A 56,005-nucleotide genomic window follows, 5' to 3' on the forward strand; every position below is an offset into this window, starting at 1 on the left:
GTGATCCGTGTCGGATCACCGCCCGCCGCTACGCGATCGTGTCCCGGCTCACGAGCCAGGTACGCGCAGGTGGAACGTCAGGTCACTTGAGGGTGACCTTGGCGCCCTCGCCCTCGAGCTTGGCCTTCGCCTTGTCGGCGGTCTCCTTGTTGACCTTCTCCAGGATGGCCTTCGGCGCGGCCTCAACCGCGTCCTTGGCCTCCTTGAGGCCCAGGCCGGTCAGCTCACGCACGACCTTGATGACCTGGATCTTCTTGCCACCGTCGGCCTCGAGGATGACGTCGAACTCGTCCTTCTCCTCCTCGACCGGAGCAGCGGTGCCGCCGCCGCCGCCACCCTGGGCGATGGCGACCGGAGCCGCGGCGGTGACCTCGAAGGTCGTCTCGAACTGCTTCACGAACTCAGAGAGCTCGATCAGCGTCATCTCCTTGAACGCGTCGAGCAGCTCGTCGGTGCTGAGCTTCGCCATGTCTGGCGTCCTTTCCTGTTTCTGTTAAGTAAGAAATGGTGCGCCGTGGTGGCCTCAGGCCGCCTCGGCGCCCTCCTGCTCGCGCTTGTCCTGCAGGGCGGCCGCCAGACGGGCGGTCTTCGACAGCGGGGCCTGGAACAGGGCCGCGGCCTTGCTCAGGTTGCCCTTCATCGCGCCGGCCAGCTTGGCCAGCAGCACCTCGCGGGACTCAAGGTCGGCGAGCTTCGTGACCTCGGCCGCGGAAATGGCCTTGCCCTCGAAGACACCGCCCTTGATGACGAGCTTCGGGTTGGCCGTCGCGAAGTCGCGAAGCCCCTTCGCCGCCTCGACGACGTCGCCCGAAACGAAAGTCAGCGCGGTAGGACCGGTGAACAGCTCATCGAGGCCGGTGATGCCCGCGTCCGTCGCAGCACGCTTCGCCAGCGTGTTCTTCGCGACCGTGTAAGTGGTCTCGGCGCCGAGCGAGCGCCGAAGCTGGGTGAGCTGGGAAACCGTCAGACCGCGGTACTCGGTCAGCACGGTGGCGCCCGAGCTACGGAAGTTCTCGGTCAGCTCAGCGACGGCCGTGGCCTTGTCGGCCCGGATCGGCTTGTCCGCCATGTCCCTCCTCTCTCGTTACTCGAGGCTGGTCCCCGTCACAGCCGAAGCCGGAACGGGGGCGGAGGCAGCAGGACAACGAAAAGCCCCGGCGCAGGGCGCACGGGGCGAGGGCCGGAAGCTCGTCACAGTCGGCGGACCATGCTCACTGCCGAATTACGCTTGCCGCCCTACGCGGGTCGCCCGTTGTCGCGGGGCCTTCGACCGTGCCGAAGCACAGTGACCAGCGGTCTCTGGGTGGTTCCTCAACCGTGAGAACACGGATGACGTTTGAAGACTACGCGACCCCACGACCTGCACCAAATCGCCCCCTGTGAGCCGCGCCACCGGTGGACCGGCGCTCACGTCACCGGTCAGCCCCGGGCCCGCCGCCGCCACAGGTAGCCACCGACGACCACGACGCTCCAGGCCAGCGCCCACACGGTCAGCCCCAGCAGGGTGAGCGCCGCAGCGTCGCCTCCCGTGGTGCGGGCGGTAGCCATGATCGGCGGCGCCAGCCAGGGAGCCACCGAGCCGCTCAGGCCGAGCACCACCGCGCCGACACCACCGAGGGCCAGCACCGCGACGCCGTACCCGGCACTGCCAACCGAGGCCCGGCTGGCCAACGCGCCAAGAGCAACCGCAGCGGGTACGGCGAGCAGATGCGCCCACAACCCCAGGGCGAGCCCGACCGGGATCGACCTGTCCCCCGGGTCGACCGGGCCGGAGATCCCGCCGACCAGCCACGGGAAGAGCAGCGCGACCGCCACCGTCACCAGCGCCGCCACCCCGGCGGCGAGGAGCCCGGCCAACCGCTCCCGGGCCGCACCGACCGCCACCTGCGCCAGCCGACGCTGCACGTCCGGCTCCACGTCCAGCAGGATCTTGGTTTGCCAGGCGAGCACCGGGAAGAGCACCACCGCCGAGACGCCGTACGCCTCCGCCGGCTGGGCCCGGCCGCCGCCGTACAGCGTGCCGAGCGTGATCAGGCCGGCGAGCAACGGTGCCACCGCCCGGCCGGTCCGCAGAAAACCGGCCAGCCGCATCCGCACCAACGCGGTCACCGGGCCTCCCCCGCTGCCGGCTCGACCACCACGTCGGCCCCCTCGACGCCGGCGGGCTGTTCGGGCGTCAGGTCACCAGCCGGCCGGACCGGTCCGGCGGCGGGGCGAGCCGGTGGTGTGCCGATGGAGGTGTCGGCGCGTACTCGAAGAATTTGGTGGCCCTCGGCGCGCAACCGGGCGACGGTGCCGGCGACGCGCGCGGCCGGCACCGCGACCTCGACCACCGCGATCGCCTCGTCCGCCGACGGCGCCTCTTCGGTCAGTGACCCGTCGGCCACCGACCAGCGGCGCGCGGCCGGCAGCCGGACCGTCTCCCCCCGGTGGTCGCTGACCAGGACGGCACCGTCGGCGGCGAGGACCTCGGCGATCAGCTCGGGGACCAGCTCGCGGGTGGCGGCGTCCAGCCCTTCCCACGGCTCGTCGAGCACCAGTAGGCCCGGCAGGCGCAGCATCGCCTGGGCGAGGCCCACCTTCTGCGCGGTGCCCTTGGACAGCTCCGGCAGCCGGACCGAGCGGAAGGCGGCCAGCCCGAGCCGGTCGGTCCAGGAGGTCACCGCCTCGTCGACCGCCGCCCCCCGCAGCCCCGCCACCCGGGCCATCCCGGTCAGGTAGCGGGCCACCGTGAACGGTTGGTCGGCCGGGAAACGCTCCGGCACCCAGCCCACCCGCGCCGGCCGGTCGGTGACCCGACCTCGGCCTGGGCGGAGGACCCCCGCGGCCACCTGGAGCAGGGTCGACTTGCCCACCCCGTTGCGGCCCAGGACGACCGCCACCTCGCCCGGACCGAGCCGCACGTCCACGCCGCGCAGCACCCACGGCCCCTGCCGGTGGTACCGCACCCAGACGTCTTCCAGCCGCATGGCACGGAGCCTGCCACACCTCAGACGCGCCGGGGCGCCGCCACGATCGTGGCGGCGCCCCGGTGAAACGAACTGTCGACTCAGGCCTCGGCGGAGTCTCCGGTGAGGTTCTTCACCAGGTTCGGGTCGACCGGAACGCCCGGGCCCATGGTGCTGGTGAGGATGACCTTGCGGAGGTACTTGCCCTTGGCCGCAGACGGCTTGGCACGCAGCACCTCGTCGAGCACCGCCGCGTAGTTGTCCACCAGCTGGCTCTCCGTGAAGGACGCCTTGCCGATGATCAGGTGCAGGTTGGAGTGCTTGTCCACCCGGAAGGTGATCTTGCCGCCCTTGATGTCCTGCACCGCCTTGGTGACGTCCATGGTCACCGTGCCGGTCTTCGGGTTCGGCATGAGACCGCGCGGGCCCAGGATCCGCGCGATCCGGCCGATCTTGGCCATCTGGTCCGGCGTGGCGATCGCCGCGTCGAAGTCGAGCCAACCACCCTGGATCCGGGCGACCAGCTCGTCGGTGCCCACCTCGTCCGCACCCGCGGCGGTGGCCTCTTCGGCCTTCGCACCACTGGCGAACACGATCACGCGGGCGGTCTTACCGGTGCCGTGCGGCAGGTTGACCGTGCCGCGGACCATCTGGTCCGCCTTGCGGGGGTCGACGCCGAGGCGCATGGCGACCTCGACCGTGGCGTCGAACTTGACGTTGGTGGTCTCCTTGGCCAGCTTCACGGCCTCGGCGGGGGTGTAGAGCTTGGACCGGTCGATGACGTCGGCGGCCTTGCGGTAGCTCTTGCTGCGCTGCATTGCTGATTACTCCTGTGGTCTCTGGCGGGCCGCTCGGCGCGAGCCCTCCCACGGTCTGGATCGACGGCCTGGGCCGACGTCAGTCGTTGACGGTGATGCCCATCGAGCGGGCGGTGCCGGCGATGATCTTCTCGGCCTGGGCCAGGTCGTTGGCGTTGAGGTCGGCCATCTTCTTCTCGGCGATCTCACGCAGCTGGGCGCGGCTGACCGAGCCGACCTTCTCGGCCTGCGGAACACCCGAACCCTTCTGCACACCAGCGGCCTTGATCAGCAGCCGGGCAGCGGGCGGGGTCTTCAGCACGAACGTGAAGGACCGGTCCTCGTACACGCTAATCTCGGCGGGGACGATGTCGCCCCGCTGAGACTCGGTCTGCGAGTTGTAGGACTTGCAGAACTCCATGATGTTCACGCCGTGCTGGCCGAGCGCGGGGCCGACCGGCGGCGCCGGCGTGGCCTGGCCCGCCGGCAGCTGAAGCGTGAACGTCTTGACGAGCTTCTTCTTCGGAGGCATGTCACTTCCTGGGGCTTGGAGCTGGAAAATGCGGCTGTCGCCGCCCTCGGAGCGCGCACGGTCAGCGCGGTGCGACAGCGGCGACATTCAAGAGTAGCGCAGGCCGCAGCCCACTCGTCCGCCGAGGTCGAGCGGGAGGGCGTACGCCGACGTCGGCGGCGGGCCAGGCCCGCCGCCGACGACCAATCAGATCTTGGCGACCTGGTTGAAGTTGAGCTCCACCGGCGTCTCGCGACCGAAGATCGACACCAGCACCTTGAGCTTCTGCTGGTCGGCGTTGATCTCGCTGATCGTGGCCGGCAGCGACGCGAAGGCACCGTCGGTGACGGTGACCGAGTCGCCCACCTCGAAGTCGAGGACCTTGATCTCCGGCTTCGACTTCTTCTGCTCGGTCTCGACGGCCGGCGCCAGCCACTTCAGCACCTCGTCGAGGGAGAGCGGGGCGGGCCGGTCGGCTCGGTCGGTCGCACCGACGAAGCCGGTCACGCCCGGCGTGTTACGCACACACGAGTACGACTCGGCGGTCAGCTCCATCCGAACCAGGATGTAGCCCGGAAAGACCTTGGCCTGGATCTGCGAACGCTTACCGTTCTTGACCTCGACTTCTTCCCGGGTCGGAACCTCGACCTGGTAGATGAAGTCCTCCATGTCGAGGCTCGTGATCCGGGTCTCGAGGTTGGTCTTGACCTTGTTCTCGTAGCCGGCGTACGAATGCACCACATACCAGTCACCCGGCGCGTAGCGCAGCTTCTGCCTCAGCTCCGCGACCGGGTCGTACTCCTCGTCCGGCGCGGGTTCGGTTACTGGGAACTCCGGCTCGCTGGCGGCCTCAACCGACTCGTCACCAGCCGCCGTCGCGACCGTGGACTGCTCGTCCACCGGTCCGGCGGTCTCGTCGTACTCAGGCACGCTCGCTCACTTCCGTCACTATCGGCTGGAGGCAGCCGGTCAGTCCGAGTTGCCGAAGACAAACAGCACGACCTTGGCGAAGCCGAGGTCCAGCAGGCCAACGATCGTCAGCATCACCGCGACGAACGTCACCACCACGGCGGTGTAGGTCAGCAACTCCTTACGCGTCGGCCAGATGACCTTACGCAGTTCGGCTACGACCTCGCGGAAAAACCGGGCGATGCGGCCGAACACGCCCACTCGACCGGTTTCCGACCGGGTGGTGGGCCGGCTGTCCGCCGACTCCGCCCGGGCACGAGACCGCGTGGCGGTGCCTCCCCGGGAGACCGGCTCGTCCGCGCTGGTGGCGTCGTCGTCGGCTACCTCGTCGACGACCTCGTCGTCCAGACGATCGTCGCCGGCGTCCTCGCCGCGCCGCTTGTTGTCGGCCACTTCGCCCTCCGTCGCGGAATCTCGGGTCGCACGCCGAGTGGCGTACGCGGCGCTGGTCACGCCGGCCGGACCCAACCGTCCCGCGACGGGCCGCGGCCGGTGGATCACCCGGAGGGCCCGATTGCCTCGGAACCACCCCGCCGATGCCACCACCACGGGCCGGACGCCGCCAAGCTGGCGGCGCGACCCACGGGAACGGTCAGGCCTGAGGCGCAGGGGTGACAGGACTTGAACCTGCAGCCTGCGGTTTTGGAGACCGCTGCTCTGCCAATTGAGCTACACCCCTGTGCGGCAACACTCGCCCCACGCGGTCACAGACGACCGAGCAGGGGTCACTTGCCCCACGGCGGACCAGTGTACGGGTACCCGCCCGACTTTCCCAACCGGTCTCTCCGCCACGCGTGGCGGGCCTGCTTCAGCGTGTCGTCCGGATGGTCGCCCGGGCCTGCGAGAGCACCTTCTCGCCCAGGCAGGTGGCGGTCACGTCGAGCCGGGTGAGGCCGTCCTCGGTCACCTCACGAACTCGCGCGGAGACCTCAATCTCGGTCCCCTGGTCATCGTCCGGGACCACCACCGGTCGGGTGAAACGAACGCCGTACTCGACCACCGCGTCCGGCGACCCGGCCCACTCGGTGATCGCCCGGCCGACCAGCGCCATGGTGAACATGCCGTGGGCGATCACCCCGGGCAGGCCCACCTTGGTCGCGAACCTGTCGCTCCAGTGGATCGGGTTGAAGTCGCCCGAGGCGCCCGCGTAGCGGATCAGGTCCGCGCGGGTCACCCGGAACGTCTTGGCTGGCAACTCCATCTCAGGCCTCCCCGCGTACGACGATCTTGGACCAGACGGCGACCACCGGTTCCCCGCCGACGGTGGTGACGTCGGTGCGCGTGGTCAGGAAGCCGTGCCCGCCCCGGGTGCTGACGTCCTCGATGGTGTTGGTGCAGACCAGCTCGTCACCAGCGACCACGGGCCGGGTGTACGCGAACCGCTGGTCGCCGTGCACCACCCGGCTGTAGTCCATACCCAGGGCCGGGTCCTCGACGATCTGGTTGCTCGCGGCCATCGTGACGATCACCGGGAAGGTCGGTGGGGCCACCAGGTCGGGGTGGCCCAGCGCCTGTGCGGCCTCCACGTCGTGGTGGGCCGGGTCGGTGGCACCGATGGCGGTGGCGAACTCGCGGATCTTTTCTCGGCCCACCTGATAGGGGGCGGTCGGCGGATAGGTCCGGCCGACGAAGGAAGGGTCCAGAGACATGCCGCGAACCTACACGGAAAGCACAATCGCCGACCTGATCGGCAGGCTGCGGCGTAACCGCGCCAAACCGTTCAGATCGGCGATTGCAAAGCTTCGACAGCGGCCGGCCCGAGGCCGGCCAACGGTCAGCGGGTCTCGCGGTGGACCGTGTGACGACCGTCGCGCGGGCAGAACTTCTTCAGCTCGATGCGATCGGGGTCGTTACGGCGGTTCTTGCGCGTGATGTAGTTGCGCTCCTTGCACTCCACACACGCCAAAGTGATCTTCGGCCGGACATCGGTAGCCTTCGCCACGGCGGAGTGCCTTCCTCGCTAACGGAAACAACTACGACGCGCCAGCCTAGACGCTGACAGCGCGGACATGCAAAGTGGGCGCCGGAAGCGCCCATTTCCTACGACCACCGGCAACGAGCCCGGAAGACGAGAGTAGCGGTGGCCGGACTTGAACCGGCGACACAGCGATTATGAGCCGCTTGCTCTACCATCTGAGCTACACCGCTGCGATGGGTCCAGCTGAACCCTCGAGCCCCCTTACGGAATCGAACCGTAGACCTTCTCCTTACCATGGAGACGCTCTGCCGACTGAGCTAAGGGGGCCTGCGCGATCTCCCCGTGGGGCGCGCAGAAGTAAGAGTACACGGCCCGGCTCGACAGGTGAAATCGGATCCCCGGTGATCGTCTAAGCCCTGCTCAGGGCACGACCCGAAGGCGCGGCAGCTCGCCGTTGGAGATCGTTTCCGGCTCGATCTGGGCACCGAACCAGGCGGCCAACCGCTCGTACGGCAGCGGACGACTGAACAGGAAGCCCTGCCCGATCTCACAGCCGATGTCCTGGAGAAGCTCCAGGGTCAGCTCACTCTCCACACCCTCGGCGACCACCGCCAGGCCGAACTGCTGCGAGAGGGTCACCACGGCGTTGACGATGGCCAGGTCCCCCGGGTCGGTCGCCATGCCCTGCACGAAGGAGCGGTCGACCTTCACCTCGTGCACCGGCAGCCGCCGGAGATGCGCCAGGGACGAGTCGCCGGTCCCGAAGTCGTCCACCGACAGCCGGACACCAAGATCACGCAGCCGCCGCAGGGTCGGGATGGGCCGGTCCGTACCGTCCAGCACACCCGCCTCGGTGATCTCCAGGGTCAGGCGCTGCGCCGGCACCCTGTACTCGGTCAGCAACTCCTGGACCCGGTCCGGAAAGTGCGGATCGGTGAGCGTACGGGCCGACAGGTTGACCGCGATGGGCAGCGGCTGATCGGCCAGCGCCCAGTCGCGGCTGCGGCGCAGCCCCTCGCGGAGCACCACCTCCGTGAGCCGGCTCAACTGGCCGGTGTGCTCGGCCACCGCCACGAAGTCCTCGGGAGCGACCGTGCCGTGCGTCGGATGCTCCCACCGGGCCAGGCACTCGACACCAACCAGGCGCCGGTCCCGCAGGGTCACCTTGGGCTGGAAGTAGACCTCCAGCTCGTCCTGGTCCAGTGCGCGGCGGAGATCGCCGGCCAGACCCAGCCGGCGCAGCGACCGGGACTCCAGCGCGGGGTTGAACAGCTGCACACTGCCCGGCACCGACTTGGCTGCCGTGGCGGCCAGGTCGACCCGGAGCAGGAGGGTTGCCGCATCGCTGCCGTGATCGGGATGCACGGCCACCCCGACGGCGGTGTTCACGTCGAGGGTGAGCGCGTCGAAGACCATCTCGTCGCGGATCTGGTCGCGCAGTTGAGCGGCCAACTCGAGCGCCGCGTCGGCGCTCTCCAACCGCAGTGTCACCAGGAACTCGTCCCCACCGGCCCGGCCGACCAGAGCCGACGACGGCGCGCTGGCCCGCAACCGGCTGGCGACCTCGGCGAGGACCTTGTCCCCGGCAGCGTGACCGAGGGACTCGTTGACCTGGCGCAGCCCGTCGACGTCGAAGAGCAACAGCGCCACCACCTCGCCGGGGGCAGCGATCTTGAAGGACTCCGCAAGCGCGCCGGTGATCCGCCGACGGTTGGGCAACCTGGTCAGCGCGTCGTGGTACGCGTCGTGCCGGAGCCGGTCAACCAGCCGCGAATTTTCCAGGGCGACAGCGGCATGCGCCGCCACGGTCTCGAAGATGGGGATGTCGGCCGGAGCGAAGTGGCCCACGTCGCTGAGGCGGTTGACCACCTCCAGCGTGCCGATCACCGCCTGCCCCGATCTCAGGGGCACCGCGATGACGTCCTTGACCTTGGACTGGGCGAGCGCGGACCGCAGCGTCGGATCACCGCCGAACGCCCGACCCAGGGCGATCGTCCGACCCGACTCACGGGTCTTCTCTCGAAACACCGCCGGGGTCCGGGCGATATCGAGGAGACCCCGGTCGTCGAGGCGTGCGGTCAGCAGGACCTCCGGGTGCCGACCCTGCGCCGGGAGCCACAGCGTGGCGTATTCCGCCTGCATGAGAGAGCGGATGCGGCCGAGCAGCGCATCCGTCAGGGTGCCCTCCTGACCCGCCTCGCTCATCGCTCGGGTCAGCTCGTACATGTCGCCCAGAGTCCGGTGCTGCCGGATGAACTGCGAGTACGAGCGGTAGAGCATGACGCCGGCCACCGCCAGGGCCAGCAGGAGCAGGGTCGACCACAGGGTCGTCGCCAGCACGATCAGGATAATCATGCCGATCGCGACGCTCAGCGCCGTGGTCAGCAGGACCTGGACGGTCGTGCTCGTCGTCTCCCGGGTGCCCTGCCAGCCCTGCAGCAGAGTGATCACGCCGACCACGGCAACAAGGCTGATCAGCGAGTTGGCGGCCACACCAGCGAAGACCGCACCCCACGTCGCCGGCCCCACCCCGTCGTGCGGTGGCATGGCGGCCAACACCAGGCCGGCCACCGAGACTCCGGCGGCCGCCCGGGCGACGTTGAACCAGAACTTGGGCGGGGCGTAACCCCGTTGCATCTGGGTGAAGAGCTCGGCCGCCGTGGCGACGACGACCATGAGCAGCGGCGACAGCCAATACAGGGCAAGCACCAGCGGGATCTCGCTGAGCGTCACCACGACCGCCTGGCGGCGGACCACGAAGCTGAGCGTTGGTATCCCGGCAGCAACCATCACTACCAGCAACGCCGCGGCAATCGGCCAGTCCTCCAGGCGGATCGGCACCGACAGCGCGAGGACCAGAGATCCCACCAACGCGATCCCGGCGAGGGGAGCCGTGATCAGCCAGGCATGCTCGGTCGTACGACGTCGGACAGCCCTAGGTGACACCGCACCGCCCTGTCATCGATCACGTCGCCGCCGCACCGGAGTCACCGAGCGACGACTGACTGCACTCCACTCGGAACCGAAACGCTGTGGCCCGCCGGAGCGCCCCACTCGATAGAGGTGGACTGGAAGGCGCCGCCGAGTTGGGCACCTAGGAGGCCAACGGCCAGCGCGGCGAGGGCAAGCGACGCCATACGCAGCCGGCCAAACTTTCGACCAGACATGTGGAGCTCCTGTCGGCAGGGGGCTGTGCGGGGATGGAGATTCCACGATGGTGCCACAGCGAAGTCCGCCAGGAAAGTTCTCCCACCCGCGATCAGGCCGACCGACCCGCGAGCTGACCCGCTCGGCCGGGCAGGGACAACGTCCGGCCAGACCATCTGCTGATCAGCCCACGTCTGCGCGCCCAAAAAACGACCTAGCACAGGAAAGCGCATCTACTAGACGTAACAGTTGATATGAACTGCGCGCCTCTCCGCCCACGTAGGCACGCTACTCGCCGCTACCTCTCGGCAACAGGGCAGTGTCACCTTCTGGTTTCTGTCCGTACCCGGAAGTCGAGTTAGCGGCATCGGAAGGAGGAATTGTCGCTCGGCCGGCCGACAGCAACCGCCGATACGTTGATGCATGCACATTTGTCCGCCGGTAGCGCAGCATTCAGTCCGACCGGACAGCGACCACGTCACGAGTCGCGCGGTTCACCGGCCAGGCGAGCGCGGTCAGTCGCTGCGCAGCGGGCGGAACGCGGCCCGCATCTCGGCGGAGGAGCCTGGCCAGCCGCCTGGGCTTGCCGAGCTCTCGGTGCCCATCAGCCAGTACCGCGTGATGTTGCCGGGGAATGGTGTCCCGGGTGAGATCGCCGGCGGGTTCGCCGTCGACGAAGGCTCTGCGGACCTGCGGCGGAAGCCGACAGATCGTCAGACCCGCGTCTCATCATGAGCGTCATGGTGCAGGGCAGGGTTATCGCCGAGAGCCTCCGCGTCGGGTGTGACCTGCAGGTCCGCGACCTTCGGATCACCCGGATCGATCGGCAGGACGTCTCCGCTTCTGCTGGCAGCCAGCAGCCTGACGTGTGGACACTGCTGGATGTCGAAGGCCCCGATGACACTGCTGACGAACTCGCGTCGGCGCTGGCGGCCGCTCTGGTCGAAGGCCGAGGCTGGTACGCCGACTTCCGCACCGCTGGCGACCATGTCGTGATCTTTCCTGGGCGGATCTTCCGGTACGCCATCGGTGACCACGCAGGCCGCGCAGAGGCCGTGCGGCACGGGAGGCTCGCCGGAGTGCCCCCACACCAACTCGACTGGGGCGACTGAAGGTTGCGGCCGGTCAGCGGCGCTGGCGGGGGCGGGACGCTCATGACAGAAAGTGGTGCAGCGCCGCGGTCAGGCCGTCGGGATTCTCCTCGGCGACGTGGTGGCCGGACTCGATCGAGTGGCCGCGTAGATCGGCCGCCCACGGGCGCCAGACGGCCAGCGGTTCGCCGTACAGGTCTTCCATGTCGTCCCGGGTCGACCACAGAAACAGAGTTGGGCAGCGGACAGTGCGACCGTCACGCCGGTCGGCTTCCTCGTGCGCTCGGTCAACGCCGAGGCCGGCTCGGTAGTCCTCCAGCATTGCCCGCACGGTGGCCGCATCGTGGATGGCATGCCGGAACTCCTGGTAGTTCTCCGCCCCCATGCTCTCGCGCCGGGCGCTACTGGCGTACCAGGCATCGGGGTCGGCGGTGATGGCTCGCTCTGGCTTCTCTGGCTGGGCAAAAAAGAACCAGTGGTACCAGTCCTGGGCGAATTTCGCATCGCACCTGGCAAGAGCCTCACTGATCGGTACGCCGTCGATGACTACCAAATGACTGACCGCGTCGGGATGGTCCAGCGCCAGGCGTAACGCGACGTACGATCCACGGTCGTGTCCGACCGTGGCGAACGTCGTATGGCCCAGTTCGTTCATCAACCGGACCATGTCCGCTGCGACCACACGCTTGGACTGCTGGGAGTGATCCGCGAGAATTTCCGCCTTGCCGGATTGCCCGTAGCCGCGCATGTCGGGACAGACAACGGTGAACCCGCGATCGACCAGCTGCGGCGCGACTCGATGCCACGTCGACCCCGTACGCGGATGTCCGTGAATGAGGAGGACCGGAAGCCCGTGCCCCGCATGCCGGACCCGGAGCTCCACCTCCCCGACATCGACCCGCTCGTCCTCGAAACCGTCGAACATGCGCGACAAGTATCCGGGCCCCCGTCGAGCAAACATCCGCTCATCGGCGGGACAGCACGTTCGCCGGCGGCCGTCCCCCGGTAGCGCTGGTAGCTGCCGCAATCACCCGGCGACGTTGTGTGACCGCCGAGTCAGCTCCTTACCGGCGAGGATCGAGCGCGCTCAGAGCGGGATCCTGACGTTCTTCCATCTGGTACTCCCAGCCCTCACGCCAGGCGAAGTCAGCATCGACCAGGTCCTCCAGCCGGACCCCGTCAATCCAATGGTCGAAGCCCCATCGAGTGGCGACGTGCCCGATCACCAAAACTCGCCGGCCCGCCCACCGCAGCGACAGATCGTCGAGAAAACGACCGACCCGGTGTACGGCCTGTCGCCAGCTCTCGCCCCCGGGGTAGGGATGGTCGAGATACCAGCTGCGCCGCTCGTGCAGTTCGGCGGCCGGACGGCCGTTGAGCTCCCCGTAGTCACACTCCCGCAGGCGCCAATCGTGTAGCAGGGGGATCGCGGTTCCCGAGAGGGCTATGTCGGCCGTCTCCACAGCCCTACGCAGATCCGAGGCGAACACCGCCTCGATGCCGTCGCTTCTCCTCCGCTGGCCGAGTTCGGCTGCCAACGCTCTTCCCCTGGAAGACAACCGGCCCGGCAGCCACCCGGTAGCAAGACCTCGATCGTTGTCTTCGCTCCAGGAGTGAGTCTCGAAGACGATCTCAGTCGGCACCAGGCGATGCTACTGACGAAATGAGAACGGGTCGTTGACGCCATCGCAGCGACCAGACCCGGACGATCGACCCCGCCCGCGAATCGCGGGTCAGCCGCAACAGGCAACCCGAGTTGATCTCGGCGACCCGTATGCGACACAGCCAGCGAGATTGAACGGGCTGGAGCGGGACTGGGCGAGACTCACAAAGGAGGCCCCTGACCGGCGTTCACGCTGGCCAGAGGCCTCCTTCTGCACCTGGTGGCGGGTAGAGGATTCGAACCTCTGAAGCTTTCGCGACGGATTTGCAGGCCGCCCGCGATCTTGCCCCGGTCAGCGGCGTTGACCTGCTGTTTCTCTGCGTTGGCCGCCGCGCTCGCATCCCAGTGCCCACCATCCGCCCACGCCCCGATGCTGCGCCCACCCGCCGTCACGCTTGACCGTCTCGAAGGAGGTGCTCGCAGGGTAGTTCAACACCACGGTGCCAGACGCTCCCCGCCACAGCGACGGGATAGGTGGCCTCTCTCGCCTGCCGGTCGGAGGTCTCAACCGACAGTCGCATCGACAAGGGCTCACTCCCGAACGCAGTGGCACATTCGAGGCTCAGCTTGACTTCGACCCAGCCGGTGCCGCCGGGACGTAGCAACACGGACTTGCCGGTACTACGCACCAGAACGCCGGGTCGTTCCCCGGTAACCGCAGAAACCGTGATCGGCGCAGGGCCAGTGTTGATCACTGCCAGCTGCCCATCCATTTGGAGAACGCCTTTGACGTCCCCGCCGCCGCCTCCGACAGACGCAGGGATGGCAACGAGTGAGACCGAAGCGACCCGATCCCGCTCTTCCTGCGAGCTTCGCAGCTCGTTGACACCGACACCACCAAGCACAGCACCGACCAGGAAGACAGCGACCAGCCGAACAACCATCTTTGACCTGCGCATAGAGCGGTCAGGGCTGTCCACCCCCGGATGGCGACTATCTCCGTCCAGATCGATCACTCCACGCTCCGCCGACATCGCGTTAGCTTATGGCTCACTTTTCCGTCGGTCTGCACCCTCCTCAGTTCCGCCATCATCCGAGGGCGTCGCCGATCTTGTCGTTCATCGTGTCGTCGCCGCCGTCGATGCAGTTGGCGTAGACGTGGCCCAGGAGCCGGGCGACCTCGGTCGGCGGGAAGCCGGCATTCAGCCAGGGCGAGGCGGACCGCGGGCCGCAGGCACATCCGTTCAGTCGCCTGCCGGCGCTACGAACATCTTGACCGATCCGCACGTCTCGGGTGCGTTCTTGAACTGCTCGCCGTCGATGACGTACACGAGCTTCCCCCACCTCGTTTCGGGAGAGGAAGTCTCGCTACTTCCCGGTGAAGGAATCGCCTCGATACGTTGAACGCAGGCATACAGGTGGGATGGCGCCTTGACGCTAAAGATCCGGCTCCACGACCTCCTGCATGCATCTATCGGAGTCTCGCCAACTCTCGCCGCAGTATCTCCCATCCGGTGCATTCCGGTTGTGGCGCATACAAAGGCCATATCATTCGCAGGCATTGCCTCAGGTGGCGCAGTAGGCGCGTGATAACCACCGATCGCGGCGGTCGCACCACCAGCGGCCAGAATCCCGGCGGCAACAGCTCCGACGATCCCCAAGCGCCTCTTCCGGGACCTCTTCTCGGGCTGCTGTGGCAACTCGAGCAGGCGAGCGAGCATCGCCTCTCCCTGGGGGCTTGTGGTGAACGTGACCTCGGGGGTGGGCCGGACGCAACTAATCAGGTCTTCGGTTTCTGCGTCGTAGTGCTTCACTCCAGCCCCCTCGTGTACGCCGCCAGATCGCCGATCGGAGATGGTTTCGGCTCTACCCGCCGATGTCCGTATGCGTCCTCGAAGCGGCGACGAGCCCGGTGTAACCGCACGGCAAACGCCGCCGTCGTGCACCCCAGTACCTTCGCCGATTCCCTGCCGTTGAAGTCGTACCAGTACCGCAGCAGCAACACCTCGCGATCGATCTCTGGCAGTTCCGCCAATGCCGCCATCACGTCCACTCGTTGCGAGGTGGACGGACGGTACTCAGTCTCGTCGTGGGCCTGAGAGTGCAGACGCGCCTGCAACGCCGCGTGAACTGCGCGACCGCGCCAATGCTGCAACACCAGGCGTCGCGCGACCCCGAACAACCAAGGCCGTTCCTGGCCCTCCTTGATGGTTGCCAGGCGCCGCCATGCCACGGCGAACACCTCGCTTACGAGGTCCTGCGCATCATCACCGCCCAGTCGATCATTGGCATACGCGAAGACCGCGTCCCCGTGTCGACGGAACAAGTCAGTAAGGCGCTGACGGTCTGCGGTCGCCCTCCGCGCATCCGGCACGGATCCTCCAGGTGGTGGTCTCACACCCATACTTGTCGCCTCAACCGCGGTTCCTTACGGCCATCCGGAAGAATTCTGGCTCCGGTCCCTCCACCTTGAGACGAGCCGAGGATGCTCATCCGAGGGCGTCGCCGATCTTGTCGTTCATGGTGTCGTCGCCGCCGTCAATGCAGTTGGCGTAGACGCGGAGCAGGACGGCGACGCCGTGGCCCAGGCGCCGGGCGACTTCGGTCGGCGGGACGCCGGCATTCAGCCAGAGCGAGGCCGCCGCGTGGCGCAGGTCGTACGGCCGGCGGACGAGCGGCGAGGCGACCTGCGATTCGGTGAGCGCCTTCTCGCGGGCGAGCTTCCACCACCGGTCGTAGACCGACTCGGAGAGCGGCCCACCGTGCAGACCCCGGAAGAATCGACCGTCCGGGCCGAACTCCGTGATTCTCGACGTGCGCGCACAGCAGCTCGATGAGCCGGGGCGGGATCGGGACCGTCCGAGTCTCGGCCCTCCTCCGGTGCTTGAGTCCGTGTCGCTCGTGGGAGCCGCCATCATCGGTCCAGTGCGACCCGGCCCGCGGCGAGGTACCGGCGAGCACCAGGCGACCCCAGCGATGTTCGATCTTTTCGTGCTCGCAGGACCGGGAAGGCTTGACCGCCGCTAGGTCGTCGAAGTCGGCGCCGCAGTCGGCGCACTGGCCGGCAAGGTCGCAGTCCTCCCGCCGTAAGTCCGCGGCTTCCGAGGGCCGCATCCCCGCGTAGTAGAGGCAGCCAAAGAACGCGGTGACCTTGTCGGCGCGTTTGCCGAGAGATTTCACCGCCTCCAGCAGCGTGGCGACCTGTGCGGGGTTCGCCACCACCCGCCGGTCGATGGACTGCGCGACCTCGGGAGCGGTCCACTGGACCCGGTCGACCGGGTTGGAGTCGATCAGCTCCAGCTCGACGGCGTACCCGAGCACGTTGTAGAAGGTCGCCCGCTTTCGCTGGACCGTGGAGGCAGCCGCGGGCTTGCCGTCGAGGCGTACGCACAGGCTGTCGAGGACTCGGCGGATCATTGCGGGTGAGTCCAGTTCGACGACCGGGAGGGACGCGGTTTCCAGCCAGGCGAGGGCCGCCGCGTGGTCGGGCGGGATCTCGTCGGACCAGCGGCGCGGGTTGAGGCCGTAGAGGTACAGCGCCTCGCGAAGCAGGGCGTCAGTCGGTCGGCCCCGCTTCGCCGGGCGGGTCAGTGTCACCGTGATCGAGGTCAGCGCTTCGACGATCGAGCGCCGGGTCTTTGCCGCCGCCCGGGGCCACTTCATCTCGACGTACGCGCGGCTGTGCGCGTACCAGGTGGTGGGGTTCATGGTTCTGGCCTCGGAGAGCGGGCGGCCGGTGGACGGGTCGAAGGGCTCCCCCGCGTTGGCCGCCTGGACCAGCTCGGCGCGGAACGAGTGCGCCAGGGCTTTGGTACGGAACATGTCCTCGAAACGCTGACCACTCACCGCCCAGCGGACCCGCCACGGCCGAGCCTTCCGGTCCGCGCGCTTGGCGATTTCCCAGATCTGGACCTCGTAGCTCTTCATGCGGCGTCCTGGTCCAGGTCGCCGAGCCACCGACCGAGCGCCGACCGGCGGACCCGGAGCTGCCCGTTCGGGAGTTTGATCACCCGTGGTCCCTTGCCGGTCTGCCGCCAGTAGAACCAGGTCGAGCGCGGTACGCACAGCTCGGCGAGCACTTCCGGCACGGTCAACAACTCCTCGTTCACTGCGGTTCCTCCCCGTCGTGCTGTGCGCTGTGCTGAGTTGCCGAGAGATCTGCGGACCCCTGCGCGGCCCGGTCCTTGGCGGCGAGCAGTTCGGAGCGCCAGCGGGCGCGTTCGCTGATCGACCGCATGAGCCGGTGGGTCATCGGGCCGACGTCGGGGTCATCGGGTCGGGCGAGTTCCCAGGCGTGCCGGACCCGTTCGGCGGTGTCGCCCTGGTCGTCGACGAGCTGCGTGCCGTCGGTGGTGACGCCGAGCAGTGCCCGCACCCAGGCCCGCGCGTCGTGCTTGTGGTCGGCGAGGGTCTTGCCGGACCAGTCGCGGGAGATAAGGATGCGCCGGCCGCCGATGCCGAGGGTGTCACGCTGGTGGACCTTGCCCTTGCAGCGGCCGGGCTTGAGCTTGGCGTGCGCCTTCTTCGGCTGGACGCCATAGAGCAGCCAGTTGGCGCACCGGTCGGTGCAGGGGGTGACCTGGAGTTGCTGCCAGAGCCGGTCGAGGTGCTTGCGTTGCCGGTCGGTGGTCGCCTTGTGACAGTCGCCGGTGTGCTTGGTGATGTATTCGTGACGTACCGGATGGTCCGCTCGGCGTCCTCGGTGCCGGGCATGACGCCACGGGCGTCGACCTGGGCGCCGAAGCGCACGACGGGCACCGGTTCCGCGTCCGGGTCGTCGTCGATGGCGTCAAGGGCTTCCGTCCAGTTGCTCAGCGGGTCGCGGGAGTCGGGGTCGACCCATGTCGCCGCTTGCTCGTCCCAGACCGGGAGGCGGTCGAGGGTGTAGCGCTGGACGGCGACCGAGGGCCACCACACCTGGTGATAGGTCGCCGCCGCCACGGTGCGCAGCACATCGCGAGGGATAGTGCCCCGGATGGCGAAGTGGGCGTGCAGGGCGAGGCGGCGGAGGACGCGGTAATCCCACCGGGCACGCTCTTGCCTACGGAAGGCGCCCTGGCTGCGGAATTCCGTGCTGCCCGCGGCACGATAAGACGGGCCATCTCGATACTCCGCGAGGCAGGCCTGGTCGTCACTGAACATGGCCGTGGCACCTACTCCAACGCCCGGCCCATCGGGACCGCGTCAAGCAGAAGTTCCGAGTCTGAAACCCGACAGCGCGAAGTCGCCGCCAATCCAGAGCTCGCAGCTCTCTTTGCCGTCAAGGCCGGAACGGCACTGATCGAGCTAGAAAGCGTTGCACGCAGCAACGGAGACGTCGTCGTCACCAGGATCTACCGCCTGGTCGGGCCGCCCGACTACGACGACGTGGCACAAGCGGGCGGAAGCGCGTTCCATCGGCAAGCTGGCTTGCCAGTCGCGCCGTCCGATAGCACCGTCTAGGGGCCGCCGCAACCATCCCACCTGGATGTCGGCCAGGGGGCGCGCACTCACCGGCCTACCTAAAGTCATGGTTCCCGTGCGATCATGTGGCCCCATCGATAGAACAGGCGCGACTGGCGAGGCGGTTCCATGGTTGGACTTCCGGTCATACAACGGCTAGACGTCGACAATTACGGGCTGTACCCAGGACCGGAAGGTGGAACGCCCGGTCTACACGTCGAGTTCATGCCCGGCTTGACGCTTGTTCTTGGGGCTAACGGGTTAGGTAAGACAACACTGGTAACACTTCTCTTCAGAATGCTAACCGGGCCATTCGATATCCCAAAGGTTAGCGATGGGGAGGCACTCGGGAATAAATCACCCGAAAGCGCGGAAATTCCACGCCCCGAGCGGAGGATATTTGCTGCGCGAGTAGTTGATAAGGCTGCGGAGGCGCTGGCAGGGCTGACATACACCCTCGGCACCCGTCACATCGAGGTCACGCGCCAGGTTCATTCACTGGAACTGCAGTCCTTAATTGTCAACGGGGTGGAACAGGAATCCACGGAGGAACGATACCAGGATGTGGTCCAAGAGGCAGCGGGGTTAGCCTTCTATGGGGACTGGATCCTCATACTTCGACACCTCGTCTTTTACTTCGAAGACCGCAGAGCTCTCGTCTGGGATCCTGTGGCACAGAGTCAGTTACTCAGGCTCCTCTTTCTAAATATCGAAGAATCGCGCGAGTGGTCCGACCGAGAACGCGACATCTTCAAACTTGACAGCAGTGTACGGAACCTCGGGTACATGTTACGTAAAGAAGAGAAGCGGTTAGCCACTGTCGAAGCTAGCCGTCGCCCCGAACCCGAGCTCCGCCAGCAGCTAGCACTCCTGCAATCCGTTCAAGAGGAGGATCAGGAGCGTCTGGCCACGCTGAACGATCAGCTAATGCTATTGATTAACGACCGGCAACGGGTGCGTGTCAACTCCTTACGCGCTGAACAGGTGCAAGAGTCCACGATGCGTAAAGTCGAGCGATTACAGCTGGAGACAATCGCCGCCGCATTTCCTGGCGCCACGGAAGCCGGTAGATACATCGTCGGTCACCTTCTAGCCGAGGACCAGTGCATTACCTGCGGCACGGAAGTGCCGGAACTTGCGGAATCCCTACGCGAACGCGTCCAACACCTACTGTGCCCGATTTGCGGATCCGACGGGCTTGACGTAACTGAGGGTCGCCCAACTTCGGCAGCAGAGATTGCTGAAGCAACGGAGCGAGCAAGGGCCGCGAGTATTGAGAGCGCAGCTCTGTCCGGCGAGCGAGGCGATGCCGAAGCTGCTTACAGCGTGGCGTTAGCAGAGGTTACATCACTAACAGCAATGATCGATCGACGCGCTGCGGAGATACGCGACATACTTTCACGGCTCCCGCCGTCGGAGCACGACATCCACGGACAGGTGTCCGATCTGACGCGCATGAGGTCACGCTTGGAAGTTGAAAAGCATGACCTCACGTCAATGCGAGACAACTTCCAGGAATTCATTGCTGATGTCAGAGGGCGAATTGAGCAGCGCAGAGATTCGATCAAGGAAGCGTTCGACCGTTTCGCGAAGGGCTTTCTGGTCGAAGACTGTGAGTTAAAATGGCTGCCCAAAGCGCGCAGGATAGGCCAGTCGGGCGAACAGATAGAGATGCCTTCTTTTGAGGTTGATCTCACCGGTGCCGGATTCCTCTCTCCCGCTAGACGGTCGGGCCCGGAACAGGTCTCGGAGAGCCAGCGCGAGTTCATTGATATCTCTTTCCGGATGGCCTTGATGGAGGTGGCGGGTCAGGCTGGCGGAACCCTTGTTATCGATGCTCCGGAGTCCTCTCTGGATGCAGTCTTCGTCACCCGGGCCGCAGACGTCCTAACACGTTTCTCAACCACCCATGAAAACAACAGGCTAGTTGTCACGTCAAACCTTATTGACGGCGACCTTATACCGAAACTCCTTGGGAAATCGGGGATCACATCCAGCAGCGATCCCAGGGTGGTAGATCTTTTAAGTATTGCGGCGCCGACTAGAGCCACCAGGGATCTGGATTCTGAATACCAAGAGATTAGGCAGCGGCTTTTCAGCCGAGCGGCACGGGAAGCGCGCACATGAGTACGCGGTTAGCTGCCTCGGGCCTGCGTTGGATTGAACGTCGAATCCGCCTAGTCGCGATCCTGGATGCTCTCCGCTATGTCGGCCTCTCACCGACCAACGTTATGACAGTCCACGCGATGGCGTACTTGGCGGATGCGTTGGCACCAGTATGGGACCTTCCTATCCTGGACGGTCAAGTCCTCAAACGTCCGCAACGCCCATTCTTTCCTATCCTGCAAGCGGATCTAGACCGCCTGGTCGGACAAGGTACGGTCGAGGTGAGTAACGTTGCGTACGTTGAGGAGCCTGACGGGCAGTGGCGCATTAATGCGGACTACGCCATCAACCCCGAGATGCTGTCGCGAGTTGTCGGCGCCATTGCGCTTTTTGACGAGCAGGTCACGAAGTGGACATTCGTGCGCGAAGTTGTCTTCGCAGCAGCAGGTTTAGGGCCGGAAGGTTTGAACTATGTCGGTCTGCTAGACGCGGCGTACTCAAACCCCTCCATCGACACGGGTGAAATTATCGACATCGCGCCCGAAACCGGGGGCGAGAACGCAACAGCTGAAGTCGCGCATCGATTCTCCCGCGTGATGCGCGAGACCATGACCTTATCAAGCGCCGAGCTCGTGCACCTGTACGTCCGCCACCTCTATTCCAGGATGCAAGTTGTCTAGCCAATACAGGGACTCCTTCGGCTCGAACAGCCTCCTTAGAACTGCGGTCGCTCACTGCGGTGTTGGCGACGATGCCACCCAGCCTTTTCAGGCACGATTCTTGCGGGGAGTTGCACGACTGGTCAAAAAGCGGCTGGCAAGGGGTATAGATAATGACTCCCTCGCTGTCTTCGTACTCAGACCACCAGACAGAGAGGTGGCCGAGCTGCCCGATGGGCGTCTAGACAGAATGATCGACAATGGCCGGACTCCCGCTGAAGGTCGACTATGGCTGGTGGGACCGCCGGTTAATGTCGGCCGCAGTTGGTCAATTATTGACCTAGATGAAAACGCGGTTTTTGACTTCGTGATTGATACGGCCGGCCTCGGATCCGAGCCTGCGGTACTCTACGATCCGAAGCTCGAGCCGGCCGAGCTTCGCTATTACCCAGAGGGACTTTTACAGGCAGAGAACTGTGAGGTGGTGGCTGTCGAGATCCGCCAAGTTGATCTGAACGCGGTACTGGGAGTGGTCGATCAGGTTCACAAGAAGATTCTGGCAGCGCCGGGCGCGCCAGAATCGCTTGGTGGTTTATGGAGTAACCCCGACAGATTCCAGCCAGTCGAGAGAGCTGAACTTACCGTTCAGGCCCATTTGAAGACGGCGCTCTCGGTTCCCTTTCCGGATTGCTCGGTGCGCACGGAGCAAATAGATATCCCTGGGCGATTGGACATAGAGATCGTTGGCCCCGACTTGCTCAATGAGCATCGAATTATCTCGTATGTAGTGCTAGAACTGAAGATCCTCCGCAGCTACAGGAGCGGGGACAGAGTGACGGCTGTATCGCCAAGCGAGATCGTGACCTGGGTCGGCGATGGTGTTGATCAAGCGTATAGCTACAGACTTGCGCGCGGATCACTGGAGTCGGCTCTTTGCTGCTTCGACATGAGGAAGACGTTCTCGGGCCGCACGTGCTTCGATCACGTCGCAGACAAGGCGGCCAGCCTGGATGTCAGGCTGGAGGTTTGGCACCTTTTCGCCAGTACCAAGGCATACCGAGAGCACCAGGTATCCGAGGCACTGAGAAGGACTTAGGCCTTCTGTAAGACCACGAGAGACTCGGCTAGTTCGGGGCGCCATCCTTGCTGGGCCGAGGACTTCATATGCCTGATCGGGTCGGATCCTTTAACAGTCCAACCCTCAGCATCCGCAAGCTCGACGAGAATTCGCCCGGCGGGAACGTTAACCCCTGCGTACCGACTATCGCCGATGACGACCCAGCACTGGGCGCCGCTCGCCATTTGGGACATCACTCGACGTACGACGACGAGCAGGTCCGCGAAATAGCCGCCGATCATCTTTGGAATCCATTGATTCCAAAGACTCTTCTTGACATGCTCTAATGCGCCGACGACGGCAACGAGCGTCGGTGATCCAGGGGGCATCTCCGGATAATCACGCATCAATTGCACGTGGGACGCCAAGGTTGAGGTCCGTAGCACCCGGTTATCATCGCCAGCTTGGAGATAGCCGAGCATCCAAAGCTCAAGGTTGTACACGTCAGTGTAGTCGAACGAGTTGGGATAAGGCGGAGAGAAGACCGCGAGGTCGAACGGCCCCTCTGGCTGCACCTTACGTGCATCACCCTGCATCACTGCCCAAGAAGTTTTCGGTCTTTCCGCGAAGCGCTGAATATCACGGATTGCCCTCTCGGCGCGTTCAGAGAAGGCGTTATGGACCTGCTCTGGGACAGGCGAGGCGGCAGCCCAATTTCGGCGGTAGCGCCGCCCCTTTCCGCTGACCGTTACGTTGCTCACCTCTGCGAGCAGACCACCAGTGACTACACGAAACAAGCGCCTGGCGTCGGGGTATTCTAAACCTTCAATGCTGACCAAGATTGCGGCCAAGTTCTCGGCAATGTCACGGTTGAACAGCCATCGACTGCTGCCCGCACGCTCCAAGAAGGTCGCCGGGACATTGCCGAAGTATTCCAATGGGTCCGTCTGGCGCTTTAGCGCGTTCCGGCGAACTTCAGCCAGAGCGGCTATGAGTAAATCCAAGTCATAGCGGGTGAGCTTCGCCCGTATGACATCAGCCAAGAACGGATTGACTTCAACAGTAACCGAGTCGATACCAAGCATCTGGCATGCGAGCGCTGTCGTCCCGCTACCGCCAAAGGGATCCACGCACGAGTTGACCCTGATCGAGCTTTGCGAAACGGCTTTCTCGATGAGTTCCGGCGGGAATGCCTCTTTGAACCGGTGCCAACGCTGAAAAGCGATTGGCGGAGCGCCGTCATTGGTTCCGAGCGAGGGAAGGTGACGTTCTTCAGTCCACTTGGCAAACAGGGAGGACGATTCCAGTGAAGTCATCGCTCTTGATGCTCCCGATAGAAGGGGACATGGAAGTAGACGCCCAAACCACCCACCCCTCCCCGTTGTTGTGGATCTCGGGCATACTACACGACGGTCTATGAGCCTCTCGTAGCGGCGTAGCACTCCGAGTGCGGCTGCTACACCTGACCTGATCCCTAGTCGAGTGACTGCCGATTTGCTCTGTTCTGGATCAAGAGCGCCGCTGCGCGGCGCAGCGCGCGGGCGGTAGACCGCCCGGCGGCCAGCCGCCCCGGACCGCTACGCGGCCGGGGCGGGAAGCCACCGAATACCGCCGGGCAGCCGCCCCCGCGCCGAGGTGGGGCAGTCGATCCGCTGGCTACAGGCGTGAAGCGTCTTCCCTGTCCTGACTGACCGCGAGGCAGGCGACGAGGCGGGATGCGTCAGGTGCGAGGAAGAGCTGGTAAAACCAGGGCGTCTCGACGCCGCCAACCTGACCGATCAGCAACTCTCCCAGTTCTTCTGCCGAGACCAGCCGATCCACCGCCTGGGCGAACCCGAGCGTCCGGATGCCGCGCATACGGGTGTGCCGCTCTCGCCGCCGGTAGGTGGTGACCAGGGCCCCAACCGGTACCGCCCCGTCGAAGACCTTGAAGTCGTAGCCCGCTCGCAGAGCGTCGCGACATGACTCGTAGACGTCGCCGCGTTCAGCGCCGAGATGGACGATCAGGGTGTCTCGCTCCACCGGGCCATCCTGCCGGTCCGTTGACGTCCCATGCCCGGGAGGGATCAGACTCCGAAGCCGGCGAGCTCGACCACCGCAAGGCGGTACGGAAGCCGGCGCCGCTGGCCGCCATCGAAGTCTGGGCTTCCGACTGCCGCACCAGTCCAAGAAACGGGACTGGCTTGCCCCCGAGCGTCCCGCTGCCGGCCCGCACGGCAGCGCCTGCCTACCGAGGCCTCCCCGCGCCGTTACGCCGTCAAGAGGCGCCCAGGACCGATCTGCCCGAGTCCAGGAACCCGCGCTCGGCGCTCGACGTCGACCGGCAGGAGCAAGATCGACCTGCCCACCATCTGCCCACAACCAGTCGTCAGGGGCTGGACTCAGCCGGACCCAACTAGATCAACGACAACGGCCCCCGATCAGCATTTCTGCTGGTCAGGGGCCGTGTCTGCACCTGGTGGCGGGTAGAGGATTCGAACCTCTGAAGCTTTCGCGACGGATTTACAGTCCGCTCCCATTGGCCGCTCGGGCAACCCGCCAGGGCACCCCACCGCGTCGTAACGCGGCGGCGGAAGCAAGAATAGCGGCTCCCCCCGGTACCGGTGCAACCGGGTACGGTCAGGGGGTCGTGCCGCTGGTCGGTGGCCGACGGCAGGCCCAGACCGCCGGACAGCAGGAGCAGGAACATGGCAGCAAACCCGTCGTTCGACATCGTCAGCAAGGTTGACCGCCAGGAGGTCGACAACGCCCTCCGGCAGACGGAGAAGGAGCTCGGGACGCGGTTCGACTTCCGCGGCACCGGAGCGGAGATCTCCTGGTCTGGCGAGGAGGCGATCGGCCTTCAGGCGGAGACGGAGGAGCGGGTTCGCGCCGCACTGGACGTGTTCAAGGAGAAGTTGGTCAAGCGGAACATCTCGCTGAAGTCGTTGGACGCTGGCGAGCCACGCCCGTCCGGCAAGATTTTCAAGATCGACTGCAAGGTGATCCAGGGCATCGAGGCGGACAAGGCCAAGGCGATCAGCAAGAAGATCCGCGACGAGGGTCCCAAGGGCGTGCAGGCGCAGATCCAGGGCGACCAGCTGCGGGTCACCGGCAAGAAGCGGGACGATCTCCAGGCGGTCATCTCGCTGCTCAAGGGCGAGGACTTCGGCGTCGCCCTCCAGTTCAACAACTACCGGTAAGGCGGCGACCGCCGGCCTGGTAAACCGGGCCGACCACGCCTGCCACCTGGGCAGACATCGCCAGTTTCTGGTCGTCACTGGTCGCTCGTGAGCGGCCTCTGACGGCCCGACCGGGCCGCCGGCGGGGCATCCGTGTGAGCCTCGCGCCGGCAAGGTAGTCCAGATGACCGCCCAGACTCACTGGCAGGCGTGGCATGAGCCCTACGCCGATGAAAACTCCCCGCTGTCGCGTCGACTGCGGCTGGTCCAGCAGCACATAGCCTCGTGGCTTGATCAGCGTTCCGATGAGCGACTGACTGTGGTGAGCGCGTGCGCGGGGCAGGGTCATGACCTCATCGGCGTCCTCGCCTCAAGGTCTGATGCTCAGCGCGTACACGCGACCCTGCTTGAGGCGGTGTGTTCGTCGTGGCGGGTCTGGTGACGCCGTACCTCGTGCGGTGGGCGGAACGGGCGCGCCCGTACGGGACGCAGCCCGGGCCGGCGATGTAGCCGGCTCAGGTCAGACGGTGAGGGGCTCTTCGGTGCGTACCGCCGTGGTTTCCGCGCGGGCGATGGGCCCGGCGGGCGGCGCGGCGACCGCGGCCCCGACGGCTACCGCCGCCCCGGCGAACAGGAACGCCCACCGGACGCCACCGGCGTGGTCCACGATCAGGCCGGCAACCGAGCCGCCGGCGGCGCTCGCCGCGACCGCCACGGTGACCACCCAGGTGTACGCCTCGTTCAGCATGCCGGCGGGTGCGATCCGGCCGACCAGGGTGTTCTCCAGGGTCAGCGCGGGTGCGATGGTGGCCCCGCCGACGACCAGCGCGACACCCAGCGCCAGCGGGGTGGGCATCACCGCGAACACCACGAAGGTGCCGGCCAGTGCGGCGAGCAGCAGGGCGAACTGGCGGGTCATGTTCGGTGCGGGCCTGCGAACGCCGAACCAGAACCCGCCGATGGCGCTGCCGATCCCCCAGACCGCGAGCAGGAGGCCGGCCAGGCTCTCCGGGTCGTCGGTGGTGTGGCCGCTCGCGAATGCGGGGACGATCACCCCGGCGGCGCCGAACGCGATGCCCAGGCCGGCCACGCAGACCAGCAGGGCCGGGAAGCCGGCGACCCGCAGGGGGCCGAGCCCTCGGGCGTGGTGTTCCCGCGGGTGCGGACGCCAGGCGCGCATGACCCGGCCGAGGGCCACGGCGGTCGTGCCGGCCAGGGTGACCACGGCCGCGCCGAGCAGCGCGGCCGCCGCGTCGGCGAACAGTACGAAGCCGGCCACGAGCAGGGGGCCGAGCACGAACACGATTTCGAACAGCGAGGTCTCGGCGGCCAGCGCGGTGTTGCGCAGGGAGTACCGGCCGGAGTTGGGGCCGGTCAGGTCGTTCCAGGCGCCACGGATAGCGGCGGTGAGCGGCGGGTACGTGGCGCCGGCCACGGCTGAGGCGACGTAGATGGCCGCGAGGGCGTCGTCGCCGGAGCGGCTGGCCAGCAGCAGGCCGATGAGGGCCAGCGGGTGGGCCACGGCGGTGACCAGCAGGACGGGGCTCGGGCCGACCCGGTCGGCGATCCGTCCGGCCACCGGGCTGAGCGCGGCGCCGGCGACGGCGTAGATCCCGCCCGCGATGGCGGCCAGCGAGTACCGCCCGGTCACCTGCTCGACCACCAGGAGCAGCGCCAGCGGGGTCATGCCGATCCCGAGCCGCCCGATGATGCCGAAAACCAGCAACATCGGGGCGCCAGGAATCCGCCAGACACCCAGGTACTGACGCAGCGCGGCCACCGTGAACCTCCTGAGGATGTAATGGGCGTAAGCCGCTATGACCCTAACGCCGACGCCCAGCCGATAGACAACGGAATACAGCGCTCCGCCCGTACCCGGTGTGCGCGGGTACGGGCGGAGGTGGGGTTTCAGCGGGTCAGCGCTGGAACTGCACCGGCCCCTGATTGCGGGCCATCTGCTCCAGCCGGGCGACGCGGTCCTCCATCTTCGGGTGAGTGGAGAAGAGCGCGGCCATGCCGCCGCCCCGGAACGGGTTGGCGATCATGAGGTGGGCGGTGCTGGTGAGCTGGCCCTGGGCCGGCAACGGCCGACGTCGGGCCACCGCGTCGATCTTGCGAAGTGCGCTGGCCAGGGCCAGCGGGTCACGGCTCAGCTCGGCGCCCGAGGCGTCCGCCTGGAACTCGCGGCTCCGGCTGATCGCCAGCTGGATCACGGTGGCCGCGATCGGGCCGAGGATCAGGGTCAGCAGCAGCACGGCCGGGTTCGGCCGGTCCTCGTCGTCCCCGCCGCCCAGCGGGATGAAGAAGGCGAGGTTCGCCAGCAGGGTGATGATGCTGGCCAGGCCAGCCGCCACGCTGGAGATCAGGATGTCCCGGTTGTAGACGTGGGACAGCTCGTGCCCGATCACACCGCGCAGCTCGCGGTAGTCGAGGATCTCGGTGATGCCCTGGGTCACGCAGACCGCCGCGTGCTGCGGGTTCCGGCCCGTGGCGAACGCGTTGGGCTGCGCGGTCGGGCTGACGTAGAGCCGTGGCATGGGTTGGCGGGCGTCGGTCGCCAACTCGCGCACCATCCGGTACAGCTCGGGGAACTGTGCCTCGGTGACCGGTTGCGCCCCCATCGAGCGCAGTGCGAGCTTGTCGGAGTAGAAGTAGGAAACGCCGTTCATGACCAACGAGATGACGACGGCGATGACCAGGCCGCCACTGCCGCCGAACCCGTAGCCCACCGCGAGAATCAGTGCGGAGAGCAGGCCGAGCAGCGCGGCGGTCTTCAGACGGTTGTGGTGCACGATCTCTCCTTCGGTGCACGGATCGCCGGGATCCGCTGACCGGTGCAACAACCCGGTACCCGCCAACCATCCGTCTCAACGCTGAGAGTTCACTGAGACCGAAGTCGCAGATCAGGTCAGGTCAGCGGCCGGCCAGATCGAGCACCAACTGCGGGGCGACGCCGAGCACCACGGCGGCCACCGTCGCCACCGCCAGCACCACCGCCACCACACCCACCAGGGGTACGGCCGCAGCGCCGCCGCCATTCGGGGCGGCGAGGGGCGTCGGCGCCCAGAGCGCGGCGGTCACCCGCAGGTAGTAGGCCAGCCCGATCACCGCATTCAGCGCCACCACCAGCGCCAGCCAGGCCGCCCCGCCGTCCAGCAACGCCCGCACCACTGTCACCTTCGCGAACAGGCCGGCCAGCCCCGGTGGCAGGCCCGCCAGACCCACCAGCGCGAGACCGAGCGCGGCGGCCCGCCACGGATGCCGACGGGCCGCCCCGCGCAGGTCGTCCACGGTGCCGCCATCCGCGCCCGCTGGCCGCAGCGCGGTCACCCCGGCGAACGCGGCCAGCTCCAACACCACGAAGAAGACGGCGTACGTCACCGCGGCGGCGTACGCGGCGGACCGCGCCTCCTCCGTGCGCCCGGCAGCCAGCGCCAGAGCGCCCAGCGGGGCGAGAATGTAGCCGGCCTGCGCGACGGACGACCAGGCGAGCAGCCGGACGGTACGCCGCTGACGCAGGGCGACGAGGTTGCCGACGGTCATCGTGAGCACCGCGAGCAGGGCGAGCACCGGGCCGGTCTGATCCGCCGGTAGTGCCCGCTGCACCACGGCGAGTAGAGCGACCAGCCCACCCAGCTTCGACGCCGTGGACAGGTACGCGGCCACCGGCAGCGGTGCGCCGTCGTAGGTGGCCGGCGCCCAGGCGTGGAACGGCACCGCCGCCACCTTGAAGGCCAGCCCGACCAGCAGCACCGCCACCGCGGCGGTGGTCAGCGGCAGCTCCCGCAGCTCTGGCCGCTCGGCGAGCAACGCGCTGAGCCGGTCCAGGTGCAGCCCACCGGTCACCGCGTACAGCAGCGCGGCGCCGAGCAGGGTCAGCGTGGTCGCCACCACGCTCACCACGAAGAACGTCAACGCGGCCTCGGCGCTGGCGAGGCTGCCCCGGCGCAGGCCGACCAGCACGTACAGCGGCAGCGTCAGCGTCTCCAGGGCGACGATCAGGGTGATCAGGTCGCCGGCCGCGCCGAGCACCACGCCGCCGGTCATCGAGCAGGCCAGCAGGAAGGCGTACTCTCCCACCGGTGACCGGCCGGCGAGCAGCGCGGGCACGGAGAGCCCGAGCACGCCGAGGGTGAGCAGCGCCACCACGGCGGCAACCAGCGCGGCCCGACCGCCGAAGATCCAGGAGCAGTCGGCGCCGACGCAGAACGTCCGCCGCTCCCCGCCCAGGCCGACCAGGACGGCACCGACGGCGGTGCCCAACGCGCCGAGCGCCGCCACCGCGATCGTGGCCCGTGCCCGGGCCAGGAGCAGGTCGGTGAGGAGCACGAGCACGGCGGTGCCGGCGGCCAGGTAGGCCGGCAACAGCGCAACGCTGTCGACGCTCTGCACGCCAGTCATGGGAAGACCACCCCAATCAGGGCGTCGACGGGGGCCTCGGCGACGCCGAGGACAAGCGCCGGGGCCAGCCCGATGGCCAACGCGAGCAGCACCAGCGGCACCCACGCGGTCAGCTCCGCACCGGCCAGGCCAGGGCCGACCTGCCCGACGGCGGGGCTTGGCCGGTTGTGGGTGACCTGGCGCAACAGCCGCAGGAAGTACGCGGCGGTGAGCGCGCCGCCGACCGCGGCCAGCACCCCGAGGGTGGTCCACAGCGGGCCGCCCACCTGAACGGCGGCGATCACCGCGAACGCCTCGCCCCAGAAACCGGCCAGCCCTGGCAGGCCCAGCGAGGCGATCGCCGCGAACGCGAGCAGCCCAGCCAACCGAGGCGCGGTCTCCCGCAGCCCGGACAGCTCGGCGAGAGTGCCCGTGCCGGTACGGTCCTTCACCGCGCCGGCCAGGAAGAAGAGCAAGCCGGTGATCACCCCGTGCGCGACGTTTCCGATCAACGCCGCCTGGAGGCCGACGGTGGTCAGCGTGGCGACACCCAGCAGCACGAAGCCCATGTGCCCCACGCTCGAATACGCGATGAGCCGTTTCACGTCGGCCTGGGCCAGACAGACCAGCGAACCGATCAGGATCGCGGCGACGGCCAGCACACCGAGCACCGGCGACGCCCAGCGGGCACCCTCCGGTGCCACCCCCACCGCCACCCGGATCAGACCGTAGGTGCCCATCTTCAGCAACACCCCGGCCAGCACGACACTGCCCACCGTGGGGGCCTGGGTGTGCGCGTCGGGCAGCCAGGAGTGCAGCGGCCACAGCGGGCTCTTCACCGCGAACGCCAGCGCCAACAGGGTGAACGCGGCCAACTGGGTGCCCCGGGACATCCCCGCACCGCCGGTCAACGCCACCACGTCCGCGGTGCCGGCGGCGGCCACCACGACGTACACGCCGACCAGCAGCAACACCGAGCCGAACAGGGTGTAGAGCGCGAACTTGCGAGCCGCCCGACGCCGGTCCGCGCCACCCCAGCCGGCGATGATCGCGTACATCGGCAGCAGGACGACCTCGAAGAAGAGGAAGAACAGCACCAGATCCAGGGCGAGGAAGGTGCCCAGGATGCCCACCTCGACCACCAGCAGCAGCGCGACCAACGCCCGGCCACTGCCGCCGTCCGGAACACGCCACATCGTGTACGCGCAGCAGAGCAGGGTGAGCAGCGCGGTCAACACCACAAGCGGCCAGGAGATGCCGTCGACGCCGAGGTGGAAACGCAACTCCAGGCCGGGCACCCACGGCAGGTCCAGTTGATGCCACGGGCGCACCGCCGGCGCGTCCGCCGACCAGGCGAACCAGCCCCGACCCCCGAACACCAGCGGCACCGCGGCCAACAGGGTCAGCGCCGCCGCCACCGTGCCGACCAGCCGGGCCGCCCGGTCCCGGGGCGTCGCCGCCACCGCGACCGCACCCAGTGCCGGCACCGCCAGGACGGCCACCAGCAACACCTGCCCAAAGCTCACCGGACCGCCTCTGTTCGCGACTGCGGGGCTCGCAACCCCGACTCACTCCTCGCGCTCACCGGACCGCCTCTGTTCGCGACTGCGGGGCTCGCAACCCCGACTCACTCCTCGCGCTCACCGGATCACTCCGATCAGGGTGGCTGCCAACCCGATCAGCAACGCGCCGGCCAGCACACCTGCGGCGGCCCGGGGCAGCGCCGCTCGGTGCAGCGCGGCCAGCCCCGCGCCCAGACCGGAGGCGGCCCGCCCGCTGCCCTCGACCGCGCCGTCCACCACCACCTCGTCGCCGGAGCGCGCGGCGCGGGCCAGCGCGCGGGCGGGACGTACGACAAGGGTGTGCTGGACCTCGTCGAGCCGGAACGCGCGGGCGAAGACCGGCCGCAGCGGACCCAGCGCGGCCGCCGGATCGGCGGCCCGGTTCCGACGCCAGCCCAGCGTTACCAGCCCCGCGCCGACCAGCAGCAACGCCAACGGCAGCAGCACCCCGGACCCGAGGTGGACCAGGCCGTCCTCGGAGCCCGCCACCGGGACGGTCGGGAACCGCAGGCGGTCGGCGAACGCCCCGACGAACCCGGCCAGACCGAGCAGCGCGGCCGGCACGGCCAGCAGCAGCACCGGCCAGCGCAGCAGCGCCGGCGGATCGTGCGGCCGGACCAGCGGCAGGCGTGGCGCACCGAAGAAGGCGCGCAGCAGCAGCCGACCGGCGTACCAGGCGGTGATCGCCACACCGACCAACCCGGCCAGCCACACCAGCCAGCCCACCCAGGACGGCGCGGGGCCGGTGCCCTCCAGCGCGGCCGACTCCGCCACCGTGAGGACGCCGTCCTTGCTCCAGAAGCCAGCCAACGGCGGCACCCCCGCCAGCGCCCCCAGGCCCACCACCGTGCACCAGAACGTCAGCGGCATGCTTCGCCGCAACCCGCCCATCTCCGACATCAGGGTGGTGCCGACCGCGTGGATCACCGCACCGGCGGCGAGGAACAGCAACGCCTTGAACGCGGCGTGGGTGAGCAGGTGGAACAGCGCCGCCGACGGTGAGCCCACCGCCAGAGCGCCCGTCATGTAGCCCAACTGGGAAACGGTCGACCAGGCCAGCACCCGCTTGATGTCGTCCTGTGCGGTGGCGGCGAGCGCGCCGAGCAGCAGTGTGATCGCGCCGAGCACCCCCAGCACGGTCAGCGTGACCGGCGCGGCCGTGAACAGCGGGTAGAGCCGGGCCACGGCGTACACCCCGGCGGCGACCATCGTCGCCGCGTGGATCAGCGCGGAGATCGGCGTCGGGCCGGCCATCGCGTCCGGCAGCCAGGTGTGCAGCGGGAACTGCGCGCTCTTACCGGCCACCCCGGCGAGCAACAGCAGGCCGGCGGCGGTCAACGTCACGCCGGAGTGGTCCTGGGCGAGCACGTCGGCGATCCGGAAACTGCCCGTCGACACGCCGAGCAACGCGATGCCGAGCAGGAACCCGACGTCACCGACCCGGGTCACCAGAAACGCCTTCATCGCAGCGGCCGGGGCGCCGGGCAGTCGGCGGTCGTGGGCGATGAGCAGGTACGAGCAGAGGCCCATCACCTCCCAGCCGACCAGCAGCATGATCAGGTCGCCGGCGACCACCACCAGCAGCATGGCACCGGTGAACAGGCTGATCTGGGCGGCGTACGGCGGGTAACGGTGGTCGACGTCCACGTCGTCGTTCGGACCGCGCCGCAGGTAGCCGATCGAGTAGACCTGCACGGCCAGGGCGACCGCGGTGACCGCCACCGCGACCAGCGCGGCGGCGCCGTCCAGCCGTACGCCGAGCGTCACCCTCAACCCGCCGACGTCGACCCAGGTGGTCGACGTCTCCGTCGGCCCGTCGACGGTCAGCAGGAGTGCCACGGCCAACGCCAGCGCGCCAGCCGCGCCGGTGACGCCGAGCGCGATGGCCAACCGTCGGGCCCGGTCACCACCCGCCGCACCCGCGCCCGGGTGCCGCGGGGCCGGCGGCAACAGCAGACCGACCAGGCCGGCGACCAGCGGAACGGCGGGCAGCAGCGCCCCGAGCAGCCCGGTCACCGGCCCGCCTCCCTGTCCAGGACGGCCGGCTCGCGCCGGTCGACGGGATGAGCCGGCTCGGTCAGTGCCACGTCATCCACCGCCACGGTGGCCCGCAGCCGGTAGAGCTGCAGGACGATCGCCAGCCCCACCCCGATCTCGGCGGCGGCGAGGACGATGACGAACAGCGCGAAGACCTGCCCGGAATGCGGCAACACGGCGCGGGCGGTGGTGTCCGCGGTGACCAGGATCAGGTTGACCGCGTTGAGCATCAGCTCGACCGACATCAGCACCAGCACCGCGTTGCGTCGGCGCAGCACGCCGTACACGCCGAGGCCGAACAGCAGCGCGGCGGTGACGTACGGGATGACCGGCCTCACCGGCGCCCCCCGGTCTCGACGTCGACCCCGGGCCGCTCGGCGGCGGGATCCGCGCCCGGGCCTGGTCGGCCGATGTCCGGCCGGGACAGCACGATCGCGCCCACCAGGGCGGACAGCAGCAGCACGGAGAGCACCTCGAACGGCAGCACCCAGGATTGGAAGATCTGCTCCCCCAGCCGCTCGGCGGTGCCCGCCCGGGGCAGCGCGACCGTGCCCCAGCGGTACGCGTCGACGAGCAGGACGGTCAGCCCCAGCCCGGCGCCGCCACCGATCAGGGCGGCCGGCCAGCCCGGCCGGTCCAGGTCGTCGGAGGCGCCGATCGGGGCCCGGGTCAGCATCACCGCGAACAGCAGCAGGACCACCACCGCGCCCACATAGATCAGCACCTGCACCCAGGCCACCAGCTCGGCGCTGAGCACCAGGAAGTCGCCGGCCAGCGCGCCCAGGCACACCACCAGGTAGAGCCCCGCCCGGACCAGGTGTTTCGTCGTCACCACCAGCACACCGGCGCCGACCGCCACCGCGCCGACGGCGAGCAGCAGCACGTCCGCGCCGGTCACCGAGCCGCCCCCACGGCTGGGGCCGGCACCCGACGGGCGGCCGTCACGACGCCGGACCTGGGTCGGCGCCGGGCTCGGAGCGTACCGATGAAGGGGCCGGACGCGGGGCGGACGCCTTGCGCGCGGCGGCGGTCTCCTCCTTGGCCGGCTCCCCGTTGGGGTCGTGTGCGGGCGGCGGCGGGACCGTGGCCATCCACTGACCGAGGTGGTCCTTGTCGTGCAGCAGGTCCTTGATGTCGTACTCGGCGTACTCGAACTCCGGCGACCAGTAGAGCGCGTCGAACGGGCAGACCTCGATGCAGATGCCGCAGTACATGCAGAGCGAGAAGTCGATGTCGAACTTGTCGAGCACGTTGCGCTGGCGGGGGCGGGCGGCGCCGGGCACCGCCACCTCCTCCTTGTGCGAGTCGATGTAGATGCACCAGTCCGGACATTCCCGGGCGCAGAGCATGCAGACCGTGCAGTTCTCCTCCGACAACGCGATCACGCCTCGGGAGCGGGGCGGCAGGTCGGGAGCCACGTCCGGGTACTGCTGGGTGGTCGACCGGCTGGTCATCGTCTTGAGGGTGACCGCCAGCCCCTTCACCAGACCCGCGCCGGGCAGGCTGCGCGCGCTGGTGGCGCCGGCCGGGTCGCCGTGCTCGCTGGGGTCGCTCATGTCGACCATCCTGCCCTGTGGCCTCGGCGCGCGCGACCACCACCCGTGGGTCGACGGCCCTAGGGTGTACTCGGGGAGCGCGGACCGCCCGGAGGATCGATGCCCGTCAAACTTGGGAGCTTCTACCCGCCGGAGGGCGGGTGGACCGTCGATGACCTCGACAGGCTTCCCGATGACAATCGTCGCCGAGAGCTGCTCGACGGCATCTTGCTCATGCCCCGGGTCCGCTGACGACCGTCGGGGGCAGCATCTCGACGCCGAGTTGTTGCAGCAACTGGAACAGCTCGTTGCAACTCCACACCTCGACGATCCGGCCCGCCGCGTCGAACCGCAGGAAGGTCGCACCGGAATAGCTCACCACCTGCCCGGTCGGGAGCACCGGCCCGAACTGCCCGACGTGCGTGCCGGCGGCCCGCCAGTGCACGGCCACCCGCTCACCGGCCGCGACCACGTCCACGATCTTGTAGCGGAGGTCCGGGAAGGCCGCCCGCCGCTCCCGGTGCCACGCCAACGTCGCCTCCGGCCCGGTGCCGCCCAGCCCCGGGCACTCCTCGGCGATCAACTCGTACGCCGACTCCTCCCGGCGGGCGTTCCACACATCCGCGATGAAACGCCGGGCCGTGGCCTCCACATCCGTCATGCCGGCAGGGTATCCGGGCCGGCTCGGCGTCGGTCCGCCGTAGATCGGTAAGGATGGGGTAGAGACAGTGACCGGACCGGGAGGATGACGTGGGCGAGCAAACAGGCGGAAAGTACGTCGAGCCGGGTGGCGAGTTCACCCGCGACCAGCGGTACATCGCCACGCGGATCACCGAGGACGGGCGCGACGGATATCCGGTGGAGCCGGGCCGGTACCGGCTGGCGGTCAGTCGGGCCTGCCCGTGGGCCAACCGCCTGATCATCGTGCGTCGGCTGCTCGGTCTGGAGGACGCCATCTCGATGGCGGTGGCCGGCCCGACCCACGACGCCCGGAGCTGGACCTTCGACCTCGACCCGGGCGGGCGGGACCCGGTGCTCGGCATCGAGCGCATCCAGGAGGCGTACTTCAAGCGCTTCCCCGGCTACGAGCGCGGCATCACCGTCCCGGCGATCGTCGACGTGCCGACCGGTCAGGTGGTGACCAACGACTACGCGCAGATGAGCCTCGACCTGTCCACGCAGTGGGGCGCGTACCACCGCGACGGCGCCCCGAAGCTCTACCCCGAGCACCTGCGGGCCCAGATCGACGAGGTCAACGACGTGGTCTTCCGGGACGTCAACAACGGCGTCTACCGCTGCGGGTTCGCCGGCAGCCAGGAGGCGTACGAAAAGGCGTACCACCGGCTCTTCGACCGGCTGGACTGGTTGACCGAGCGGCTGACCGACCAGCGTTACCTGGTCGGCGACACCATCACCGAGGCGGATGTGCGGCTGTTCACCACGCTGGTCCGCTTCGATCCGGTCTACCACGGCCACTTCAAGTGCAACCGGCAGAAGTTGAGCGAGATGCCGGTGCTGTGGGCGTACGCGCGGGACCTGTTCCAGACCCCCGGGTTCGGTGACACCATCGACTTCGACCACATCAAGCGGCACTACTACGAGGTGCACCGCGACATCAACCCGACCGGGATCGTGCCGCTCGGCCCCGACCTGTCCAACTGGGTCACCCCGCACGGTCGGGAGGCCCTCGGTGGCCGCCCCTTCGGCGACGGCACCCCACCCCCGCCGCCGGCCGAGCCCGTCGACCCCGCACACACTCCGCTGCGCTGAGCCAGCGAGCCTCTCCGCTCAGGCGAGGTGGCCGGGTGGTGGGGGTGTTCGCGTCCGCTCAGGCGGGGTGGCCGGGTGGTGGGGGTGTTCGCGTCCGCTCAGGCGGGGTGGCCGGGTGGTGGGGGTGTTCGCGTCGCCTTTGCTCTGCTTCAACCCAGGCAACACTCATGCCGCGCGAGTGTTGCCTGGGTTGAAGCAGAGCAAAGGACGTCGAGACGGGGTGGTTACCCCGGCGGGCGTCGGGCGTCAGGCCGGACCTCGCGCCGCAATCGACGCCGCGTCGGGGTCCGTGAGGGTGATGCCGCCGCGGCCTCAGAGAGCGATGCGGACCGCGGCGGTGAGGACCAGTTGCCCTAGGGAGGCCGGCACCAGCACCAGCCAGCAGAGGCGTTGGAGCTGGTCCTCGCGCAGCCGGGGGTAGGACACCCGCAGCCAGATGATCACGAAGGACACCGCGAAGATCTTGAGCAGCGTCCAGAGCCAACCCAGCTGATCGTCGGCGAACGGGCCCTGCCACCCACCGAGGAACAGCACCGTGGTCAGCGCGGCGATCACCACGATGCCGACGTACTCGGCGAGCAGGAAGAACGCGAAGCGCAGACCGGTGTATTCGGTCAGGTAGCCGAAGACCAGCTCCGAGTCGGCCACCGGCATGTCGAACGGCGGCCGGCGGATCTCGGCCAGACCGGCGACGAAGAAGATGATCATCGCGGGTGCCTGCCAGAGCAGCCACCACGGCTGCCACGCCTCGACGATGCCGGAGAGGCTGAGCGTGCCCGCCGCCATCGCCACCGAGGCGGCGGCCAGCACCAACGGCAACTCGTAACCGAGCAACTGGGCGGCCCCACGCAGGCCACCGAGCAGGCTGTACTTGTTGGCCGACGCCCACGCCGACATCAGCACCGCCACGACCCCGACACCGACCACGGCCAGCACGAAGAACAGGCCGATGTCCAATGGTTGCCCGACCAGGTCGTTCGGGCCGAGCGGAATGACCAGCAGCACCAGCAGGTAGGGCACCAGGGCCACCGCCGGGGCCAGCCGGAACACCGCCCGATCCGCCTCGCGCGGGGTCACGTCCTCCTTCTGCACGAACTTGACCCCGTCCGCGACCAACTGGGCCCAGCCGTGAAAGCCGCCCGCGTACATCGGGCCGAGCCGGCCCTGCATGTGCGCCATCACCTTGTGCTCGGCCTGGCCGACCAGCAACGGCAGGGTGAGGAACGCGACCAACACGCCGCCCACCCGCAGCACCAGCTCCACCCAGAGCGGCATCAGGTCGTACCCCCGTCGTCGTCGGTGCGGCCGTCGCGGGCCGGCGGGTCCGCGACCGGATCCGACCCCGGCTGGTCGGCCGGGCCCGCCCCGTCAGCGGGCGCGGCCGGGCCGTCTGCGGATGCGGCAGACCGGGGAGTACGCGCCGGACGGGCCCCCGGGGCGGGCCGCGCCGGACGTTCACCGGCGGGCCTGGCCGGGGTGCCGCCACGCGGACCCTCCCCCACACCACCAGCGCCGGCCGGGGTGGGCGTGGTGCCCCACTCCCCCGGAGCGGGAACGCCCGGCGGGCGGATCGGTCGACGCCCACCACCGGCCTCGGACTCGCCCGGCTCCTTCGCGCCCGGCCAGGGCTTGGCCACCCGGGAAGCGAGCACGAACTCCTTACGCAGCGGGTGCCCCTCGAACTCCGGCGGCAGCAACAGCGGCAGCAACTCCCCGTGGCCGGCGAAGTCGATGCCGAACATCTCGTGTGTCTCCCGCTCGTGCCAGGCCGCGCCCGGGTAGACGTCGACCACCGAGGCGACAGTCGGCGCGCTGCGCGGCAACCGGGTACGCAGCAGCACACCGTGTCGCAGCCGCGTCGACCAGAGGTGCGCCACCACGTCGAAGCCTTCGGTCAACTCGTCGACCGCGGAGAGCCAGTCGAAGAAATCGCAGGCCAGCTCGGCGTCGTCGCGGGCGGCACGAACGGCCGCCAGCCAGCTCTCCGCCGGCACGTCGACGGTGGCGCGGGCGAACCGTTGCCCACCGGAGACCGACGGGGTCGCCGCAACCGGCGCGAGCAGCGCCACCAGCCGAGCGCCGAGGGCTTCGGGAGTCATGCCGCTGATCCTAGGACCTCCCGCCGGTACGAGCCCGGCCCGCGCCCGTCCGCCGCCGATGCCCGACGATCTGCCGGCTTTGGGCGCGGCGTCGCCGTCGGCGGGGAAAGATGAGGGCGTGCGCGCTGTGACTGTGACACCCGGGGTCGCCAATACGCTGCGCCTCATCGAGGATCAACCCGAGCCGGCTCCCGAGGAGGGCTCGATCCTGGTCGAGGCCCTGGCGGTGGGAATCTGCGGCACCGACCACGAAATCATCAGCGGCGAGTACGGCGAGGCACCGCCGGGCGCGGACCGCCTGGTCATCGGGCACGAGTCGTTGGGCCGGGTCCTGGAGGACCCGACCGGCACCCTGCAACCCGGCGACCTGGTGGCCGGGGTGGTCCGGCATCCAGACCCGGTGCCCTGCTCCAACTGCGCGGTCGGCGAATGGGACATGTGCCGCAACGGGCAGTTCACCGAGCACGGCATCAAGGGCCTGCCCGGCTTCGCCCGGGACCGCTGGCGGCTCCAACCACGCTTCGCGGTCAAACTCGACCCGACGCTGTCGCGGGTCGGCGTGCTGCTCGAACCGACAAGCGTGGTCGCCAAGGCGTGGGACCACATCGAGCGGATCGGGCACCGCGCCGAGTGGCAGCCCCAGACGGTCCTGGTGACCGGGGCCGGGCCGATCGGGCTGCTGGCCGCGCTGCTCGCCACCCAGCGCGGGCTCGCCGTGCACGTGTTGGACCGGGCGACCGAGGGCCCGAAACCGGAGCTGGTCGCCGCCCTCGGTGCCACCTACCACGCGGTTCCGGTCAATGATCTGCCCTTCGAACCGGACGTGGTGGTCGAGTGCACCGGGGCACCCACGGTGGTCCTCGACGTCATGTGCAAGGCGGGGCCAACCGGGATCGTCTGCCTGGCCGGGGTGTCCAGCGGCGGCCGGAGCATCGACTTCGACGCCGGGGCGCTCAACCGCGCGCTGGTCCTGGAGAACAACGTGGTGTTCGGCTCGGTCAACGCCAACCGCCGACACTGGGACCTCGCCGTGGAGGCCCTCACCCGTGCCGACCAGGGCTGGCTCGGCTCGCTGCTCACCCGCCGGGTGCCGGTGGAGGCGTACGCCGAGGCGTACACCGCCGGGCCGGACGACATCAAGGTGGTGCTGGAGTTCGCGTCCTGAGCGACGCCCCGCCCGATCAGAGGCCCGGCAGCCGGCCGTTGCGGAACAGGTCGACGAAGAGCTGGTGATCCTGTCGGGCGCGCACCCCGTACGCGTGCGCGAAGTCCACCAGGTGGGTGACGAAGCCCGACTCGTCGGCGTCCACCGCAGCGACGATCGCCTCCTCGGTGGAGTAGTCCACCAGGTCGTGGCTGGATTCGTCGTCGGCGACCGAGTGCATCCGGGCCACCGCCCGACCGAGGTCGACGAGAACCCCGGTCAACTCCTCCGGCTCGTTCACGTCCGACCAGTCCAGGTCGGCCGCGTACGGGGAGACCTCCGCGACGAGCTGGCCGACCCCGTCCAGCTCGGTGAAGCCCAGCCACGGATCGGCGTGCGCCTGCAACGCCCGCTGCGACTCGGCGGTCCGGTGCCCCTGGTGCTGGAAGTAGCCGCGGACCGACTCGTCGGTGACGTACCGCGCCACGGCCGGCACCTGCGCCTGCTTCATGTAGATGACGACGTCGTTCTCCAGGGCCTGGGTGTGCCCCTCCAGCAGCAGGTTGTACGACGGCAGGCCGGCCGAGCCGATGCCCACCCCCTTGCGCAACACCACGTCCTTGATCCGCGCCTCGACCGGCCGGAGCTGCGTCGACGCCACGGGCAGGGTGCCCAGGTAGTCCTGGAAGGCGGCACGAACCTTGTCGCGCGTGGCGTCGTCGATCTCGAAGACCCCGTCACCGACGGAGAAGCGTCGCTCGTAGTTGTCGATGGTGGTCTGTGCGGCGAGCAGGTCGACGCGGGTGCTGAGCCGAGCCTGCTGGAGCACCCGGCGCAGCACCCCGTCGGCGTTCTCCAGGGTGATCGAGCCGATCGCGTCGTCGCCGCCGGCGGCGATCGCCCGCAGCTCGGTCAGGTACGAGCGGGCGAAGCCGGCCACCAGCTCCCCGATCGAGGTGTCGGAGAGCGCCTTGCTGTAGCCGAGCAGCGCCACGCTGGCCGCGAGCCGGCGCAGGTCCCAGGTGAACGGCCCGACGTACGCCTCGTCGAAGTCGTTGACGTTGAAGACCAGTTGCCCGGAGGCGTTCATGTAGGTGCCGAAGTTCTCCGCGTGCAGGTCGCCGTGGATCCACACCCGGCTGGTCTGCTCGTTGCTGAACCGGTCGTCGGCGAAGTCGCCGAGCTGGTCGGCGTAGAACAGCGCGGCGCTACCCCGGTAGAAGGCGAACGGGGACGCCGCCATCTTGCGGAACTTGCGGCGGAAAGCGGCCGGGTCGGTCGCCATCGACGCGCCGAACTCCTCGGTGAGCACGTCGACGATGTGGGCGGACCGCTGGTCCGTGGAGCTGGTCATGTTGGGCAGGCTAGCCCGGCCCGGCAATCCCGTCGTCGGAAACCACCTCGTCCCGGGTGGCCGACGGGTGAATACGGGGTGGCGGCGGACCACATGATCACCGATGCTGGGTCGCAGCACATTGACGGTTGTTCAGCGGCAACCAAACCATGGGTCCGCTGACGTCTATCCAGTCAGCCGGCGCGACCGACGCCGGGCGCCATCACGGGAGGACCACAGCTCCATGTTCAGAAAAACGGGGACACTGCTCACCGCCGTACTGCTCGGCCTGACCGCGACTGTCGCCACCGCCGGACCGGTGGCCGCCGCACCCGCGGACACCGTCGGTGGTGAGCTCTCGCTCACCAGGCTGATTTTCAACCCGACCGAGCGTGGTTATCAGGGCAGCGTCGAGCTGACCGTCACCAACACCGGCAGCGAAACCGACTACCTGTACTACAAGATGCGCGAGCCGGTGCCGGGGGCCTTCGAGTTCAGGGGCAGCGATTGCGATTCGGTCGACATGAGGGTGGAGCAGAACCGCCGGGTGGCCAACTGCTCCTCGCCGGACTGGATGACGCTTGACCCGGGCGAGAGCTTCCGGGTCACGTTGGACTTCCAGGTGTTGACCAACCCGCGAAACTACCCGATGAGCATGGGCGGAGGTTGGGTCGAGCTTTACTCTGTCGAACAGGACGAGCCGGTGGCGATCAAGTCGTTCGGCGCGCTGTTCCGCTCCACCACCGGGTCACTGATCCGCCCCCGGCCGTATGTCCAGGACACTCAGCCGGACGCCGCCATCGAGTCGGTGGGCCCGGTGACCCTCGACCCGGAAGGCAGCGGCATGCTCCTCCTGCCGGTCACCATCAGCTACCGGGGGGATGCGCCGCACTACAGCCTCGACATCAAGGCCAGTCCACTGCCCGCCGGGTCGCTGATCCACTACACGGTGCCGGCGGACGGCCCGGTCGGATCGAACCAGGCCCTGGTGCCGGGGGTGCAGATGATGGCCGGCGAGGTGCGTAGCTTCGGGTTGCTCATCAGCCCGCCGACCGACCCGTCCGACGCGCAGGACGTCATCACCCTGGAGCTGTTGACCAACTGGTACGGGGGCCCCGACGCCAACCCGAGTGACAACACCGCCCAGACCACGCTGGCCGTGAGCGCCAACAGCTGACAGTTTCGCTCCGACCGCCGCTCGGATCTGTCCGGCCGGCGGTCGGGCTGCTTCCGCCGTCAGGTCGCGGCAGGCGGGCGTACCGGCGGGGCGGTGAGCGAGTCGACGGAGCGGGGGGCGGCGGCTTCGCGGGGCGGTGCGTCCAGCGGAGCGGCCAGCACATCCCGTTGCGGCACGCCGCCGATGCCGGACTGCTCGGCGGCGATCTTTTCCTGTAGGCGCAGGATGCCGTGCAGCAGCGCCTCCGGCCGGGGTGGGCAGCCGGGAACGTAGACGTCGACCGGGATGAGCTGGTCGACACCCTTGGTCACCGAGTACGAGTCCCAGTAGGGGCCGCCGCAGTTGGAGCAGGCACCGAACGAGATGACGTACTTCGGCTCGGGCATCTGGTCGTAGAGCCGCTTGATCGCCGGGGCCATCTTGTCGGTCACCGTGCCGGACACCACCATCAGGTCGGCCTGCCGGGGGCCGTGGGCGAACGGGATCACGCCGAGCCGGATGAAGTCGTGCCGACCCATGCTGGTGGCGATGAACTCGATCGCGCAGCAGGCCAGGCCGAAGTTGAAGACCCAGAGCGAGTAGCGGCGGCCCCAGTTCAGCACGAACCGGATCGGCTCGCCGAGCACTCCCGGCAGCTGCACGAGCGCCCCCTCTCCTCACCGACAGTGAATCACAGGCGGCGTCGACGCGGTCCGGCAGTGAGCGGCCTGAGCACCCGGCCAGGTGTCCCGGACCTGACAAGAGATCGGCACCGATTGACGCGCAACCTACCGGCACCCTCGCTTGTGTGACCAGTGCTGGCGAACACACCGCCAGCAACCACCACGGGGAGGACGAGTGCTTGTGACGAGAGACGTGCGGGTGGGTGAACGCCCGCCGGACCCGCCCGGAACCGCAGCCTCGGCGCAGGCAGAGCTGCTCTTCGACGAGTTCTACCACGCCCACTTCCGCGGACTGGTGGTGCAGCTGACCGCGTACACGGGTGACCGTGGGCAGGCACAGGACCTCGTCCAGGAGGCGTTCTGTCGGGCGTACGCCCGCTGGGACCGGCTCGCCCGATACGAGGATCCCCTGGCCTGGGTACGCAAGGTCGCCTGGAACCTCGGCCACAACCGCTGGCGGCGGCTGCGGACCGCCCAGACGTGGCTGCTGCGGCAGCGGGAGACACACGTCGCGGAGCCCAGCCCGGACCGGGTCGCCCTCGATACCGCCTTGGCGAAGTTGCCACCGAAACAGCGGCGTGCCGTGGTGCTGCACTACCTCGCCGACCTGACGATCGCGGAGATCGCCGCCCAGGAGCAGGTCGCCGAAGGAACGGTGAAGTCCTGGCTGCACCGGGGCCGGACCACACTCGCCACACACTTGCGCGACACCAATGAGGAGGTGCGGGATGTCTGAGCAGGAGACCCTTGCCCTTGCCGAAGAGTTCGCCCGCTACCGCCGTACTGCGCTGGCAGAGGTCGAAGCGCCGGGACCCGCCGCCGTTCGACGGACGGTACGAGGTCGCAGCCGGCGCCGGCTGGGGGTCACCGCCACGACGGCGCTCGCGCTGTTCGGCGGATCGGCCATCGGGTACGCGGCGATGACCGGCCCGGACCACCGGCCGGGCCCGGTCGATCCGACGCCGAGCGTGTCGGCGTCGCCGACACCGACGCCGAGTTCAACCCCCAGCCCTTCCGGGACCAGTGCCAGCCCGACCGTGCCCGTGCCGGACGGCCGGATCAGCCGGGCCCAGTTGTTGGGAGCGTCGGTGACCCTGCCGGCTTGGCGGGCCGGCCCAGGCTGCCCGACGGCACAGACGCGGCTCAGCGGCGACGACCGCGAGGGCGTCAACTGGCTACTGGCGCTCGACCACGGCGACGTCGACGGGGACGGGGCGGTGGAGACGGTGGCGCTGGTGCAGTGCGTACTCGGCAGCGGCGGGCCGATGCAGGTCGTCGCCTTCGACCGGAACGAGGCAGGAAAGGTGGTGACGCTCGGCCGGGTGGTCGCGACCACCATCGACAAGCCGCAGTGGCTGTTCGCGCTTGATGTCGTCGACGACGGCACGGTCCGGGTGCAGGTCGGTGACATCGCTCCCGGCGGCGGCTGGCCCGCCGAGTGGTCGCAGCGGCAGTGGCGGGGCTACCGCTGGAAAGGTGACGCCTTCGCCCAGGTCTCCGGGCCGACCGCCTTCGGTCAGAATCCGCACTCGGCGGACGTCTCGGTCACCACCACGGAGCTCGTGCTGACCACGGCGGACGACGGCTCCCGAACGGGTACGGCCACGGTGCGGATCCGTAACCGGGGCACCGGACCGGTCGCCCACGTGGCGCTGCGGCTGGGCGTACCCGCGTCGGTGCGCCCGGACGTCGACGGGTGGGCACCGTGCGTGGGCGAGCCCCAGCACACCAGCGAGCCGGTGACCTGCAACCTGGGCCGACTCGCGGCGGGGGCCGAGGTGCAGTTGGACCTGAGCTTCCGGGTAGCCGAAGGGATCGTGCTGGGCACGGGGAAAGCCGACGTGGATGTCCGGCCGATGGACAGCGGATTCGACTTCCTGCTGGACGTGAACGACGCCGACAACCAGGTGTCGATGACCTACCGCTGACGATCCGATCGCCGCCGGCCGCGCCGCACGCCACCGAGGCGTACGACGCGGCCGGGGACGGCCTCGGGCGGAAACTGTCAGATTCGCGGCCGAGCAAGGCGCAACCACATCCACTGTTGTGAAGTGTTACCCCCGCCCAGGGCACCGGCCCGACGGCAACGGGGAGGGGCAGTGACAGCGATGACGGGGGGCCGCGCCAACGAGCCACCGGTGGTGACGAGGACCGGCGCGTCGGACGCGGTGACGACGACCTTCGACGAGTTCTACCACGCCCATTTCCGAGGGGTGACCGCGCAACTGTGCGCGTACACCGGGGATCTTGGGCAGGCGCAGGACCTGACTCAGGAAGCGTTCCTTCGAGCGTTGGCCCGTTGGGACCGCCTGGTCCGCTACGACGATCCGGTGGCCTGGGTCCGGCGGGTCGCGTGGAACCTGGCCCGCAGCCGGTGGCGTCGGCTCCGCACCGCCCGCAACCACCTGCTGCGGCAACGGCGCACCGAGGCGGAGGTCGCCGGTCCGACGCCCGACCGCGTGGCCATCGACGCGGCGCTGGCGAAGCTGCCCCCCAACCATCGCCGGGCCGTCATCCTGCACTACCTGGCCGACCTGTCGGTGCATGAGATAGCCACCCAGGAAGGGGTGGCTGAGGGCACCGTCAAGTCCTGGCTGCATCGCGGCCGGACTGCCCTGGCCGGCCTGCTCGACGAGAACACCGAGGGGGTGTGCGATGCGTGACCTCGACCCACTGCGCGAACGGTTCGCCGTGTACCGCAGTGACGTGACGGGCCAGGTCGTCGGTCCCGGGCCCGAGCAGACCCGGCACGCCCTGCGCCGACGGCGGCGGACCACGGCGGCGGCCCTCGCGGTCGCGGCGGTGCTCCTGGTGTTGGCCCCGGTCATCGCCCACGCCGCACTGCGAGACGATCGAAGCACCCCGCTGCCGGCGGAGTCCGTCGAACCGACCGCCCCGCCGACGTCCGGCCCGACGCCGACCGTCACCGGGTCGCCGAGCGCGTCGGCGACCCCCACGCAGACGCCGCCGGAATCGATCAGTCGAACCCAGCTACTCGCCGCCCGCCTCGATCTGCCGGCCTGGTCGCCGGGCGTGTCGAAGACCTGCACCACCTCGAACGTGCGGTTGAGGACCATGGCGAACGAGGGCTCCGTGCAGGTGCCGGTGCTCGCCGACGTGCCGGTAGTTCACACCGACCTGGACGGTGACGGCGGTGACGAGACAGTCGCCGTCGTCGGCTGCCGGATCGGCGAGGCGTTGGCAAAGCAGGTCGTCGCCTTCGACCGGAACACCAGTGGGCACGTCGTGACACTTGGCCGGGTCGTCCGGACCACCGACGATGTCGAGGACATCCTCGGGCTGAAGGTCACCGCGGCCGGCTCGATCGAGGTGCGGGTGGCCGACCTCCAGCCGTGCTGCACGACACCGGAGTACTGGAAGCAGGAGCAACTGCGCACGTACCGGTGGGAGGGGAGCCGGTTCACGCAGACCAACGGCCCGACGAAGTTCGGGAAGGACCCCCGGCTCACCGATCTGCGCTTGACCATGACGTACGAGCTGGGCGGGTACGTCGACAACGACGCGCGGCAATATCTCACCACCGTCCTGACCGTCAAGAATGCCGGCCCCCGAGACGTGGAGCGGATCAGCTTCGAAGGACTGGGCCTGGGCGACCCGACGGGCGGCGACTGGTCGAAGTGCGGCCCGCCACCGCCGACGGAGCCGAGCGCCGAAGCTTGCCTGCTCCCCGGGATACCGGCCGGCGAGAGCCGCCGGTACACCTTCGAGGAGCTGATTCCCGGCGGGGCACGACAGGAGTACCTGGCTCCGCGCAGCTTCACGGTGGTGCACTGGGACCGGCAGGACCGCAGATGGCGCGACCTGACACCCGACAACAACAGGGTCACGCTCGATCTCACCTGAGCCCGCTGGTGCCCTGCCCCCTTGCGGGCAGGGCACCGCGGTTCAGGCGCTCGCCTGCCAGGCGGGGCGTTGCAGCAGCCCGACGAACTCCACCAGCAGCCGTTCCCGCAGCGCGGGCGGCGCCGCGTCGAGCAGTGTGTTCACCACCGCCATCCGGTCCGGTGTCGGCGCGTCCCCGGCACCGAGCCCGAGCCCGTCCGCGAGCCCGGCGACCAGCTCGGGCGTGAGCGCGTCCGGCGTCAGGGCCGTCGCCAGTGCCATCAGCTCGGGCGGGAGGGCGACCGGGCCGGCAGCCCGGGCCGCGGCCACCGCGTCGGCCAGGTCCGGGGCGAACTCGGCCACCCGGGGCGCCACCGAGGCGGTCACCGTGAGGTGCACGCTGGCCGGCAGACCGGCGTACGACAACTGGGGTTGGGTGTGCCAGCCACGCGCGGTCAGCTCGTCGACCAGGACGAACAGGTCGGGGCCGCCCTCGATGGCGGTGAAGCAGACCACTGTGGACTCGGGCTCGGCCAGCAGCCGCAGCCCGTGCACGGCACGGACCGCATCGGCCAGGCCGGCGACCGCGTCCCGGGTGACGGCCGCCAGCCGCAGGTAGCCGTCGTCGCCGAGGTGTCGCACGGTCGCGTACGCGGCGGCGATCGGCCCGCCCGAGCGGGTGGACGCGAGCACCGGGTTGATCATCGTGTAGCCGGGCCAGTCGGCGTACGCGAAGTACTGCGGGGCACGCAGCGCGGCGTCACGATGCAGCAGCACCGACACTCCCTTCGGCGCGTACGCGTACTTGTGCAGGTCCACCGAGATGGAGGTGACCCCGGGCACCGCGAAGTCGAACGCCGGCACCGGCTCCCCGAGGCGGCGCAGGTACGGCAGGGTCCAACCGCCGAAGCAGGCGTCCACGTGGCAGCGCACCCCGGCGTCGGCGGCCACGGCCGCGATCTCCGTTACCGGGTCCACCACTCCGTGCGCGTAGGACGGCGCGGAGCAGGCGACCAGCACCGTCTCCGGGCGGATCGCGGCGGCCATCGCGGCCGGGTCGGGACGCAGCGTGTCCGGCGAGACCGGCACGACGTCCAACGCCACCCGCAGGTAGTGCGCCGCCTTGGCGAACGCGGCGTGGGCCGTCGACGGCACCACGATCCGGGGCGCGGTGATCTCCGGGTGGGCGTCCCGGGCCGTCTTGACGGCGAGGATCAGCGACTCGGTGCCGCCGCTGGTGACGCTGCCGACGACGTCCGGGGCGGTGGTGCCCGGGCCGGCGCCGAGCACCCGGCCGGCGGCGCCCACCAGCGCGTTCTCCATGGCCAGCAGGGACGGGAACGCGGTCGGGTCCAGCCCGTTGACGTGCGCGCTCTCGCGGTGCGCGGCGGCGGCCAGCTCGTCCAGCCCCGGCACCGCCGGGTCGTAGACGTACGCGAACAACCGCCCGCCGTGGGTGGGCCGATCACCAGCGCGCAGGCGACGAACCTCTGTTAGAACCCGTTCCGGGGAAACCCCGGCAGGAAGCACCCCAGGCCCCACCCTGCTCTCGTCGATCATGGAGTAGTGGTGCCCTTCTCGTGACGGTCCCCCACTGCGATCTCCTGGTCGACGCTCCGGTCGTGCGTGGCGGCGGCGGCCAGGACGGCGGGGGTCAGGGTGTAGCGGCGCAGAAGGAGGATGGGCGGGGCCACCAGCAGCGCCGGCAGCACGGTGAAACCGAGGAGGACGCCCAGTCGGGCCGAGTCGGACTGGGCGGCTGCCGCGCCGGTGTCGGAGGACACGTAGCCGGAGAGCTGCAGCACCAGGCCGTAGATGCCCGGGCCGAGCGCCAGGCCGAAGGTCTCCCCGGCGGTCCACAGGCCGGTGAAGACACCCGCCTGCCGTCGACCGGTGCGCGCCGTGTCGTACGCGACGCAGTCCGGCAGCATCGCCAACGCGAAGACCTGCTGCCCGGCGTACCCCACGCCGATCACCGCGACCACGAGGTAGACCGCGGCCGGCGGCAGCACCGGCGCGGCGACCAGGGCCAGCGCCCCGGCGGCGAGGATCAGCGAGGCGACGACCAGTGCGGTCCGCTTGCCCAACCGGGCACCCACCCGGGTCCAGATCGGCATCACCAGCAGCGCCGGCCCGACGAAGCAGACGAAGAGCAGGGTCGGCCCGCTCTCGTCGTCGCGCAGGATCTGCCCCGCGAAGTAGCTGACCCCGGCGAGGATCGTCGCCACCCCGGCGGACTGCACCACGAAGCAGATCAGCAGCGCCCGGAACGGGCGGTTGGCGGCGGCCACGGCGAGTTGGGCGCGCAGGGTCGGCTCGCTGCCGCCCACCGTGCCGATCGGCGCGGACCGGGTGCCGAAGAACGCACCGAGGGCGCCGAGAGCGATCAGCGCCGCCACGAACAGCCCCATCCACCGGTGTCCCGCCACACCGCCGCCACCGGCGGTCACCACCAGCGGGGCGACGGCGCCGGAGACCAGGATGGCCAGCGCCAGCACCGCGATCCGCCAGGTCATCAGCCGGGTGCGCTCGGCGTAGTCGTCGGTCAGCTCCGCCGGCATCGCCACGTACGGCACCTGGAAGAAGGCGAACGCGGTGGCCGTGGCGAGGAAGGCGAACGCCACGTACGCCGCGGCGGCCGGGCCGTTACCGAACGGCGCGGCGAAGATGGACGCGAACAGGACGGCGAGCGCGAGGCCGCCGCTGAGCAGGTACGGCCGGCGGGCGCCCCAGCGCGACCGGGTGCGGTCGGAGATCCGCCCAGCGACCGGGTTGACCAGCACGTCCCATGCCTTCGGCAGCAGCACTAGCAGGGCGGCCAGCCCGGCGGCCACACCCAGCGTGTCGGTCAGGTAGGGAAGCAGCAGCAGGCCAGGCACGGTGCCGAACGCGCCGGTCGCCAGTGAGCCGAGCGCGTAGCCGGCGTGCACCGGTCGGGGCAGCGAGCCGGCGCCGGGCGGCGTTTCCATGGGGCCGAATGTTACTCACGTTATGTCGTAGGTCACATCCCCTCATCCGGTGACCAGCCCGCCGCCCCGATGTCCACGCCCTCGCCGCGCAGCGGTGCCCCCTCGGCGCGCAGTCGGGCCCGCGCCTCCCGCTCGTGCCCCGGTGGCAGCCGGCCGGCGGAGGTCACCACCCGGTGCCAGGGCACCGAGCCGCCGTGCCGGGCCATGATGTTGCCCACCAGCCGAGCCGAGGCGCGACCCGAGCGCTCGGCGAGCGCGTCGGCGACCGCCCCGTACGACATCACCCGACCCTCCGGGATCCGCTCGACCAGGTCGAGTACCGCCTCGACGTACTCGTCAGGAGTCACAATCCGCCACCATATGGGAACGCCGCCGGGCGGTGCGGCCGTGACCGCGCAGAATGGTCGGGTGCGCGACGCAGTCACGGCGGCCCGGCGGGTCGTCGTCAAGATCGGATCCTCCTCGTTGACCACCGCCGGCGGCGGGCTGGCCGACGAGCGCGTCGACACGCTTGTCGACACCCTCGGCCGGCTCACCGCCGAAGGGCGCGAGGTGGTGCTGGTGTCCTCCGGCGCCATCGCCGCTGGTCTCGCCCCGCTCGGGCTGCCCCGACGTCCGCGTGACCTGGCCACCCAGCAGGCCGCCGCCAGCGTCGGGCAGGGGCTGCTGATCGGCCGGTACGCGGCCAGCTTCGCCCGGCACGGCCGCACCGTCGGGCAGGTGCTGCTCACCGTCGACGACGTGACCCGGCGGGCGCACTACCGCAACGCGTACCGGACGCTGCGCAAGCTGCTCGACCTGCGGGCGGTGCCGATCGTCAACGAGAACGACACGGTCGCCACCCAGGAGATCCGCTTCGGCGACAACGATCGGCTGGCCGCCCTGGTGGCCGCGCTGGTGCATGCCGACCTGCTGGTCCTCCTCTCCGACGTGGACGCCCTCTGGACCGGCGACCCCAGCAAACCGCACTCGACCCGGATCGCGGAGGTCCGTGACGACGCGGACCTCGCCGGGGTCACCATCGGCGGGGTCGGCCGCTCCGGTGTCGGCACCGGCGGCATGGTGACCAAGGTCGAGGCGGCCCGGATCGCCACCGGCTTCGGCATCCCGGTGGTGCTCACCTCCGCCGACCTGGCCGCGCCGGCCCTGGCCGGCGAACCGGTCGGCACGCTGTTCCACCCGCAGCGGCAACGCCCGACGGCCCGGCTGTTCTGGCTGGCCCACGCCACCTCGCCCCGGGGTCGGCTGCACCTCGACCCGGGCGCGGTGGCCGCCGTCGTCGGGCGGCGCAAGTCGCTGCTGCCCGCCGGCATCACCGCCGTGGACGGCACGTTCACCGCGGGCGACCCGGTGGACCTGGTGGACACCGCAGGCGCGTCGGTCGCCCGGGGGCTGGTCAACTACGACGCGGTGGAGCTGCCGGGGCTGCTCGGCCGTTCCACGTCCGAACTCGCCGCGGCGCTGGGCCCGGCGTACGAACGAGAGGTCGTCCACCGCGACGACCTCGTCCTGCTGTGAGCAGAGGGCCTTCCCACCACCTAGGAGTGTCGGCATGAGCGAGCGTCAGCGAGCGAATCATCGATTCAGAGCGGTGGTGCCTCAGGGCAGCACGGAGCGAAGCGGAGTGCTGGCATGAGCGTTGTCGAGCAGGCGCGACGGGCCCGGGAGGCAGCCGCGGAGTTGGCCGTGGCCACGCGTACGGCCAAGGACGCCGCGCTGGTGGCGATGGCCGACGCGCTGGTGGCGCGTACCCCGGAGATCCTGGCCGCGAACGAGACGGACCTGGCGGCCGGCCGGGAGGCCGGGCTGAGCGCGGCCGTGCTGGACCGGCTCGCGCTCGACGCGGGCCGGGTGGCCGGCATCGCCGACGCGTTGCGCGAGATGGCGGCGCTGCCCGACCCGGTCGGTGAGGTGGTCCGCGGCTCGACCCTGCCCAACGGGCTGGAGCTGCGCCAGATCCGGGTGCCGTTCGGGGTGGTCGGCATCATCTACGAGGCGCGGCCGAACGTGACGGTGGACGCCGCGGGCATCTGCCTGAAGTCCGGCAACGCGGCGCTGCTGCGCGGGTCGTCCTCGGCCGCGCACTCCAACGCCGCGCTGGTCGCGGTGCTGCGCGACGCGGTCGCCGGCGCTGGGCTGCCGGCCGACGCGGTGCAGCTTCTCGACGCCAGCTCCCGCGACTCGGTCAAGGAGCTGATGCGCGCCCGAGGGCTGGTAGACGTGCTCATCCCGCGCGGTGGCGCGTCCCTGATCCGCACCGTGGTCGAGGAGTCGACCGTGCCGGTGATCGAGACCGGGGTGGGCAACTGCCACGTCTACGTGGATGCCGCCGCGGACGTGGCGAAGGCCGTCGCGGTGACGCTGAACGCCAAGACGCAGCGCCTGTCCACCTGCAACACCGCGGAGTCGCTGCTGGTGCACGCCGGCGTCGCCGACACGTTCCTGCCGCCGATGCTGGCCGCTTTCGCCGCGGCCGGGGTGACCGTGCACGGCTCACCCGAGGTGGCGGCTTACTCCGCTGCCGTGGTCCCGGCGACCGAGGAGGACTTCGCCACCGAATATCTGTCCGCCGACATCTCGGTCGCGGTGGTCGACTCGCTGGACGCGGCGGTCGCGCACATCCGCCGGTTCGGCACCGGGCACACCGAGGCGATCCTCACCGACTCCGCGAGCGCGGCCCGCGACTTCGTCGCGCGGGTGGATGCGGCCGCGGTGATGGTGAACGCATCGACCCGCTTCACCGACGGCGGCGAGTTCGGGTTCGGCGCGGAAATCGGCATCTCCACGCAGAAACTGCACGCTCGCGGCCCGATGGGCCTGCCTGAGCTGACCTCGACGAAGTATGTGGTCACCGGAGACGGGCACCTGCGCGGCTGACCGTCCTCGGTGGACGGGGTCCCGCCGGGGTGTGCCGGGTCGCTAGTCTGAGGCTGGTTCGGCACGGCCAGTCCGGGGAGGCAGCATGCTGGATGAGAACGCCCTGGAAGAGCAACTCGCGCAGGCCCGGGCCGCGTTGCGGGATGTCAGCCGCACCGTCGCGCCCCGGGAACGGGTCGAGTCGGTGGGCGAGGCGGCCGACGGACGGATCCGGGTCACCGTCGGCAGCGACGGGCGGGTCAGCGCCGTCGACCTCGATCCCCGGGTGCTCCGCGAGGGTTCGGAACAGCTCGCCGAGGAGTTTCGCCGGGCGGTGAACGCGGCCCTCGACGGGCAGGACGAGGCCGTCACCGCGACGGAGCCGATGCCCGACCTGGCCGCGATGACCGCCACCGTGGAGCGACTCCAGGACCAGGGCCTGCGGCAGATGCGGGAAATCACCCTCGCCGTCAGTGAGACCATGCGGAAACTGCATGGGAGGAGCTGACGATGGACCCGCTCGACGTCGACGTCGACTCGGTGCGCCGCGGCGCGGAGGAGCTGGTCCAGGCCAAGGAGGCCGTCGGGCAGGCCTTCGAGGCGTTCCAGGCGGCGGTGGGCAGCTACGCGGACGCCTTCGGCGGCGACGACATCGGGATGCTGCTCGGCGTCGCCCACCAGGCCTGCGTGGACGGGCTGACCGAGTGCCTCAGCACCAACCTCACCGAGCTGGAAAACTACGCCGCCGGCCTGCACTCGATGGCGGAGGGTTACCGGGCCGTCGAGGAGGGCGTCACCGACATCTTCCAATCAATCCTCGGCAAGCTCGGCGGCTGAGCCCGCCGCACGGGGAAAGGAGTCGCCGTGGGCCTGACGCTTCCGGGTGAGCTCGTGTCGCTGCTCTCGATGATCGGGTACGACTGGCCGGAGTCGGACGAGACCGCCCTGTTCCAGCTTGCCGGCGAGTGGACCGGCATGGCCGACCGGATCAACGGTTCGGTCGCCCAGTTGGAGTCGGCCGCCCGGACGGTGCTGGACACCAACCGGGGCGAGAGCTTCACCGCGTTCGCCGAAGAGTGGAACGACGGGGAGTCGGCCCCCCGCAACATCGCCGACGCCACCGACCCGACGAACATCATCGCCATCGGGTTGATGGCCGGGGCGGGCATCGTGCTGGCGTTGAAGATCCAGGTGATCGTGCAGCTCATTCTGCTGGCGATCCAGATCGCGCAGGCGATCGCGACCGCGGTGGTCACCTTCGGGGCGTCGCTGCTGGAGATCCCGATCTTCAAGATCATTACCGGGATCATCGTCGACCAGCTGATCGGCATGGCGGTGGACGCGGTGCTCAATGGGGGGTAAGAAACGCGACGCCCCGACCCGGCAGGTCAAGGCAAAGGGCGCACGAATCGTCTCGGCGTTCCTGGACAACGACGAGGTCTTCCGGACCGCCAAGACCACCGGTGCCAAGGTGAACGAGCCCGCGGTGCTGCGGCTGAAATACCGACCGGACTTCGACAAGAAAGACTTCGACCGCAAGGCGAGGGATCTGGTCCGGCTCGGTCAGGAGGGCAAGCTGTCCAAGGCGAAGTCGGACCGGGATAGCAACAGCGTCTACGACCGCAACAACAAGACAATGCGCGACCGTTCGAGCGTGTACCGCGAGCGGATGATCCGGCGGCTGACCAAGAACGAGAAGCTGACAAAGGACCACGGCACCCGGGAGACCAACAAGTACCTGGCCAACAAGTCCCTGGTGGATCGCCTCTACTACCCCAAGCGGAAACAGCCCACCGCCGTCGGCCAGGGCGTCGACGCGGACCACATCCAGGAGCTGCAGCTTGATGGGGAGGATGCATACGATAACCTCAGGCTGATGGACGCCTGGACCAACCGCCAGATCGGCAGCGACATCTCCGTCGCGCTGCGGAACGTCCCCGAGGGCCACCCGATCATCGTGAAGTGGATTGACGAGTGAGCAGCCCCGACGCCACCGGCGTGCTGGCCGAGATCCGGGACAAGCTGGCGCTGCTCACGCGCCTGGAGGCCGAGCACGGCTTCGGCGTCGTCATCGAGGACCTGGCAGCGCTGGAGCCCCTCCCCGACCTGCCCGGCGTGGCGGAGGCTTACAGCCTCCTCGGCCGGGTGGAGGGCGACAACTTCCGGTTCAGGCCCCCCGAGGAGATCGCCAGCCCGGCGGCCTGGAGCGCCTACACCGTCGACCCGGACGATCCGATGGGCAGCCCGTTGCCCATCGGCCACGAGGTGTGGAGCATTCCGAAAGGCCTACGCGGCGAGATCCCGGGTGGTGCCGCGATCTTCCTGGACATCGAGGACCTCGAGGTCTACTGGATGGAGCCGGGCGCGTACATGTTCCAGTACGAGCACCCGGACGACGACGTCGAATACACCGTCCTCGCCCCCGACCTCGCCACGTTCTTCAACGATTGGGTGCTCGGTCCGGGCTACCCCGACCTGGTCGCGACCGTCCTCGGCCCCGGGGTCCGCGATCGGCGGCTCCGCAAGGGCCGGCATGCTGGAGAGTACGCCGACAACTGGCGGCGTCTGCTGATCACCGCCGGCCTGTCGTCCTGACCGACCCGACTCCTGTGACCACGAAGGATCGTCATGGCCGTTGATCCCCGGTTCCGTGCCCTGTGGCACGAGGACGAGCTCATCCCGTACCCGCGTGAGGCGTGGCTGGAGGGGGGCTTCAGCCCTGACCTGCTCCCCGCCGGCGACGAGATCCCGCTCGACGTGGCGGTCGTCTACACCGCCTTCCTCGAAGACGACGTCGAGCTGTACGACACCATGCAGCTGACCACCGAGGACGGATCGCTGGACATCCGGCTGATCGTGGTGGGCGCCGTCGCGGACAACCCCAACCTGCTCTACGTGCTGGACCCGCGCACCGGTGAGATCCTCCAGTTCGACCTGGACCAGAAGGACGTCCAGGGCGTCAACAGCAGCTTCCGCACGTTCGTCGAGTTCCTCTACCAGTTCGCGCTCTTCGTCGAGGCGGACGAGGGCAAGGCGGGCCGGGCGGAACGGGCCGAGACGCTGCGCACGGTGCTGGAGAGCATCGACCCGGCCGCGTTCGCTCCGGACGGCTGGTGGCCGCTGGTGATCAGTCAGTTGAAGTGACAGCCCAGCAGGCCCGGATCGCCCGCAGCGTGGTGTGCACATCGAACTGGTGACCGTCGTCGCTGTCCCAGCCGCCGTCGCTGCG

General features: G+C 69.0%; 60 protein-coding genes, 4 tRNA genes and 1 pseudogene (1 of these 65 running past the window's edge). 21 read left to right on the forward strand and 44 right to left on the reverse strand.

Annotation, left to right across the window (positions count from 1 at the left end):
• Positions 1–82: 82 nt before the first annotated feature.
• The 15 genes from rplL to C7C45_RS08780 form a co-directional block, all read right to left on the reverse strand.
• Positions 83–469 carry a 50S ribosomal protein L7/L12 gene (gene rplL / locus C7C45_RS08710; protein WP_110563104.1) on the reverse strand — a complete coding sequence of 129 codons (387 nt, stop codon included), beginning with the start codon at positions 467–469 and terminating at the stop codon, positions 83–85.
• A 54-nt stretch (positions 470–523) separates the two neighbouring features.
• Positions 524–1,069 (reverse strand): 50S ribosomal protein L10, encoded by a 546-nt coding sequence (gene rplJ / locus C7C45_RS08715; RefSeq protein ID WP_110563105.1) that lies wholly within the window; start codon positions 1,067–1,069, stop codon positions 524–526.
• A 350-nt stretch (positions 1,070–1,419) separates the two neighbouring features.
• Positions 1,420–2,109 carry a hypothetical protein gene (locus C7C45_RS08720; RefSeq protein WP_110563106.1) on the reverse strand — a complete coding sequence of 230 codons (690 nt, stop codon included), beginning with the start codon at positions 2,107–2,109 and terminating at the stop codon, positions 1,420–1,422.
• The gene (locus C7C45_RS08725) at positions 2,106–2,969 is read right to left on the reverse strand and encodes an ABC transporter ATP-binding protein (RefSeq protein ID WP_110563107.1); all 864 of its coding nucleotides are present in this window, start codon (positions 2,967–2,969) and stop codon (positions 2,106–2,108) included. Before C7C45_RS08725 ends, C7C45_RS08720 begins: the two co-directional genes overlap by 4 nt.
• An 80-nt stretch (positions 2,970–3,049) precedes the next feature.
• Complete coding sequence (gene rplA / locus C7C45_RS08730; protein WP_110563108.1) at positions 3,050–3,766, reverse strand: 50S ribosomal protein L1; 717 nt, start codon at positions 3,764–3,766, stop codon at positions 3,050–3,052.
• Between the two features lie 79 nt (positions 3,767–3,845).
• Positions 3,846–4,277 carry a 50S ribosomal protein L11 gene (rplK, locus tag C7C45_RS08735; protein WP_110563109.1) on the reverse strand — a complete coding sequence of 144 codons (432 nt, stop codon included), beginning with the start codon at positions 4,275–4,277 and terminating at the stop codon, positions 3,846–3,848.
• A gap of 186 nt (positions 4,278–4,463) precedes the next feature.
• The gene (gene nusG / locus C7C45_RS08740) at positions 4,464–5,186 is read right to left on the reverse strand and encodes a transcription termination/antitermination protein NusG (protein ID WP_110563110.1); all 723 of its coding nucleotides are present in this window, start codon (positions 5,184–5,186) and stop codon (positions 4,464–4,466) included.
• 39 nt (positions 5,187–5,225) lie between these two features.
• A complete protein-coding gene (gene secE, locus C7C45_RS08745) occupies positions 5,226–5,618 on the reverse strand; it encodes a preprotein translocase subunit SecE (RefSeq protein WP_110563289.1) in 393 nt (130 codons plus the stop codon).
• Positions 5,619–5,831: 213 nt separating this feature from the next.
• Positions 5,832–5,904, reverse strand: a tRNA-Trp gene (locus C7C45_RS08750).
• Positions 5,905–6,033: 129 nt separating this feature from the next.
• Positions 6,034–6,426, reverse strand: coding sequence for a MaoC family dehydratase (locus tag C7C45_RS08755; protein ID WP_110563111.1), 393 nt, complete (start codon positions 6,424–6,426; stop codon positions 6,034–6,036).
• 1 nt (position 6,427) lies between these two features.
• Positions 6,428–6,874 (reverse strand): MaoC family dehydratase N-terminal domain-containing protein, encoded by a 447-nt coding sequence (locus tag C7C45_RS08760; RefSeq protein WP_110563112.1) that lies wholly within the window; start codon positions 6,872–6,874, stop codon positions 6,428–6,430.
• A 125-nt stretch (positions 6,875–6,999) separates the two neighbouring features.
• On the reverse strand, positions 7,000–7,167 hold the full coding sequence (gene rpmG / locus C7C45_RS08765; RefSeq protein WP_007073056.1) for a 50S ribosomal protein L33: 168 nt from the start codon (positions 7,165–7,167) through the stop codon (positions 7,000–7,002).
• 133 nt (positions 7,168–7,300) lie between these two features.
• Positions 7,301–7,373 (reverse strand) — tRNA-Met (locus C7C45_RS08770).
• A 24-nt stretch (positions 7,374–7,397) separates the two neighbouring features.
• A tRNA-Thr gene (locus C7C45_RS08775) sits at positions 7,398–7,470 on the reverse strand.
• A 93-nt stretch (positions 7,471–7,563) separates the two neighbouring features.
• On the reverse strand, positions 7,564–10,089 hold the full coding sequence (locus C7C45_RS08780) for a putative bifunctional diguanylate cyclase/phosphodiesterase (RefSeq protein WP_110563113.1): 2,526 nt from the start codon (positions 10,087–10,089) through the stop codon (positions 7,564–7,566).
• A 932-nt stretch (positions 10,090–11,021) separates the two neighbouring features.
• Between C7C45_RS08780 and C7C45_RS08785 the strand changes: the two genes are divergently transcribed.
• Positions 11,022–11,402, forward strand: coding sequence for a hypothetical protein (locus tag C7C45_RS08785; protein WP_244200293.1), 381 nt, complete (start codon positions 11,022–11,024; stop codon positions 11,400–11,402).
• Between the two features lie 40 nt (positions 11,403–11,442).
• Here C7C45_RS08785 and C7C45_RS08790 read toward each other — a convergent pair whose 3' ends face one another.
• The 9 genes and pseudogenes from C7C45_RS08790 to C7C45_RS35670 form a co-directional block, all read right to left on the reverse strand.
• The gene (locus C7C45_RS08790) at positions 11,443–12,306 is read right to left on the reverse strand and encodes an alpha/beta fold hydrolase (protein WP_110563114.1); all 864 of its coding nucleotides are present in this window, start codon (positions 12,304–12,306) and stop codon (positions 11,443–11,445) included.
• 139 nt (positions 12,307–12,445) lie between these two features.
• Positions 12,446–13,024, reverse strand: a complete 579-nt coding sequence (locus tag C7C45_RS08795; RefSeq protein ID WP_110563115.1) for a histidine phosphatase family protein — start codon at positions 13,022–13,024, stop codon at positions 12,446–12,448.
• Positions 13,025–13,433: 409 nt separating this feature from the next.
• Positions 13,434–14,000: a hypothetical protein gene (locus C7C45_RS33575; RefSeq protein WP_146247294.1), complete on the reverse strand. Its 567-nt coding sequence runs from the start codon at positions 13,998–14,000 to the stop codon at positions 13,434–13,436.
• Positions 14,001–14,228: 228 nt separating this feature from the next.
• Positions 14,229–14,798: a hypothetical protein gene (locus tag C7C45_RS33580; RefSeq protein ID WP_146247295.1), complete on the reverse strand. Its 570-nt coding sequence runs from the start codon at positions 14,796–14,798 to the stop codon at positions 14,229–14,231.
• A complete protein-coding gene (locus tag C7C45_RS08805) occupies positions 14,795–15,358 on the reverse strand; it encodes an RNA polymerase sigma factor (RefSeq protein WP_167454683.1) in 564 nt (187 codons plus the stop codon). The genes C7C45_RS33580 and C7C45_RS08805 overlap by 4 nt, the downstream gene beginning before the upstream one ends.
• Positions 15,359–15,522: 164 nt before the next feature.
• Positions 15,523–16,911 carry a site-specific integrase gene (locus C7C45_RS35660; RefSeq protein ID WP_341866478.1) on the reverse strand — a complete coding sequence of 463 codons (1,389 nt, stop codon included), beginning with the start codon at positions 16,909–16,911 and terminating at the stop codon, positions 15,523–15,525.
• Positions 16,908–17,093 (reverse strand): helix-turn-helix transcriptional regulator, encoded by a 186-nt coding sequence (locus tag C7C45_RS08815; RefSeq protein WP_110563118.1) that lies wholly within the window; start codon positions 17,091–17,093, stop codon positions 16,908–16,910. Before C7C45_RS08815 ends, C7C45_RS35660 begins: the two co-directional genes overlap by 4 nt.
• Positions 17,090–17,647 carry a replication initiator gene (locus tag C7C45_RS35665; protein WP_341866484.1) on the reverse strand — a complete coding sequence of 186 codons (558 nt, stop codon included), beginning with the start codon at positions 17,645–17,647 and terminating at the stop codon, positions 17,090–17,092. The genes C7C45_RS08815 and C7C45_RS35665 overlap by 4 nt, the downstream gene beginning before the upstream one ends.
• A 65-nt stretch (positions 17,648–17,712) precedes the next feature.
• Positions 17,713–17,937, reverse strand: a pseudogene (locus C7C45_RS35670) (replication initiator); the annotation flags it as partial.
• 30 nt (positions 17,938–17,967) lie between these two features.
• Here C7C45_RS35670 and C7C45_RS08825 point away from each other — a divergent pair.
• The 4 genes from C7C45_RS08825 to C7C45_RS33585 all read left to right on the forward strand — a co-directional run bounded on the left by C7C45_RS08825 (position 17,968) and on the right by C7C45_RS33585 (position 22,287).
• Complete coding sequence (locus C7C45_RS08825) at positions 17,968–18,426, forward strand: GntR family transcriptional regulator (RefSeq protein ID WP_341866479.1); 459 nt, start codon at positions 17,968–17,970, stop codon at positions 18,424–18,426.
• A 129-nt stretch (positions 18,427–18,555) separates the two neighbouring features.
• Positions 18,556–20,553 (forward strand): AAA family ATPase, encoded by a 1,998-nt coding sequence (locus tag C7C45_RS08830; protein WP_110563119.1) that lies wholly within the window; start codon positions 18,556–18,558, stop codon positions 20,551–20,553.
• Positions 20,554–20,672: 119 nt separating this feature from the next.
• Positions 20,673–21,212, forward strand: a complete 540-nt coding sequence (locus C7C45_RS08835; protein ID WP_146247296.1) for a hypothetical protein — start codon at positions 20,673–20,675, stop codon at positions 21,210–21,212.
• Positions 21,213–21,408: 196 nt separating this feature from the next.
• Complete coding sequence (locus C7C45_RS33585) at positions 21,409–22,287, forward strand: hypothetical protein (protein WP_146247297.1); 879 nt, start codon at positions 21,409–21,411, stop codon at positions 22,285–22,287.
• On the opposite strand, the gene C7C45_RS08845 is transcribed toward C7C45_RS33585, so the two are convergent.
• The 3 genes from C7C45_RS08845 to C7C45_RS08855 all read right to left on the reverse strand — a co-directional run bounded on the left by C7C45_RS08845 (position 22,284) and on the right by C7C45_RS08855 (position 24,788).
• On the reverse strand, positions 22,284–23,564 hold the full coding sequence (locus C7C45_RS08845) for a DNA methyltransferase (protein ID WP_110563122.1): 1,281 nt from the start codon (positions 23,562–23,564) through the stop codon (positions 22,284–22,286). The genes C7C45_RS33585 and C7C45_RS08845 overlap by 4 nt on opposite strands.
• Before the next feature lie 340 nt (positions 23,565–23,904).
• Complete coding sequence (locus C7C45_RS08850) at positions 23,905–24,270, reverse strand: hypothetical protein (protein ID WP_110563123.1); 366 nt, start codon at positions 24,268–24,270, stop codon at positions 23,905–23,907.
• Positions 24,271–24,704: 434 nt separating this feature from the next.
• Positions 24,705–24,788, reverse strand: a tRNA-Tyr gene (locus C7C45_RS08855).
• A 147-nt stretch (positions 24,789–24,935) separates the two neighbouring features.
• Between C7C45_RS08855 and C7C45_RS08860 the strand changes: the two genes are divergently transcribed.
• A complete protein-coding gene (locus C7C45_RS08860) occupies positions 24,936–25,430 on the forward strand; it encodes a YajQ family cyclic di-GMP-binding protein (RefSeq protein WP_110563124.1) in 495 nt (164 codons plus the stop codon).
• Positions 25,431–25,929: 499 nt separating this feature from the next.
• Here C7C45_RS08860 and C7C45_RS08870 read toward each other — a convergent pair whose 3' ends face one another.
• The 9 genes from C7C45_RS08870 to C7C45_RS08915 form a co-directional block, all read right to left on the reverse strand.
• Positions 25,930–27,189: an MFS transporter gene (locus tag C7C45_RS08870; protein WP_110563125.1), complete on the reverse strand. Its 1,260-nt coding sequence runs from the start codon at positions 27,187–27,189 to the stop codon at positions 25,930–25,932.
• 136 nt (positions 27,190–27,325) lie between these two features.
• Complete coding sequence (gene htpX, locus C7C45_RS08875; RefSeq protein ID WP_110563126.1) at positions 27,326–28,201, reverse strand: zinc metalloprotease HtpX; 876 nt, start codon at positions 28,199–28,201, stop codon at positions 27,326–27,328.
• A gap of 121 nt (positions 28,202–28,322) precedes the next feature.
• Entirely contained in the window at positions 28,323–29,810 is a 1,488-nt protein-coding gene (locus tag C7C45_RS08880; RefSeq protein WP_110563127.1) for an NADH-quinone oxidoreductase subunit N, read from the reverse strand.
• On the reverse strand, positions 29,807–31,315 hold the full coding sequence (locus tag C7C45_RS08885) for a complex I subunit 4 family protein (protein ID WP_110563128.1): 1,509 nt from the start codon (positions 31,313–31,315) through the stop codon (positions 29,807–29,809). Before C7C45_RS08885 ends, C7C45_RS08880 begins: the two co-directional genes overlap by 4 nt.
• Before the next feature lie 114 nt (positions 31,316–31,429).
• Positions 31,430–33,367, reverse strand: a complete 1,938-nt coding sequence (locus C7C45_RS08890; protein ID WP_110563129.1) for an NADH-quinone oxidoreductase subunit 5 family protein — start codon at positions 33,365–33,367, stop codon at positions 31,430–31,432.
• The gene (gene nuoK, locus C7C45_RS08895) at positions 33,364–33,726 is read right to left on the reverse strand and encodes an NADH-quinone oxidoreductase subunit NuoK (protein ID WP_110563130.1); all 363 of its coding nucleotides are present in this window, start codon (positions 33,724–33,726) and stop codon (positions 33,364–33,366) included. The genes C7C45_RS08890 and nuoK overlap by 4 nt, the downstream gene beginning before the upstream one ends.
• Positions 33,723–34,286 carry an NADH-quinone oxidoreductase subunit J family protein gene (locus C7C45_RS08900; protein WP_244200297.1) on the reverse strand — a complete coding sequence of 188 codons (564 nt, stop codon included), beginning with the start codon at positions 34,284–34,286 and terminating at the stop codon, positions 33,723–33,725. Before C7C45_RS08900 ends, nuoK begins: the two co-directional genes overlap by 4 nt.
• A gap of 43 nt (positions 34,287–34,329) precedes the next feature.
• Positions 34,330–34,953 carry a NuoI/complex I 23 kDa subunit family protein gene (locus C7C45_RS08905; protein WP_110563131.1) on the reverse strand — a complete coding sequence of 208 codons (624 nt, stop codon included), beginning with the start codon at positions 34,951–34,953 and terminating at the stop codon, positions 34,330–34,332.
• A gap of 202 nt (positions 34,954–35,155) precedes the next feature.
• On the reverse strand, positions 35,156–35,584 hold the full coding sequence (locus tag C7C45_RS08915) for an ester cyclase (RefSeq protein WP_110563132.1): 429 nt from the start codon (positions 35,582–35,584) through the stop codon (positions 35,156–35,158).
• An 89-nt stretch (positions 35,585–35,673) separates the two neighbouring features.
• On the opposite strand from C7C45_RS08915, the gene C7C45_RS08920 reads away from it, so the two are divergent.
• Positions 35,674–36,693 carry a glutathione S-transferase family protein gene (locus C7C45_RS08920; RefSeq protein WP_110563133.1) on the forward strand — a complete coding sequence of 340 codons (1,020 nt, stop codon included), beginning with the start codon at positions 35,674–35,676 and terminating at the stop codon, positions 36,691–36,693.
• 312 nt (positions 36,694–37,005) lie between these two features.
• Here C7C45_RS08920 and C7C45_RS08925 read toward each other — a convergent pair whose 3' ends face one another.
• The gene (locus C7C45_RS08925; RefSeq protein ID WP_110563134.1) at positions 37,006–37,968 is read right to left on the reverse strand and encodes a complex I subunit 1/NuoH family protein; all 963 of its coding nucleotides are present in this window, start codon (positions 37,966–37,968) and stop codon (positions 37,006–37,008) included.
• Positions 37,968–38,792, reverse strand: coding sequence for an NADH-quinone oxidoreductase subunit C (locus tag C7C45_RS08930; RefSeq protein WP_110563135.1), 825 nt, complete (start codon positions 38,790–38,792; stop codon positions 37,968–37,970). The genes C7C45_RS08925 and C7C45_RS08930 overlap by 1 nt, the downstream gene beginning before the upstream one ends.
• Before the next feature lie 118 nt (positions 38,793–38,910).
• Here C7C45_RS08930 and C7C45_RS08935 point away from each other — a divergent pair, with 118 nt between their 5' ends.
• Positions 38,911–39,957, forward strand: coding sequence for a glucose 1-dehydrogenase (locus tag C7C45_RS08935; protein WP_208641105.1), 1,047 nt, complete (start codon positions 38,911–38,913; stop codon positions 39,955–39,957).
• Between the two features lie 16 nt (positions 39,958–39,973).
• On the opposite strand, the gene C7C45_RS08940 is transcribed toward C7C45_RS08935, so the two are convergent.
• Complete coding sequence (locus C7C45_RS08940) at positions 39,974–41,410, reverse strand: DUF2252 domain-containing protein (RefSeq protein WP_341866480.1); 1,437 nt, start codon at positions 41,408–41,410, stop codon at positions 39,974–39,976.
• A gap of 103 nt (positions 41,411–41,513) precedes the next feature.
• On the opposite strand from C7C45_RS08940, the gene C7C45_RS08945 reads away from it, so the two are divergent.
• Entirely contained in the window at positions 41,514–42,446 is a 933-nt protein-coding gene (locus C7C45_RS08945; protein WP_110563138.1) for a hypothetical protein, read from the forward strand.
• Positions 42,447–42,505: 59 nt separating this feature from the next.
• Here C7C45_RS08945 and C7C45_RS08950 read toward each other — a convergent pair whose 3' ends face one another.
• Positions 42,506–43,087, reverse strand: a complete 582-nt coding sequence (locus tag C7C45_RS08950) for an NADH-quinone oxidoreductase subunit B (RefSeq protein WP_110563139.1) — start codon at positions 43,085–43,087, stop codon at positions 42,506–42,508.
• Between the two features lie 196 nt (positions 43,088–43,283).
• Here C7C45_RS08950 and C7C45_RS08955 point away from each other — a divergent pair, with 196 nt between their 5' ends.
• From C7C45_RS08955 to C7C45_RS08970, 4 genes are all read left to right on the forward strand, one after another.
• A complete protein-coding gene (locus C7C45_RS08955) occupies positions 43,284–43,844 on the forward strand; it encodes an RNA polymerase sigma factor (protein WP_110563140.1) in 561 nt (186 codons plus the stop codon).
• The gene (locus C7C45_RS08960; RefSeq protein ID WP_146247298.1) at positions 43,837–45,036 is read left to right on the forward strand and encodes a hypothetical protein; all 1,200 of its coding nucleotides are present in this window, start codon (positions 43,837–43,839) and stop codon (positions 45,034–45,036) included. Before C7C45_RS08955 ends, C7C45_RS08960 begins: the two co-directional genes overlap by 8 nt.
• Before the next feature lie 171 nt (positions 45,037–45,207).
• Positions 45,208–45,771: an RNA polymerase sigma factor gene (locus C7C45_RS08965; RefSeq protein WP_425271123.1), complete on the forward strand. Its 564-nt coding sequence runs from the start codon at positions 45,208–45,210 to the stop codon at positions 45,769–45,771.
• Complete coding sequence (locus C7C45_RS08970) at positions 45,764–46,972, forward strand: hypothetical protein (RefSeq protein ID WP_110563142.1); 1,209 nt, start codon at positions 45,764–45,766, stop codon at positions 46,970–46,972. The genes C7C45_RS08965 and C7C45_RS08970 overlap by 8 nt, the downstream gene beginning before the upstream one ends.
• Before the next feature lie 42 nt (positions 46,973–47,014).
• Here the strand turns inward: C7C45_RS08970 and C7C45_RS08975 are convergent, their stop codons facing one another.
• The 3 genes from C7C45_RS08975 to C7C45_RS08985 are packed head-to-tail and all read right to left on the reverse strand — an operon-like array spanning position 47,015 to position 50,267.
• Complete coding sequence (locus C7C45_RS08975) at positions 47,015–48,511, reverse strand: pyridoxal phosphate-dependent decarboxylase family protein (RefSeq protein WP_110563143.1); 1,497 nt, start codon at positions 48,509–48,511, stop codon at positions 47,015–47,017.
• Positions 48,508–49,920 (reverse strand): MFS transporter, encoded by a 1,413-nt coding sequence (locus tag C7C45_RS08980; RefSeq protein ID WP_110563144.1) that lies wholly within the window; start codon positions 49,918–49,920, stop codon positions 48,508–48,510. The genes C7C45_RS08975 and C7C45_RS08980 overlap by 4 nt, the downstream gene beginning before the upstream one ends.
• 32 nt (positions 49,921–49,952) lie before the next feature.
• A complete protein-coding gene (locus tag C7C45_RS08985; RefSeq protein WP_110563145.1) occupies positions 49,953–50,267 on the reverse strand; it encodes an MGMT family protein in 315 nt (104 codons plus the stop codon).
• A gap of 13 nt (positions 50,268–50,280) precedes the next feature.
• Here C7C45_RS08985 and proB point away from each other — a divergent pair, with 13 nt between their 5' ends.
• The 8 genes from proB to C7C45_RS09025 all read left to right on the forward strand — a co-directional run bounded on the left by proB (position 50,281) and on the right by C7C45_RS09025 (position 55,920).
• A complete protein-coding gene (gene proB, locus C7C45_RS08990; protein ID WP_110563146.1) occupies positions 50,281–51,438 on the forward strand; it encodes a glutamate 5-kinase in 1,158 nt (385 codons plus the stop codon).
• 114 nt (positions 51,439–51,552) lie between these two features.
• On the forward strand, positions 51,553–52,797 hold the full coding sequence (locus tag C7C45_RS08995) for a glutamate-5-semialdehyde dehydrogenase (protein WP_110563147.1): 1,245 nt from the start codon (positions 51,553–51,555) through the stop codon (positions 52,795–52,797).
• Positions 52,798–52,882: 85 nt separating this feature from the next.
• Positions 52,883–53,284, forward strand: coding sequence for a YbaB/EbfC family nucleoid-associated protein (locus C7C45_RS09000; RefSeq protein WP_110563148.1), 402 nt, complete (start codon positions 52,883–52,885; stop codon positions 53,282–53,284).
• A 2-nt stretch (positions 53,285–53,286) separates the two neighbouring features.
• Positions 53,287–53,613 (forward strand): hypothetical protein, encoded by a 327-nt coding sequence (locus C7C45_RS09005; RefSeq protein WP_110563149.1) that lies wholly within the window; start codon positions 53,287–53,289, stop codon positions 53,611–53,613.
• Between the two features lie 27 nt (positions 53,614–53,640).
• Positions 53,641–54,138 (forward strand): WXG100-like domain-containing protein, encoded by a 498-nt coding sequence (locus C7C45_RS09010; RefSeq protein ID WP_110563150.1) that lies wholly within the window; start codon positions 53,641–53,643, stop codon positions 54,136–54,138.
• Positions 54,128–54,754 (forward strand): hypothetical protein, encoded by a 627-nt coding sequence (locus tag C7C45_RS09015; protein ID WP_110563151.1) that lies wholly within the window; start codon positions 54,128–54,130, stop codon positions 54,752–54,754. Before C7C45_RS09010 ends, C7C45_RS09015 begins: the two co-directional genes overlap by 11 nt.
• Positions 54,751–55,371: a hypothetical protein gene (locus C7C45_RS09020; RefSeq protein ID WP_110563152.1), complete on the forward strand. Its 621-nt coding sequence runs from the start codon at positions 54,751–54,753 to the stop codon at positions 55,369–55,371. The genes C7C45_RS09015 and C7C45_RS09020 overlap by 4 nt, the downstream gene beginning before the upstream one ends.
• A gap of 33 nt (positions 55,372–55,404) precedes the next feature.
• Positions 55,405–55,920: an SUKH-4 family immunity protein gene (locus C7C45_RS09025; RefSeq protein ID WP_110563153.1), complete on the forward strand. Its 516-nt coding sequence runs from the start codon at positions 55,405–55,407 to the stop codon at positions 55,918–55,920.
• Here the strand turns inward: C7C45_RS09025 and C7C45_RS09030 are convergent.
• Positions 55,904–56,005, reverse strand: partial view of a prenyltransferase/squalene oxidase repeat-containing protein gene (locus C7C45_RS09030; protein ID WP_110563293.1) — the final stretch only. The gene runs 729 nt beyond the window's last position; the window shows 102 of its 831 coding nt (coding positions 730–831); its start codon lies off the right edge, out of view — the gene reads right to left on this strand; the stop codon is at positions 55,904–55,906. The genes C7C45_RS09025 and C7C45_RS09030 overlap by 17 nt on opposite strands.

This window comes from Micromonospora arborensis (assembly GCF_003205615.1).
In the GTDB taxonomy this organism is placed as follows: domain Bacteria; phylum Actinomycetota; class Actinomycetes; order Mycobacteriales; family Micromonosporaceae; genus Micromonospora; species Micromonospora arborensis.

What these genes read in the sequence shown, in the direction of transcription:
- rplL (WP_110563104.1), bottom strand. Translation starts at nt 469, where the DNA reads ATGGCGAAGCTCAGCACCGACGAGCTGCTCGACGCGTTCAAGGAGATG.
- rplJ (WP_110563105.1), bottom strand. Translation starts at nt 1,069, where the DNA reads ATGGCGGACAAGCCGATCCGGGCCGACAAGGCCACGGCCGTCGCTGAG.
- C7C45_RS08725 (WP_110563107.1), bottom strand. Translation starts at nt 2,969, where the DNA reads ATGCGGCTGGAAGACGTCTGGGTGCGGTACCACCGGCAGGGGCCGTGG.
- rplA (WP_110563108.1), bottom strand. Translation starts at nt 3,766, where the DNA reads ATGCAGCGCAGCAAGAGCTACCGCAAGGCCGCCGACGTCATCGACCGG.
- rplK (WP_110563109.1), bottom strand. Translation starts at nt 4,277, where the DNA reads ATGCCTCCGAAGAAGAAGCTCGTCAAGACGTTCACGCTTCAGCTGCCG.
- C7C45_RS08755 (WP_110563111.1), bottom strand. Translation starts at nt 6,426, where the DNA reads ATGGAGTTGCCAGCCAAGACGTTCCGGGTGACCCGCGCGGACCTGATC.
- C7C45_RS08760 (WP_110563112.1), bottom strand. Translation starts at nt 6,874, where the DNA reads ATGTCTCTGGACCCTTCCTTCGTCGGCCGGACCTATCCGCCGACCGCC.
- C7C45_RS08785 (WP_244200293.1), top strand. Translation starts at nt 11,022, where the DNA reads ATGAGCGTCATGGTGCAGGGCAGGGTTATCGCCGAGAGCCTCCGCGTC.
- C7C45_RS08790 (WP_110563114.1), bottom strand. Translation starts at nt 12,306, where the DNA reads ATGTTCGACGGTTTCGAGGACGAGCGGGTCGATGTCGGGGAGGTGGAG.
- C7C45_RS35660 (WP_341866478.1), bottom strand. Translation starts at nt 16,911, where the DNA reads ATGAAGAGCTACGAGGTCCAGATCTGGGAAATCGCCAAGCGCGCGGAC.
- C7C45_RS08830 (WP_110563119.1), top strand. Translation starts at nt 18,556, where the DNA reads ATGGTTGGACTTCCGGTCATACAACGGCTAGACGTCGACAATTACGGG.
- C7C45_RS08835 (WP_146247296.1), top strand. Translation starts at nt 20,673, where the DNA reads ATGGCGTACTTGGCGGATGCGTTGGCACCAGTATGGGACCTTCCTATC.
- C7C45_RS08845 (WP_110563122.1), bottom strand. Translation starts at nt 23,564, where the DNA reads ATGACTTCACTGGAATCGTCCTCCCTGTTTGCCAAGTGGACTGAAGAA.
- C7C45_RS08860 (WP_110563124.1), top strand. Translation starts at nt 24,936, where the DNA reads ATGGCAGCAAACCCGTCGTTCGACATCGTCAGCAAGGTTGACCGCCAG.
- C7C45_RS08880 (WP_110563127.1), bottom strand. Translation starts at nt 29,810, where the DNA reads ATGACTGGCGTGCAGAGCGTCGACAGCGTTGCGCTGTTGCCGGCCTAC.
- C7C45_RS08905 (WP_110563131.1), bottom strand. Translation starts at nt 34,953, where the DNA reads ATGGTCGACATGAGCGACCCCAGCGAGCACGGCGACCCGGCCGGCGCC.
- C7C45_RS08915 (WP_110563132.1), bottom strand. Translation starts at nt 35,584, where the DNA reads ATGACGGATGTGGAGGCCACGGCCCGGCGTTTCATCGCGGATGTGTGG.
- C7C45_RS08925 (WP_110563134.1), bottom strand. Translation starts at nt 37,968, where the DNA reads ATGCCGCTCTGGGTGGAGCTGGTGCTGCGGGTGGGCGGCGTGTTGGTC.
- C7C45_RS08930 (WP_110563135.1), bottom strand. Translation starts at nt 38,792, where the DNA reads ATGACTCCCGAAGCCCTCGGCGCTCGGCTGGTGGCGCTGCTCGCGCCG.
- C7C45_RS08945 (WP_110563138.1), top strand. Translation starts at nt 41,514, where the DNA reads ATGTTCAGAAAAACGGGGACACTGCTCACCGCCGTACTGCTCGGCCTG.
- C7C45_RS08960 (WP_146247298.1), top strand. Translation starts at nt 43,837, where the DNA reads ATGTCTGAGCAGGAGACCCTTGCCCTTGCCGAAGAGTTCGCCCGCTAC.
- C7C45_RS08970 (WP_110563142.1), top strand. Translation starts at nt 45,764, where the DNA reads ATGCGTGACCTCGACCCACTGCGCGAACGGTTCGCCGTGTACCGCAGT.
- C7C45_RS08975 (WP_110563143.1), bottom strand. Translation starts at nt 48,511, where the DNA reads ATGATCGACGAGAGCAGGGTGGGGCCTGGGGTGCTTCCTGCCGGGGTT.
- C7C45_RS08980 (WP_110563144.1), bottom strand. Translation starts at nt 49,920, where the DNA reads ATGGAAACGCCGCCCGGCGCCGGCTCGCTGCCCCGACCGGTGCACGCC.
- proB (WP_110563146.1), top strand. Translation starts at nt 50,281, where the DNA reads ATGGGAACGCCGCCGGGCGGTGCGGCCGTGACCGCGCAGAATGGTCGG.
- C7C45_RS08995 (WP_110563147.1), top strand. Translation starts at nt 51,553, where the DNA reads ATGAGCGTTGTCGAGCAGGCGCGACGGGCCCGGGAGGCAGCCGCGGAG.
- C7C45_RS09000 (WP_110563148.1), top strand. Translation starts at nt 52,883, where the DNA reads ATGCTGGATGAGAACGCCCTGGAAGAGCAACTCGCGCAGGCCCGGGCC.
- C7C45_RS09005 (WP_110563149.1), top strand. Translation starts at nt 53,287, where the DNA reads ATGGACCCGCTCGACGTCGACGTCGACTCGGTGCGCCGCGGCGCGGAG.
- C7C45_RS09015 (WP_110563151.1), top strand. Translation starts at nt 54,128, where the DNA reads ATGGGGGGTAAGAAACGCGACGCCCCGACCCGGCAGGTCAAGGCAAAG.
- C7C45_RS09025 (WP_110563153.1), top strand. Translation starts at nt 55,405, where the DNA reads ATGGCCGTTGATCCCCGGTTCCGTGCCCTGTGGCACGAGGACGAGCTC.